General features: G+C 62.6%; 45 protein-coding genes, 1 rRNA gene and 1 pseudogene (1 of these 47 running past the window's edge). 16 read left to right on the forward strand and 31 right to left on the reverse strand.

The annotated features are described in order from the left end of the window. From NR164_RS09425 to NR164_RS09455, 7 genes are all read right to left on the reverse strand, one after another. Nucleotides 1-667 carry the start of a bifunctional 3-(3-hydroxy-phenyl)propionate/3-hydroxycinnamic acid hydroxylase gene (locus NR164_RS09425; RefSeq protein WP_256822667.1) on the reverse strand. It extends 941 nt beyond the left edge of the window, so 667 of the gene's 1,608 nt are visible here — the first part of the coding sequence; it begins with the start codon at nt 665-667; the stop codon falls past the left edge of the window. Nucleotides 668-730: 63 nt separating this feature from the next. Beyond that, entirely contained in the window at nt 731-1,333 is a 603-nt protein-coding gene (locus NR164_RS09430) for an amino acid synthesis family protein (RefSeq protein WP_046384086.1), read from the reverse strand. Between the two features lie 15 nt (nt 1,334-1,348). Further along, nucleotides 1,349-1,798: a VOC family protein gene (locus tag NR164_RS09435; protein ID WP_046384087.1), complete on the reverse strand. Its 450-nt coding sequence runs from the start codon at nt 1,796-1,798 to the stop codon at nt 1,349-1,351. A gap of 11 nt (nt 1,799-1,809) precedes the next feature. Then, on the reverse strand, nt 1,810-2,850 hold the full coding sequence (locus NR164_RS09440; protein WP_046384088.1) for a YCF48-related protein: 1,041 nt from the start codon (nt 2,848-2,850) through the stop codon (nt 1,810-1,812). A gap of 12 nt (nt 2,851-2,862) precedes the next feature. Then, on the reverse strand, nt 2,863-3,657 hold the full coding sequence (locus tag NR164_RS09445) for an SDR family NAD(P)-dependent oxidoreductase (RefSeq protein ID WP_079443273.1): 795 nt from the start codon (nt 3,655-3,657) through the stop codon (nt 2,863-2,865). A gap of 26 nt (nt 3,658-3,683) precedes the next feature. Then, nucleotides 3,684-5,174, reverse strand: coding sequence for an aldehyde dehydrogenase family protein (locus NR164_RS09450; protein WP_201022091.1), 1,491 nt, complete (start codon nt 5,172-5,174; stop codon nt 3,684-3,686). Between the two features lie 11 nt (nt 5,175-5,185). Beyond that, entirely contained in the window at nt 5,186-6,727 is a 1,542-nt protein-coding gene (locus tag NR164_RS09455) for an acetolactate synthase large subunit (RefSeq protein WP_046384090.1), read from the reverse strand. A 262-nt stretch (nt 6,728-6,989) separates the two neighbouring features. On the opposite strand from NR164_RS09455, the gene NR164_RS09460 reads away from it, so the two are divergent. Continuing rightward, on the forward strand, nt 6,990-7,748 hold the full coding sequence (locus NR164_RS09460; protein WP_046384091.1) for an IclR family transcriptional regulator: 759 nt from the start codon (nt 6,990-6,992) through the stop codon (nt 7,746-7,748). Between the two features lie 27 nt (nt 7,749-7,775). Here NR164_RS09460 and NR164_RS09465 read toward each other — a convergent pair whose 3' ends face one another. The 4 genes from NR164_RS09465 to NR164_RS09480 all read right to left on the reverse strand — a co-directional run bounded on the left by NR164_RS09465 (nt 7,776) and on the right by NR164_RS09480 (nt 13,503). Next, nucleotides 7,776-9,098, reverse strand: a complete 1,323-nt coding sequence (locus tag NR164_RS09465) for an alginate export family protein (protein ID WP_256822669.1) — start codon at nt 9,096-9,098, stop codon at nt 7,776-7,778. A gap of 89 nt (nt 9,099-9,187) precedes the next feature. Continuing rightward, nucleotides 9,188-10,537 (reverse strand): aminotransferase class III-fold pyridoxal phosphate-dependent enzyme, encoded by a 1,350-nt coding sequence (locus NR164_RS09470; protein ID WP_256822670.1) that lies wholly within the window; start codon nt 10,535-10,537, stop codon nt 9,188-9,190. Nucleotides 10,538-10,548: 11 nt separating this feature from the next. Next, nucleotides 10,549-11,970, reverse strand: a complete 1,422-nt coding sequence (locus tag NR164_RS09475) for an aldehyde dehydrogenase family protein (RefSeq protein WP_256822671.1) — start codon at nt 11,968-11,970, stop codon at nt 10,549-10,551. A gap of 84 nt (nt 11,971-12,054) precedes the next feature. Next, complete coding sequence (locus NR164_RS09480; RefSeq protein WP_046384094.1) at nt 12,055-13,503, reverse strand: APC family permease; 1,449 nt, start codon at nt 13,501-13,503, stop codon at nt 12,055-12,057. A gap of 344 nt (nt 13,504-13,847) precedes the next feature. On the opposite strand from NR164_RS09480, the pseudogene NR164_RS30540 reads away from it, so the two are divergent. The 3 genes and pseudogenes from NR164_RS30540 to NR164_RS09490 form a co-directional block, all read left to right on the forward strand. After that, a pseudogene (locus NR164_RS30540) lies at nt 13,848-15,041 on the forward strand (HAMP domain-containing protein); the annotation flags it as partial. Between the two features lie 102 nt (nt 15,042-15,143). Continuing rightward, nucleotides 15,144-15,899: a methyl-accepting chemotaxis protein gene (locus NR164_RS30545; protein WP_370737511.1), complete on the forward strand. Its 756-nt coding sequence runs from the start codon at nt 15,144-15,146 to the stop codon at nt 15,897-15,899. 66 nt (nt 15,900-15,965) lie between these two features. Beyond that, entirely contained in the window at nt 15,966-17,447 is a 1,482-nt protein-coding gene (locus NR164_RS09490) for an MFS transporter (RefSeq protein WP_256822673.1), read from the forward strand. A 28-nt stretch (nt 17,448-17,475) separates the two neighbouring features. On the opposite strand, the gene NR164_RS09495 is transcribed toward NR164_RS09490, so the two are convergent. The 6 genes from NR164_RS09495 to NR164_RS09520 form a co-directional block, all read right to left on the reverse strand. Beyond that, nucleotides 17,476-19,086 carry a gamma-glutamyltransferase family protein gene (locus tag NR164_RS09495; protein WP_046384097.1) on the reverse strand — a complete coding sequence of 537 codons (1,611 nt, stop codon included), beginning with the start codon at nt 19,084-19,086 and terminating at the stop codon, nt 17,476-17,478. Between the two features lie 22 nt (nt 19,087-19,108). Further along, the gene (locus NR164_RS09500) at nt 19,109-19,888 is read right to left on the reverse strand and encodes an amino acid ABC transporter ATP-binding protein (protein ID WP_046384098.1); all 780 of its coding nucleotides are present in this window, start codon (nt 19,886-19,888) and stop codon (nt 19,109-19,111) included. A gap of 2 nt (nt 19,889-19,890) precedes the next feature. Continuing rightward, the gene (locus NR164_RS09505) at nt 19,891-20,667 is read right to left on the reverse strand and encodes an amino acid ABC transporter permease (protein WP_046384099.1); all 777 of its coding nucleotides are present in this window, start codon (nt 20,665-20,667) and stop codon (nt 19,891-19,893) included. A 12-nt stretch (nt 20,668-20,679) separates the two neighbouring features. After that, nucleotides 20,680-21,486, reverse strand: coding sequence for an ABC transporter substrate-binding protein (locus NR164_RS09510; protein ID WP_046384100.1), 807 nt, complete (start codon nt 21,484-21,486; stop codon nt 20,680-20,682). 74 nt (nt 21,487-21,560) lie between these two features. Further along, the gene (locus NR164_RS09515) at nt 21,561-22,229 is read right to left on the reverse strand and encodes a GntR family transcriptional regulator (protein WP_046384101.1); all 669 of its coding nucleotides are present in this window, start codon (nt 22,227-22,229) and stop codon (nt 21,561-21,563) included. A 218-nt stretch (nt 22,230-22,447) separates the two neighbouring features. Beyond that, a complete protein-coding gene (locus tag NR164_RS09520) occupies nt 22,448-23,422 on the reverse strand; it encodes a helix-turn-helix domain-containing protein (protein ID WP_046483267.1) in 975 nt (324 codons plus the stop codon). Nucleotides 23,423-23,705: 283 nt separating this feature from the next. Here NR164_RS09520 and NR164_RS09525 point away from each other — a divergent pair, with 283 nt between their 5' ends. The 6 genes from NR164_RS09525 (at nt 23,706) to NR164_RS09550 (ending at nt 31,010) form a co-directional block, all read left to right on the forward strand. Beyond that, complete coding sequence (locus tag NR164_RS09525; protein ID WP_057004871.1) at nt 23,706-25,160, forward strand: aldehyde dehydrogenase; 1,455 nt, start codon at nt 23,706-23,708, stop codon at nt 25,158-25,160. Nucleotides 25,161-25,222: 62 nt separating this feature from the next. Then, the gene (locus tag NR164_RS09530) at nt 25,223-25,786 is read left to right on the forward strand and encodes a cytochrome b (protein ID WP_046384104.1); all 564 of its coding nucleotides are present in this window, start codon (nt 25,223-25,225) and stop codon (nt 25,784-25,786) included. Between the two features lie 175 nt (nt 25,787-25,961). Next, nucleotides 25,962-26,897 carry a LysR family transcriptional regulator gene (locus NR164_RS09535; protein WP_256822674.1) on the forward strand — a complete coding sequence of 312 codons (936 nt, stop codon included), beginning with the start codon at nt 25,962-25,964 and terminating at the stop codon, nt 26,895-26,897. A gap of 171 nt (nt 26,898-27,068) precedes the next feature. Continuing rightward, nucleotides 27,069-28,520 carry an FAD-dependent tricarballylate dehydrogenase TcuA gene (gene tcuA / locus NR164_RS09540; protein WP_256822675.1) on the forward strand — a complete coding sequence of 484 codons (1,452 nt, stop codon included), beginning with the start codon at nt 27,069-27,071 and terminating at the stop codon, nt 28,518-28,520. Then, entirely contained in the window at nt 28,507-29,664 is a 1,158-nt protein-coding gene (gene tcuB, locus NR164_RS09545) for a tricarballylate utilization 4Fe-4S protein TcuB (RefSeq protein ID WP_102618917.1), read from the forward strand. The genes tcuA and tcuB overlap by 14 nt, the downstream gene beginning before the upstream one ends. A gap of 50 nt (nt 29,665-29,714) precedes the next feature. After that, nucleotides 29,715-31,010, forward strand: a complete 1,296-nt coding sequence (locus NR164_RS09550) for an MFS transporter (RefSeq protein WP_104903574.1) — start codon at nt 29,715-29,717, stop codon at nt 31,008-31,010. 27 nt (nt 31,011-31,037) lie between these two features. Here the strand turns inward: NR164_RS09550 and NR164_RS09555 are convergent, their stop codons facing one another. The 5 genes from NR164_RS09555 to NR164_RS09575 all read right to left on the reverse strand — a co-directional run bounded on the left by NR164_RS09555 (nt 31,038) and on the right by NR164_RS09575 (nt 38,030). Next, nucleotides 31,038-32,711 (reverse strand): methyl-accepting chemotaxis protein, encoded by a 1,674-nt coding sequence (locus tag NR164_RS09555; protein WP_256822676.1) that lies wholly within the window; start codon nt 32,709-32,711, stop codon nt 31,038-31,040. Nucleotides 32,712-32,792: 81 nt separating this feature from the next. Further along, nucleotides 32,793-34,046 (reverse strand): OprD family porin, encoded by a 1,254-nt coding sequence (locus NR164_RS09560; protein WP_046384112.1) that lies wholly within the window; start codon nt 34,044-34,046, stop codon nt 32,793-32,795. A gap of 91 nt (nt 34,047-34,137) precedes the next feature. Beyond that, nucleotides 34,138-35,442 (reverse strand): CitMHS family transporter, encoded by a 1,305-nt coding sequence (locus NR164_RS09565; protein ID WP_046384113.1) that lies wholly within the window; start codon nt 35,440-35,442, stop codon nt 34,138-34,140. A 129-nt stretch (nt 35,443-35,571) separates the two neighbouring features. After that, entirely contained in the window at nt 35,572-36,903 is a 1,332-nt protein-coding gene (gene dctA, locus NR164_RS09570; RefSeq protein WP_046384114.1) for a C4-dicarboxylate transporter DctA, read from the reverse strand. A gap of 44 nt (nt 36,904-36,947) precedes the next feature. Continuing rightward, complete coding sequence (locus tag NR164_RS09575; protein ID WP_046384115.1) at nt 36,948-38,030, reverse strand: 4-oxalomesaconate tautomerase; 1,083 nt, start codon at nt 38,028-38,030, stop codon at nt 36,948-36,950. 167 nt (nt 38,031-38,197) lie between these two features. Between NR164_RS09575 and NR164_RS09580 the strand changes: the two genes are divergently transcribed. From NR164_RS09580 to NR164_RS09590, 3 genes are all read left to right on the forward strand, one after another. Further along, nucleotides 38,198-39,088 (forward strand): LysR family transcriptional regulator, encoded by an 891-nt coding sequence (locus NR164_RS09580; protein WP_017846929.1) that lies wholly within the window; start codon nt 38,198-38,200, stop codon nt 39,086-39,088. 175 nt (nt 39,089-39,263) lie between these two features. Next, nucleotides 39,264-41,087, forward strand: coding sequence for a glycoside hydrolase family 15 protein (locus NR164_RS09585; protein ID WP_198718278.1), 1,824 nt, complete (start codon nt 39,264-39,266; stop codon nt 41,085-41,087). A gap of 155 nt (nt 41,088-41,242) precedes the next feature. Next, a complete protein-coding gene (locus NR164_RS09590) occupies nt 41,243-41,977 on the forward strand; it encodes an alpha/beta fold hydrolase (protein ID WP_256822678.1) in 735 nt (244 codons plus the stop codon). Here the strand turns inward: NR164_RS09590 and NR164_RS09595 are convergent. Next, the gene (locus NR164_RS09595; protein ID WP_017846926.1) at nt 41,974-42,942 is read right to left on the reverse strand and encodes a GlxA family transcriptional regulator; all 969 of its coding nucleotides are present in this window, start codon (nt 42,940-42,942) and stop codon (nt 41,974-41,976) included. The genes NR164_RS09590 and NR164_RS09595 overlap by 4 nt on opposite strands. Before the next feature lie 89 nt (nt 42,943-43,031). Between NR164_RS09595 and inhA the strand changes: the two genes are divergently transcribed. Both inhA and NR164_RS09605 read left to right on the forward strand, forming a co-directional pair. Next, a complete protein-coding gene (inhA, locus tag NR164_RS09600; RefSeq protein ID WP_126588504.1) occupies nt 43,032-43,712 on the forward strand; it encodes an isonitrile hydratase in 681 nt (226 codons plus the stop codon). A 114-nt stretch (nt 43,713-43,826) separates the two neighbouring features. Then, complete coding sequence (locus NR164_RS09605) at nt 43,827-45,281, forward strand: mannose-1-phosphate guanylyltransferase/mannose-6-phosphate isomerase (RefSeq protein ID WP_126588505.1); 1,455 nt, start codon at nt 43,827-43,829, stop codon at nt 45,279-45,281. A gap of 3 nt (nt 45,282-45,284) precedes the next feature. Here NR164_RS09605 and NR164_RS09610 read toward each other — a convergent pair whose 3' ends face one another. The 5 genes from NR164_RS09610 to NR164_RS09630 form a co-directional block, all read right to left on the reverse strand. After that, nucleotides 45,285-45,869, reverse strand: a complete 585-nt coding sequence (locus tag NR164_RS09610; RefSeq protein ID WP_256822679.1) for a DUF4174 domain-containing protein — start codon at nt 45,867-45,869, stop codon at nt 45,285-45,287. A gap of 130 nt (nt 45,870-45,999) precedes the next feature. Then, entirely contained in the window at nt 46,000-47,235 is a 1,236-nt protein-coding gene (locus NR164_RS09615; RefSeq protein WP_256822680.1) for a flavin monoamine oxidase family protein, read from the reverse strand. After that, nucleotides 47,232-47,855 carry a glutathione S-transferase family protein gene (locus tag NR164_RS09620; protein ID WP_057004857.1) on the reverse strand — a complete coding sequence of 208 codons (624 nt, stop codon included), beginning with the start codon at nt 47,853-47,855 and terminating at the stop codon, nt 47,232-47,234. Before NR164_RS09620 ends, NR164_RS09615 begins: the two co-directional genes overlap by 4 nt. A 79-nt stretch (nt 47,856-47,934) precedes the next feature. Next, nucleotides 47,935-50,292 carry a DNA polymerase II gene (locus tag NR164_RS09625; RefSeq protein WP_256822681.1) on the reverse strand — a complete coding sequence of 786 codons (2,358 nt, stop codon included), beginning with the start codon at nt 50,290-50,292 and terminating at the stop codon, nt 47,935-47,937. A 91-nt stretch (nt 50,293-50,383) separates the two neighbouring features. Continuing rightward, nucleotides 50,384-50,857: an SRPBCC family protein gene (locus tag NR164_RS09630; protein ID WP_046384125.1), complete on the reverse strand. Its 474-nt coding sequence runs from the start codon at nt 50,855-50,857 to the stop codon at nt 50,384-50,386. Between the two features lie 99 nt (nt 50,858-50,956). On the opposite strand from NR164_RS09630, the gene NR164_RS09635 reads away from it, so the two are divergent. Beyond that, nucleotides 50,957-51,358: a GFA family protein gene (locus NR164_RS09635; protein ID WP_057004856.1), complete on the forward strand. Its 402-nt coding sequence runs from the start codon at nt 50,957-50,959 to the stop codon at nt 51,356-51,358. A gap of 1 nt (nt 51,359) precedes the next feature. On the opposite strand, the gene mrdA is transcribed toward NR164_RS09635, so the two are convergent. The 3 genes from mrdA to rrf all read right to left on the reverse strand — a co-directional run bounded on the left by mrdA (nt 51,360) and on the right by rrf (nt 54,184). After that, complete coding sequence (gene mrdA / locus NR164_RS09640; RefSeq protein ID WP_079443257.1) at nt 51,360-53,252, reverse strand: penicillin-binding protein 2; 1,893 nt, start codon at nt 53,250-53,252, stop codon at nt 51,360-51,362. 229 nt (nt 53,253-53,481) lie between these two features. Then, on the reverse strand, nt 53,482-53,859 hold the full coding sequence (locus NR164_RS09645) for a cupin domain-containing protein (protein WP_256822682.1): 378 nt from the start codon (nt 53,857-53,859) through the stop codon (nt 53,482-53,484). 209 nt (nt 53,860-54,068) lie between these two features. Next, nucleotides 54,069-54,184 (reverse strand): 5S ribosomal RNA (rrf, locus tag NR164_RS09650). Nucleotides 54,185-54,300 lie beyond the last annotated feature (116 nt).

Consider the following 54,300-nt stretch of genomic DNA (forward strand, 5'->3'; position numbering starts at 1 on the left):
GCCGCTGCTGATAAGGCAGGTAGATGCACACGAAGGGCCGTTGCGGATCGGCATGCAGGGCGGTGTACGGCGCATCCAGGGTGTCGTTGGCCGTATCGACCACCACCCATTTGCGCGGATGCGTGAGCCCGAGCAGTTCGACGCCCAACTGTTTGCGCACGGTGGAACGCCCGCCGTCGGCGCCAATCACATAGTCCGCCTGCAATTGGTAGAGCTCGCCGTGGGCATCGCGCACCTGCAAGGTCACGCCCTGCTCGTCCTGCTCCAGTTCGAGCAGTTCATGGCCCTGGCGCAATTGGACGCTGGCGTGCTGCACGAGATGTTCGCGCAGGGTGCCTTCGAGCAATTGCTGCATGAAGATGTTCCGCATCGGCCAACCGTACTGCGCGACGCTCGGCTTGACCTCGGCGAAACACACGCCACGCGCGTTGTAATAGCGCAGCGGTACATCGCAGATCATGTCACGTGCGGCCAGCTCGGCAATGCCGATCCCCTGCAGCACGCGCAGCGCTTCATCGTCCATGCCGACTGCGCGGGGATAAGGCAGGATGCCGTCGGCCAGTTCAAGGACGACGCAGTCGATACCGTACATCCCCATATAGTGTGCGGCGGTGATCCCGTTCGGGCCGCCGCCGACAATGACCACCTGGGTTTTGTCCTGCTTCATCGCTAGTCACCGCTTTCTTGTTGTGGTGTTGATCGGATGCCACGCAAGGCCTTGCGCCCGGGCTCAGTGCAGCCCGTCGAGACCTTGCACATCCGCCGCCTGCAAACCGCCGAGCCGTGCATGCAGGCGTCCGCGCGTGGCGAAGGCCCAGATCACAACGATCTCGTCCGGCGAAGGACCGTCACCGAACATCAGCGACATGCTGTCGTAATGGGAGCGCACATACAGTGCATCCTTGTGAGCCAATGGCACGTCAATGGTCGAACCCGGACCGCCACGTTTGCCGGTGGACGGCACCCAGGATTTGCCACCGCCCAGCGCGACACGGATCGGATCGGCGGCAGGGTTGGTCAGGAACGCGTTGCCGTGCTCGTACTCGCCCTCGGTGCCCACCAGGATAGCCTTGCCGTAGCTGACAATCTCGTGCTCGCCGGCCAGTGCGTTGATGCGCCGGCCGAACTCTTCGCCCAGCAACGGCGAGTCGTCCACCAATGCATCCAGCGTCTGGCTGAAGCGGCCGGCATAGGGGTTGGCAATCACTGCGGCGATGGCGTACTTGTACACAGGTTCGCCATCGGCCAACTGGCCGGTTTCGTTGGCCAGGGTTTCTTCAATGAAGCTGTACCATTTACGGATGTGATAGCTGGCGAAATTCGCGGTTTTCATCAGAGCTGCCTCTATTCAAAGTGGGTCGAGTTTAAAGTTCCGGCTCGGCGCGCCGGCGGCCTTGAAGCGGGCCTTGCCAAGTGCGTCGTCGTGCTCGGTCTCGAGAAAGAATTCCATGCGATTACAATCCGGATCGTGGAAATACACGCCATGGCCGATTTCGTGATCGGTGATTTTCACCACCTCGACGCCTTTGCTCAGCAACATGCCGTAGAGCTGGCGCAGGGTGGTCATGTCGCCGGCGATTTCCAATCCGTAGTGCTGCAACCCCAACCCGCCCTGATGGGCGCCGGGTTCGGCACGAATCAACGCAATGTCGTGGTGCTTGGTGCCAAACGCCATCATCACCCAGCTCTCGCCACGGGCACTTTCGTGCATACCCAGGATGTCGGCGTACCAAAGTGCTGACACATCTGGATCACTCACCCATAGCGATAAGTGAGTACGAAGGACTTCGACTTTCATCACGCACTACCTCAGTTTTTCTTGACGATGGATTGATGCCCCGCCTTGATCTGCGCCACGGCGGGGGTCCACAGCACGTCAGCGATCTCACTGAATTCGCGCCACTGCTTCTGCCAGCCGTCACCGCCGTTCTCGGAGGTGAACAAATGGCCGTACTTGGTGCCCGCCACGATTTGCCGAGGGTTCGCCGGGTTGAAGGCGATAGCCCACACACAGGAATTGGGCTGTTGCGGCAGCGGCAACACCTGCCAACTGAGCGCGGCATCATGGGAGACCAGGATCTTGCTGGTGGTGCCCGGCGTGCCGTCGGAGATGCTCAGGTACAGCGTATCCTGCGTGCCCAATGGCGCACTCATGGCGCGCGCGTAATACAGGCCAAACGCTTCGCGGGCGACGATGCCGGTCCAGGTCAGCCCTTCATCAAGGCTGCGGTAAACCGCATTGACGCAAACCACCACGATGACTTTCTCACCGTGATTGGGCAGGACCAGGATGTTGTGGATGTCCGAGTTGAAGTCCCACAGCAGCCGATCATCGACGCGCATCCAGCTTTCGCCGCCGTTACGCGAATGGAACAGCCCGCCCTCCTCGAGGCCGAACCACACCTGGTTGCGGTCGGTGGGGTCGTAGGCGAAGGCCAGCAACCGTGGACGACTGACGCCATCACAGAACTCCGGGATTTCCACCGGCGCGCGATCCCAGCTCAGGCCGCCGTCCAGGGTGCGCCACAGCTCGGCGCGCGAAGGCGCACCGGTGCCGACGAATATCCGCAGAGCATCCTGCGGGTCGACCGCCACCTTCCACACGGTCTGCCCGTTGAACGGCGTGTCGACCTGCTGCCAATGGCCGCCCGTGTCGTGGCTGACGCACAAACCAATGTCGGTGCCGGCATAAATCACGTCCGGCGTGCCGGGGTGAAAGCTCAGCGAACGGGTGATCGCATCGAACTCCAGATCCTGCCCGAGGCCGAGACGATGCCAACTGCGGCCATCGTCGGCGCTACGGATCACGGCCTGGCCGACGGTGGCGACTAATAGGGTTCCGTTACTCATCGCAGTTACTCCTCAGATGAAGATGCCACGGGTCAGGCCGCCGTCGATGCCGATGGATTCACCGGTCACCGCGCCAGCCTTGGGGGACGCCAGGAAGCCGATCAGCCAGCCCATTTCAATGGGCGCCAGCGTGCGGCGAATCGGCGTTGCGTCGATGTAGCCCTGCTCGACCTGCTCCGGGGTCTTGCCCTGCTTGACCCCTTCGCGCTCGTACAGCTCGCGGATGTGCGGGGTGTCGACCACGCCCGGGTGGATCAGGTTGACCGTGATGCCAAACGCGCCCAACTGGTCGGAGAGGGTTTTGGTCATGTGCGCGATCGCCAGGTTGCGCATCCCCGAGAGGACTTTGCTGCTGCGCCCGGTGAGGCCGCCGATGTTGATGATGCGACCGAAACCGCCCGCCTTCATGTGCGGGGTCACGGCCTTGGCACAGCGGAAGTAGCCGATCACTTTGGTGTTGAGATCCGACAGCAACTCGTCGTCGCCGGCATGCTCGATGTCATTGCGCACCACGCCCGACGGCGCCGCGGCACCGTTGACCAGGATGTCGATGCGGCCGAAGTGCTTGTGCGCGGCGGCGACCATTTCCGACACGGCCGACATATCGTTGGTGTCGCAGAACAGCGGCAGTACTTCGTTGCCGGTCTGCGCGCTGATCTCTTCGGCGGCCAGCTGGAGAAACGCCATGCGCCGCGCACAGATCACCACCTTGCAGCCTTCTTCGGACAGAAAGCGCGCAACTTCCTTGCCGATGCCCATGCCACCTCCGGTGACGATTGCCACGCGGCCTTTCAATTCCAGATCCATAGCAGTTCCTCTTGTGATTATTCTGTTCAGCCGAGATCGACAAACACACTTTTGGTCTCGGTGTAGGCGTCGATAACGTTCTTGCCCATTTCCCGGCCCCAGCCGGATTGCTTGTAGCCGCCGAACGGCGAAGCCGCATCGACCACGTTCCAACAGTTGATCCACACCGAACCGGCCTGGAGCTGCGCCGCCAGGCGGTGCGCCGAGCGCAAGTCGCGGGTCCACAGGCCGGCGGCCAGGCCATAGGGCGAGTCGTTGGCGCGCAACACCAGGTCATCGACGTCGGTCCAGCTCATGACGGTGAGCACCGGGCCGAAGATCTCTTCGCGGGCCACGCAGGCACGCTCGGCACGATCGAGGAACACACTCGGCTGGATGAAGTGCCCGCGTTCCAGGTGCTCGGGGCGGCCGCCGCCGCAAATCAGTTCGGCGCCCTCCTCCTGGCCGCGCTGCAGGTAGCCCTTGACCGTATCCAGCTGCCGCGCGGACACCAGCGGGCCCATGCTGTTGGCCGGGTCCAGGCCGTTGCCGAGGACATGGGCGGCAGCGTGGCGCTGCAATTCTTCGAGCACCTGATCCAGCACGCTGGCGTGTACGTACAGACGCGATGCCGCCGTACACACCTGGCCCTGGTTGTAGAAAATCCCATCGGCGGCGCCCTTGGCGGCGCGCACGATGTCGGCGTCGGGCAAGATGATGTTCGGTGATTTGCCGCCCAGCTCCAGCGAGACCTTCTTCATGTTGCCGGTGGCCGCCTGGGCGATCAGCCGCCCGACCTGGGTCGAGCCGGTGAAGGCGATCTTGTCCACGTCAGGATGCTGCGCCAGCGGTGCGCCGGTCTCGGCGCCCAGGCCGGTGATCAGGTTGACCACACCCGGCGGGAAGCCCGCCGCCTCGATCAACTGCACCAGCCGGATCGCCACCAGCGGCGTCTGCTCGGCGGGCTTGAGCACCGCCACACAGCCGGTGGCCAGCGCCGGGCCGAGCTTCCACACGCACATGTTCAACGGGAAGTTCCACGGCACGATCAAGGCGCAGACGCCCACCGGCTCGCGCAACGTGTAGTTGAGCATCGGTGCGCCGCTGGCCGGCGATACCGGCAGCGTGCTGCCTTCGATCTTGGTCGGCCAACCGGCGAAGTAACGAAGGATGCTGGCCGCGCTGGCCGCCTCGGCGCGTGCGTTGGTAATCGGCTTGCCGTTTTCCAGGGTGATCAGTTGCGCCAGCTCTTCGCGGTGCTGGTCGAGCAAGTCCGCCAGGCGAAACAGCAACACGCCGCGCTGGGCCGGTGACTGCTGCGCCCAAGCCCCCGTGAATGCGGCGCGGGCGGCGGCTACGGCGGCATCCACATCGCGCTCGTCGCTGCGTGCGACCTCCGTGAGTGTTTCTTCGGTGGCAGGGTTTTCCACCGCGAACCGGCGACCGCTGGCCGCGTCTTGCCAGGTACCGCCGATGAACAGACGGCCGGGTTGAGACAGGAACGCCTGGACGGCGGGTAACACGTCAAGCTGATTCATTATCGACTCCTTCACAGTGCCATTTCGATCAGGCAAGGGCCCGCATCGGCGGCGGCATTGGCCAGCGCCCGTTGCAGTTCGGCATTGGTGTGTACGGTACGAGCCGGCACGCCGTAGCCGGTGGCAAGGGCTTTCCAGTCGATCCGTGGACGGTCCAGCACGGTCAGGCTGAGGGCTTGCGGGTCGAGTTCGGTCATGCCGAAACGGCGCAGTTCGTTCTGCAGGATCGCGTAACGGTGGTTGGCGGCGATCAGGATCACCACCGGCAATTGCTCGCGGGCGATGCTCCACAGGGTTTGAATGGTGTACTGCGCGCTGCCGTCCGATTGCAGGCAAAACACCCGGGTACCGGGCTCCGCCAGCGCGGCGCCGAACCCGACCGGAATGCCCTGGCCAATCGCGCCGCCGGTGTTGGTCAACACACGGTGCCGCGCCGCACTGGCGGAGGCGGTGAAAAACGGATAGCCGCAAGTGCCCCCTTCGACCGAGACAATGCAGTCGTCCGGCAGCGCTGCGGCCAACACTTGGCCGACCGACTGCGGCGTCAACGCGGCCTCGCCTGGCGGCAGCTCGATCCCCCGCGGGGTCGGCACATAAGCCGGTGCATTCAGCGCGTCGGCCAGCGCGGTCAACGCCCCGGCCACGTCGTCGCCGACGTCGGCCAGCGACAGCAAGCGCTCACGCTCGGCCAGCCGCGACGGAATACCTTCGTAGCCGAAGTAACTGATGGGTTCCGGGACACCGGCACAGACCACCTTGTCGTACTGCTCGAGGATCTCGATGGCCACTTCCGGGAAGTACGGCAGGCGGTCCAGGTCCGGCAGACCGCCGCCCCGGTAGCTGAGCCGGGGAAAGGTTTCGGCGAACAGCCGCACGCCGGGCAATTGCGCCAGACGCCCTGCCGCTTCCAGGCCGGCAACCGACAAGCCTTGATCACCGACGATGAAGACCAGCCGCTGACCATCACGCAAGGCCTGCGCGACCGCTTCGATACGGTCGCCGGCAAAGCGGCGGATCGGCGCCTGCATCCGCGTGAACACACCGTTGTGCGTCACCGCGGCGGCTTGCAGGTCCATCGGCAGGATCAGGCTGGCGATCTGGCCCTTGGCTTGCCAGGCGGCACGCACAGCTTCCTGCAGGTCCTCACCGATCGCCGAGGCGGTGCGCGATGTGCGAACCCAGCCGGACACGGTGCCGGCCAGGGCCTGGATATCGCTGGCCAGGGGCGGGTCGTAGTTGACATGCCATGAGGCGTGGTCACCGATCACATTGACGATAGGCGTGTTGGCGCGCCGCGCGTTGTGCAGGTTGGCGATGCCATTGGCAAACCCCGGGCCCAGGTGAGTCAGCGTCATCGCGGGCTTGCCGGCGACGCGGCCGTAACCGTCCGCCGCTCCGGTACAGACGCCTTCGAACAACGACAACACCGGCTTGAGGGCGGGCGCGCTGGCCATGGCCGCCACCAGCGGGATCTCCGTGGTTCCCGGGTTGGCGAAGCAGTACTCGATACCGCTTGCCGCTGCCGCATTCACTATCAGTTGCGCACCATTCATTATCAGCCCTCTCGCTTGAGCATCTTCTTTGATGAGATTTATCACACATAAAATCACATCAAACAAGCTGTTTTTTACCATTTGTCTCTACTTATGAGATAAATGCCAATTAATCGGTTATGAAAAGTGCTGCGACGATTGCTTTTTCGCTTAACTGCGATAGTGTGGCGTGACGGCCCCCCATCGGGCCGGCCGTCTTTTCAGCGCGGGCGGGCGTGCCTATAGTGCTCACCCGCGTGCCATCCCCTTTTCTAGGAACGAAATGAGCAGTCTGAGCAAGTTGTTGAGTGTCCTGGACCTGTTCGGTCCGCAGACGTTGAAGATCGATCCGGACACCATCGCCGAGCGCATGGGCCTGTCGCGCGCCACCGTGTATCGCTACGTCAAGGACCTGTGTGACGCCGGCCTGCTGACCCGCGTGGATGCCGGCAGCTACGGCCTGGGGCCGCGCGTGATCGAACTGGACTGGATGATGCGCCAGTACGACCCCATCCTCCTCGCCGGGCGCGAGCTGATGCACGAACTGTCCGCCCAGACCGGCCTGGCCGTGTTCGCCAGCGTTTTTTATGACGGGCGCATCATCAACACCTACATCGCCGAACCCAGCGACACCTACCACTTCTCCTTTGGCCGCGGACACCCGCTGCCGTTTTTTCGCGGCGCGCAATCCAAGGTGCTGATCGCCTTTCAGAAAGGTCGACGCTTGCAACGCCTGTTCGAAGAACACATGGCCAACGACCCGGACAGCCCATACGACTGGGCCAGCTTCTCCAAGGCCGCGAAAAAGATCCGCAAGGACGGCTACTGCCTGACCCACGACGAACTCAACCTGGGCCTGACCGGTATCGCCGCGCCCATCATCCGGCCGGATATGGACGAGGTGGTTGGCAGTCTGTCCGCCGTCGGCAGCAGCCAGAGCTTCAAGCTGCTGCGTCAGGAAACCGTGATCGAAATGGTGATGGACACCACACGGCGAATTGCCGAAAACATGCGCAACCCACCGAGCGCCCCCGCGTCCTGAGGGTCAGGAACGCGACGGCCGTCAACCTCAGAATGGCACCGCGACCGTGAATTGGCTGTACAGGTTGGTGCCATTGCCGACCGTCTGGTTGCCGCCGCTGGTGGAGTCCTGCTTCGGCTTGTAGAGGCCGATCAGCGGCGTGACGATCAGGTGCGGGTTGACGGCCCACTCGACGTAGACGTCCAGCTCCCGCGCATCGAGGTTCAGCGCATTGTTTTTGCGCAACGTGTCGAAGTCAAAGTACAGCGCGCCGACCGTCAGGTTCTCCAATGGCGTTGCCTTGAGACCGACGTGATGGATACCGGTGTTGCTGTTGAACGGGCCGGCATAGTTGGAGGCCACCTCGCCCTGGAACCAGGTGCCGTAACCCGTGCTGAGCCCGGTAAACAGCGAATCCCACTTCTGCGAATAACGGGTATAGCGATAGGTCAGCTTCGGCGCCCAGGCGATGTCGGCAAAGGTGTAGCCGGCTTCGCCGTACCAGGCTTTTTCAGGCCCGTCGTCTTTGTCCTGCCAGGCATACTCGAATGCCAGGCTGACGTTCGGCAGCCCGGCATCGCCTTCGCCGCGCACGCTGTAGACGTTCATACCCTTGCGCTGGCGCTGAAAATCGCTGGCCCAGCGCTCGTTCACATCGATGCCATGCACCCAGGTCAACCCCAGAGTGCCGGGCTTGGCGGTGTAATCCAGGGTGCCGGCGGCCAGTTCGGTTTCCGCCTGGGCGCGGTTGTCGGACTTGAGCCACAACACGCTGCCATGCACGCCCTCCTGCCCGCCCAGGCGCAGGACCGCGGTTTGATCGAAGGCATGCCGCGCCGCCAGGTAAAAGGCCCCGCCACGGTTCAGCGCGCCATCCGCCGGGCCCTTGCCCAGGTTCGGCCCGTCGTCGTTGACCAGGAAACCACGACCGATCTTGACCACCTGGCGCCCACCGGAAATATCCACGCCGTCCTTGCCCAGTGCCGGAAACAGGTCGCCGGAACGCCAACCGAGGTAAGCGTCTTCAATTTTCGTGGTGTGTTCGGTGCCGAGGGTATTGCCGGCCGGATCACCGTCGCCCCAGGTCGCGGAACTGACCAGCGCGAACGCGCCATAGGCCGTGCCTTTGCCTGCCAGGGCCTGGTCGCCGCTCAAGCCGTATTTGATGAAGCCTTCGCGCCAGGTCGAACCGCCCGGGGCGCCGTCATAGTTTTTGCGACTGTTGAACTGACCGAATACGGCGGTCATATCGGCGTTGAGATGCCGGCTCTCGTCGCTGTAAACCTCATAGGCATGGGCCTGGCCGACGGCGCAAAGCGCCAATGTGGCAGCCAGGGTGCCGCGGCGAAAGGGAGGGGATGGATACCGCATGGTTGAAACTCCTTGAGGTGCACCTTCAAAGGCTGTCTTAGGTATTCGCATAACACTGGCGCAGCCGCGCTGCGCCAGGCTCGCAAGGGCTAGCCGCAAGCGGCGAGCGCGGTGTCCAGCGCCGCGACGATCAATTCGGCCTCCGCGCCCGTGAGGGTCGGCGGTGGCGAAAGAACGATTTTGTTGCCGATCGGTCGCACCAGCACCCCGGCGCGGCGTGCCGCGTCAGCGATCCGCAAAGGCTGCCCGGCCGCCGGGTTCAGCGGTTCGCGGGTGGTTTTGTCCGCCACTAGGTCGAGGGCAATCATCAGGCCCTTGCCGCGCACTTCACCGACCACGGCGTAACGCTCGGTCAGTGCTTGCAGCTGTTCGAGCAATTGCCCGCCGACCTTGGCGGCGTTGCCCGGCAGGTCCTCGGCTTCGACGATATCCAGCACCGCCAGAGCGGCCGCGCAGGCGGTCGGATGCCCGCTGTAGGTGTAGCCGTGCATGATCACGTTACTGAAGCCTTCGCCGTGCTCAATCGCGTCGACGATGCGCTGATTGAACATCGTTGCGCCCAGCGGGATATAACCGGCGGTGATGCCTTTGGCCAGGCACAGCATGTCCGGCGCGACACCCCAGCCGCGGCTGCCGAGCATACAGCCCGAGCGACCGAAACCGGTGACCACTTCGTCGGCGATCAACAGAATGCCGTGGCGGTCGCACACCTCACGCAGGCGCTTCCAGTAGTCGTCCGGCGGCACGATCACGCCGCCGGCGCCTTGCACCGGTTCCGCGATCAACGCGGCGATGGTCTGCGCGCCCAGCAAGGCGATCTGATCTTCAAGCTGGCGAATGCAGTGTGCGGTCAGCGCTTGCGGGTCCCGGCAGTCCCAAGGGTTGCGATACAACCATGGGGTGTCGAGCAAATGGCATCCGGCCAACAACGGCCCGTGGTTGTAGTGATAAACCCCATTGCCGCCCACTGACGTGCCGCCCATGTGTACGCCGTGATAACCGTTGCGCAGGGACAAAAAGCGCGTGCGCCCCGGCTCGCCGCTGGCGATCCAGTACTGGCGGGCCATTTTCAGTGCGGTCTCCACCGCATCGGAGCCACCGGAACTGAACAGCACACGCGTCATCTGCTCCTGGGCGAACATCGACGTCAGCCGCTCGGCCAGGTCGAACACCCGCGGATGGGCAATGCCGTCGAAGGTCTGGTAATACGCCAGTTCGTCGAGTTGCGCGGCAATCGCGGCCTTGACCGACGCACGGTTGTGCCCGATGTTGACGTTCCACAGGCCGCCCACGCCGTCGAGCATGCGCTGGCCGTCGATGTCGGTGATGTAGTTGCCGTCGCCACGGGCAATGATCAAGGTCTTGGCACGCTGCGCCGGGGCGCTGGAACTCATCGGATGCCAGAATTTCTTCTGCGCGGTTTTGTATTTTTCGTACATGGCTCAGGCCCTTACTCAGCGTCACGCTTGTGGACAAACAACAGCTGTTGCCCGGTGAATTCCAGCAGCCCTTCAAGGCCGAACTCGACACCGAACCCAGACATCTTGCTGCCGCCGAACGGCGTGTTCGGCTGGATGCGGGCATGGCAGTTGACCCATGCCACGCCGCTTTCCAGACGGCTGGCAAACGCCGTCGCCTGTTCGACGTCCGGCCCCCAGACCGAGCCGCCCAAGCCCATGTCGCCCGCATTCGCGCGACGCAGCACGTCTTCCACATCCTGATAGGCGATCAACGGCAACACCGGGCCAAACTGTTCCTCGTCGACCAGCCGCTGGCCGTCCGTGACATCGGCGACCAGCGTGGGTGGATAAAAGAACCCCGGACGCTCCAGGCGTGCGCCGCCGCACAAAACCCGCGCGCCGTGTTCGCGCGCATCGGCGACCAGTGCCTCGACCAGTTGCAGTTGCTCCAGGTTCTGCACCGGACCAAACGTGACACCCGGCGCCAGGCCGTCACCGACGACCTGGCGTGCGGCGATGCGCGTCAATGCATCGGCAAACGCCGAGTACTGGGACTCATGAACGTACAAACGCTTGAGGGCCGCACAGGTCTGGCCCATGTTGAGGAACGCTGCCTGGAAAATCGCTTCGGCGACCTCTTCCACCGGCGTGCCCGGCAGTACGATGGCGGCATCGTTGCCGCCCAGTTCGAGGGTCAATCGCTTGAGGTTGCCGGCAGCGCCGCGCATCACGCTTTGCCCGGTGGCGGTCGAGCCGGTGAAGACGATCTTCTGGATACCGGGGTGGGTGGTGATCGCGCTGCCGAAACCTTGCTCACCGGTCACGCAATTGATCACCCCGTGAGGCAGATGCCGAGCGATGATGTCCACCAGGCGCAAGGTGCTCAATGGCGTCAGGCTCGAGGGTTTGCTGATCACGCAATTGCCGGCACGCAACGCCGGCATGATGTGCCACACGGCAATCATCACCGGCCAGTTCCACGGTGTGATGGAAGCCACCACGCCCAGCGGCTTGCGGTGCAACTCGACACGCTGGGTGGGGGTTTCTTCCACCAGTTCCACGGGGATCTGTTGCGCGGCGGCATAGCGGGTCCACGCGGCGGCGCCCATGACTTCGGACAACGCCAGCTCCAGCGGTTTGCCCTGTTCGAGAACGATCAACCGGGCCAGGGCGTCGGCATCCTGTTCGATCGCCTCGGCAATCGCCAGCAGGCGCTCGCAACGCAGCGCGTGAGTGCTGTGCCGCCACGTTTTGAAGGCCGCCTGGGCAGCCGCCACCGCCTGGTCCAGTTGCGCCAGGGAACCGGCCGGGCACTGTGCGAATGCGGTGCCGGTGGCTGGGTTGATCACGTCAAACTGCCCGTTTTCACCGGCAACCTGAACCCCGTTGATCAGCATCGTGTAATGGTGCATGTGCAATTTTCCTTTAACGCAGGCACGCCTTGTCGGACACCGACAAGCGCACAGTTCGCAGTAGAGTTGTACCGGGTTGATGCCTTAGAGCTTGTGGCTGCCCAACGCCAGGAACCGCTGGGGCGATACCTTGCGCAAGCGCGCGGCGAGAAAGATGCCGCCGAGCAGGGCCAGGGGGATGACGGCGCACAGGCTGTACGACAACAGCTTGCTGGCGCCCGTGAGCACATCGAAATGCGCCACCGCCAGTACCAGCACCATCAGTAATGCCAGGCAGGAGATCCCCGGCAGAATGCGCCCGCGCAAAACGCTGACGTTGAGCTCCGGATGCCGGTGAAAATACACACACACCGCGACCGAGGTCATCGCCATCAACAAAATCACGCACAGGGTGGCGAGGTTGGAGAACCAGGCGAACAGTTGCAGGATCGGGTCCGCATCCAAGGCGGCGAAGATCAGCACTACCACTGCCGCGATCAGGCTCTGCAAGGCCGAGCCCATATGCGGGCTCTGATGCACGCGGTGCGTGGTGCCCAGCAGACTGTGCAGCAGGCCGTCGCGGCCGATCGCGTAGAAGTAGCGCGCGGCGGCGTTATGGAATGCCAACAGCCCGGCGTAGATACTGACCATGAACAGCACGCGGATGATCTGGGTCAGGTAAGGCCCGACGAAGTGATCGGACATGCCGTAGATAAAGGTCGTGGGGTCCTGTAATGCCTGCAGCATCGGCACGATCTTGTCCGCGCCCACGCCCACCACCATCGCCCAGACCGACAGCGCATAGAACCCACCGATCAACAGCACCGAACAGTAGGTGGCAATCGGAATGGTGCGCTGCGGGTTTTTCGCTTCCTCGCCGTAGATCGTCGTGGCCTCGAAGCCGATGAAGGCGGCGAAGCAGAACAGCAGGCCGATCGACGGCGTACCGCTGAACACATGCTGGCTGCTGAATGCGTCGAGATTGACGCCGCTGTCGCCGCCGCTCTTGAGAATGGCGAAGTCGAGGGTGAGGATCGCCAGGTACTCGGCGATCACCACGACCGACAATACCCGGGCCGACAGATCAATCTTGCGATAACCGAGGACCGCAATACTGGCCATCGCCATCAGCGAATACGACCACCACGGCAACACCAGGCCAACCACGCTCTCCATGGTGCCGCTGACCACGCCGCCGAACATGCCATACAGGGCGATCTGGAGAATGTTATAGGCAAACATCGCCAACACCGCCGCCGAGCCCCCGGCCAAACCGCCCAGGCCACGCGAGGTGAAGGCATAGAAACCGCCAGCGTTGGTGAGGTGCCGGGACATGGTGGTGTAACCCACCGAGAACGCCAATAGCACCAGCAAGGCGAGAAGCAGCAACGCCGGGGTGCCGGCACCGTTACCCAGCATGATGCCAATCGGAAAACCGCCGGCGATGACACTGAGCGGACTCGCCGCCGAAACCACGAAAAAGATGATGAAGCCGACACCCAGGGCGCCTCGCTTCAACTCCGTGGAGCTGTTGACCTGAATAGATACACTCATGTTATTGACCTTATTGTATGAGGCAGTCGCTGTGGGGTGGCTCCGATCAAGGCTCTATCGGCACCGGGTAGCGCTTTTATTTTTTGGCTTGCACGCTGTATTCGATCCTATGCCCCCCTACAAACCCCTCGCTATCCCAAATCGGTAGCATCGCCTGCACCGCCCCAAAACAGTTCAGCGTCCAGCACCGTTCCCCGCCGATTTGGGATAACCCCCCGGATGTTCATCCCTGCACTCTAGGGTCGCCGTGCTATGCCCGGATGTCGGCTAGCAACAATAAGAAACGACGGCGCCCACCAGGCTATTACAGCCCATAGAGCCCTCACGCGCAGGAACCCCCAGCCATGCCTTTTGCTCACCTGACTATTCAATGGCGCATCACACTCCTGAGCGGGCTGTGCCTGCTGGCCGTTGTCGCCGCATTGACCGGCGCCTCGCTGTACCAGAATCAACAAAGTGCAGAACTGCTCAAGGCACGCAGCACTCAGTTGCTGGCGCAAGCGGCCACGGAGCACTTGCAGGCCCAGGCGGTTGCCCACGGTCAGCATGTTGCGCGGTTTTTCAATGAGACGGCGCTGTATGGCGAAGGCTTCGCGCAACAGGTCCTGCAACTGCGCGAACAAACCCTCAATGGCCGCCTCTCGGCGACACAACTGCGCGAGACACTGGTGAACATTACTCGCCAGACACTGCTCAAGCGCGACAAAGTGCTCGGCCTGTACGTGGTGTTGCTGCCCGATGCGCTGGCAGGTGCCGACGCGCAGTTCACCGCGCAACGTGCGTTGGCAGGCAACGAAACAGGCCGGTTCGCGCTGTATTGGTCGCAGAGCCAACCGGGGCAATTGGTCCAGGAAGTACTCACTGAGCCGCAAATCACCGCCAACCATGCGCCGGCGGGCAGTGAGCCGGAAAACGCCTGGTACGTCTGCCCGCAGGCCCAGGGCCGCACCTGTGTGGTGGCGCCCTATGAAAGCGAGGTGGAGGGCCGCAAAGTCCTGATGAGCAGAATTTCGATTCCACTGATCGCCAACGGCACGACGATCGGCGTGGTCGGCATGGACATCGGCCTCGATACCCTGCAGAAACTCGCGGCCAACCTGCGCCAGGATCTGTATCAGGGCGCCAGCGCAGTCAGCATAGTCGCGAACTCGGGCCAGGTGGCCGGGCGCAGTGGCGAGGTCTCGGGCGCCAGCATCGACATCAGCCAGGCAGTCCAGACCGTAGCGGGCAGCCCACCGTGGACGTTGCAGCTGAAGGTCCCGCAAGCCGTGGCGCAGGCCCCCGTTCGGCAGATGCAGAGCGAATTGGATGCCCAACGCCGTCAGGCCAATTGGCTCAACCTGGGCCTCGGTTTGCTCGCCAGTTGCCTGGGCATGCTGCTGATCTGGCTGGCGGCCTACGGCGTGACGCGCCCGCTGCTGAAGGTGGCCAGCCTGCTTGATGCGATTGTCGACGGCGACGGTGATCTCACCCAACGCCTGCCGGTGGCTCGCCACGATGAGCTGGGCGCACTGAGCAACGGTTTCAACCGTTTCCTGGACAAATTGCAGCCGATCATCCGCGACATCCAATCCGCCTCGCGGGACACGCGCACCAGTGCCGACGCGTCCTCGGGCATTGCCCGGGAGGTCAGCGCAGGCATGCAGCGCCAGTACCGTGAAGTGGAACTGGCTGCCACCGCGCTGCATGAAATGAGCGCCAGTGCCCAGGAAGTGGCGCGCCACTCGCACTCTGCCGCCGACGCCGCGAGCGCCGCGGAAAGCGCGAGCCGCTCCGGTCAGGCCGTCTTCGCCAGCGCCGTACACAACATCGAACACCTCGACCAGCGCCTGGACGCCACACTCAAGCAGGTACACGCCCTCGCCGACAGCAGCAGCCAGATCAGCCAGGTGCTGGACGTGATCTGCACCCTCGCTCAACAGACCAACCTACTGGCCTTGAATGCAGCCATCGAAGCGGCCAGAGCGGGCGAACAAGGGCGCGGTTTTGCGGTGGTAGCCGATGAAGTCAGGCACCTGGCCAGCAACACCCAGAGCTCGGTCGAACAGGTGCGCAACGTGATCGAGAGGTTGCAACAGCTGAGCCAGGAGGTGGTACACAGCACTCAACTGAGTCGCGAACAAGCCGGCAGCAGCGTGATCCAGGTGCAACAGACGCGTGCGGCGCTGCAGAACATCTCCCAGGCCGTGGACGTGATCGAGCAGATGAACCAACAGATCGCCAGCGCCGCCCTGGAACAAAGCACCGTCGTGGACGATATCAGCCAGCGTGTCAGTGACATCCGTGGCATCAGCGAAACACTCACCACGCGCATGAACGAGGCCTCCAGGGCCAGTGACTCACTGCATGAAATGGCCAACCATCAGCAGAACCTGGTGGGCCATTTCCGTGTGTGAGGGGCAATGCAGCGCAACTGAGCTACAGTGGCCGGCCTTCGACACCTTACCCATCGAGCCCTGCCCATGACCGCTTCGCGACGCTGGTTGATCCTGGCCATTATTTCCAGCGCATTGCTGCTCATCGTGATTGACATGACCGTGCTGTACACCGCGTTGCCGACACTGACGCGCGAGCTCGGTGCGACGGCGTCGCAGAAACTGTGGATCATCAATATCTATGCGCTGATCGCCGCCGGGCTGTTGCTGGGCATGGGCACGCTCGGCGACCGCCTGGGGCATAAACGGCTATTTATCGGGGGGTTGAGTGTATTTGGGCTGTGCTCGCTGATCGCAGCCTTCTCGCCTTCGGCCAGCGTATTGATCGGCGCGCGGGGGTTCCTGGCGGTCGGCGCAGCGATGATGATGCCCGCCACATTGGCCCTGGTCCGGTTGACGTTCACCGACGAGCGCGAACAGGCCATGGCGTTCGGGATCTGGGCCTCGGTGGCCTCGGGGGGCGCGGCGTTCGGGCCGGTGGTGGGTGGCTTGTTGCTGGAGCATTTCTGGTGGGGCTCGGTGTTTCTGATCAACGTGCCGATTGTGCTGCTGGCGTTGCTCGTCGGCGTGCTGTTGATCCCCGACCACCCGGGAAACCCCGAACGACGTTGGGATTGGCTGGGTTCGCTGCAGGTGATGATCGGGTTGATCAGCATGGCGTATGCCGTCAAGGAACTCGGCAAACGCCTGCCCTCCTTCGACGCCATGCTGGTGGCGGTCGTACTCGGTGCGCTCTGCCTCACGCTGTTCATTCGGCGCCAACGCCGAGCGACGCAACCGATGCTCGATCTGTCGTTGTTCAGCACGCCCGGATTCAGAAATGCCGTGATTGCAGCGCTCGTGTCCGCCGCCGCCTTGATTGGCATGGAACTGGTGTTCAGCCAGCGCCTGCAGCTGGTGCTGGGCCTGTCGCCACTGGACGCGGCGCTGTTCATCCTGCCGCTGCCACTGGGTTCCTTCGTCGCCGGCCCGCTTGCCGGCTACTACCTGCCGCGCCTGGGCAACCAACGCATGCTGTTCTGGACATTGCTGCTGTCAGCCGCCGCGATGCTGGCCTATGTGTCGCTGTACAACGCCGCAGTGCCGCTGCAAATCGTCAGCCTGGCGCTGCTGGGCCTGACCATGGGGGCGGCACTGACCGCAGCGTCGAGCACCATCATGCTCAGCGTGCCCGCCGACAAGGCCGGCATGGCCGCCTCCCTTGAGGAAGTCTCGTTCGAACTGGGCGGTGCGGTGGGCGTGACACTGGCAGGCAGCCTCTTGTCAGCGATCTACGCGTACTCGACAGGCTTGATGATCCCGTCATGGCTGAGCCGAAACCCCATGACATTCGAGAGCCTCGACGACGCGCTGAAAATCGCCGAGACCTTGTCACCCGAGGGCGCCGCCATGCTGACGGCGTTCGCCCGTGCGGCGTTTGATGCAGGCTTCGTGGTCGTGCTGGTGACGATGGCGGTACTGCTGTTGATGGCCGCGCTGCTGGTCAAGCTGAGCCGGCAGGCGCAGTGAAACCGCGCCCTTGGGCTCGATCAGCGGCTCACCACACGGCGATATGCGAATCCGTCCGCGGCTCGGTCCCCCCGCACAGCACGCCGCTGACCGGGTCGCGCAGAATGATCTGCCCACGCCCGTAGTCGGTCAGGTCGCTGTCGGTCTGCACCTTATGCCCGCGCCGCGCCAGTGCATTGACCAAGTCCCGCGAAGCGCCGTGCTCGATGCCGACCTTCATGTCGCCCAGCCATTGCCAGCGCGGTGCGTCCAGGGCCGCCTGGGGGTTGAGGCCGAAGTCCACCAGGTTCATCACCATCTGCACATGGCCCTGGGGCTGCATGTAGCCGCCCATCACGCCGAACGGTCCGAGAGCCTGGCCGTCCTTGGTGAGAAAGCCCGGGATGATGGTGTGGAAGGTTTTCTTGCCCGCGGCCAGGCAGTTGGCGTGGGCCGGATCGAGGCTGAATTCCTGCCCGCGATTCTGCAGGGCGATGCCGCTGTCGGGCAGCACCACGCCGGAGCCGAAGCCGTGGTAGTTACTCTGGATGAACGAAACCATATTGCCTTCGGCGTCCGCCGTGGCCAGGTATACCGTGCCGCTGGCGTGGGGGTCGCCGGGCTTGGGCGGCTGCGCCTGTTCACCGATCTGGCTGCGGCGGCGCGTGCTGTAGGCGTCGCTCAGCAGATCGGCCACCGCCACACGCATATGCTGGGGGTCGGTGATGTAGTGCAGGCCGTCGCTGTAGGCGAGCTTCATCGCTTCCAACTGACGGTGCCAGGTCTGTTGGCTGTCGCGGTGATCGAAGCTGAAGCCTTCAAGGATCTTCAGCGTCATCAACGCCACCAGCCCCTGCCCGCTCGGCGGAATTTCCCAGACGTCCACGCCGCGATAATTGATGTGGATCGGCGCCACCCACTGCGCGCGGTAATCCTTGAGGTCGCTGGCGCGCAGGTAGCCGCCGCTGGCGCGGGAGTGCGCGTCAAGGCGCTCGGCCAAGGCGCCGCGATAGAGGCTTTCGCAGCGGGTCGCGGCGAGTTCTTCCAGCGTGTGGGCCTGGGCCGGGTTGCGGAAGATCTGCCCGGCCTGTGGTGCGCGCCCGTCGATCAGGAACGTGTCGAACCAGGCGTCCAGCACCGCGTCGCGATGGGGGCTGAATTCATTCAGGGCGATCTGCCATTGATGGGCGACCACCGGCGACACGGGGAAACCGTCACGCGCCAGGCTGATCGCCGGTTGCAGCAGTTCGGCAAAGGGCAACTTGCCGAAGCGTTGCGACAGCTCCGCCCAGGCCGATGGACAACCGGGCACGGTGACCGGTGTCCAGCCGTACAGCGGCATCCGCTCATGGCCCGCCGCCTTGACCGCCTCGATCGTCAAGGCGGCCGGCGCGTGGCCGTTGCCGTTCAGGCCGTGCAACTGGCCCTTGCACCACACCAGGGCAAAGGCATCGCCGCCCAGGCCGCAGCCGGTGGGTTCCACCACGGTGAGCGCCGCCGCCGTGGCGATCGCGGCATCGATGGCATTGCCGCCCTTTTGCATGATCTCGATCCCGGCCTGGGCGGCCAGCGGTTGGGACGCCGCGACCATGCCGCGACGGGCGAAGACGCTTTGGCGTTGCGACGGATAAGGGTACTCGTGAGCAGAAAATTTCAACATGGCAAAGGCTCTTCAAAAAAAGTCATAACACGCGGCTGAGAAAGGCTCGGGTACGCGGATGGCTGGGGTGGCTGAAGATCTGTTCCGGCGGGCCCTGCTCGATCAGTTCGCCCTGGTCGAGCACCACCACGCGGTCGGCCACTTCACGGGCGAAGCCCATCTCATGGGTGACCACCACCATGGTCATGCCCTCCTCGGCCAGTTCTTTCATCACCTGCAGCACTTCGCCGACGGTTTCCGGGTCGAGGGCGCTGGTGGGTTCGTCGAACAGCATCGCCTGGGGCTTCATCGCCAGCGCGCGGGCGATCGCCACCCGTTGCTGCTGGCCGCCGGAGAGCATCGATGGGTAATGGCTGGCCTTGTCCGCCAGGCCGACCCGCGCCAGCAGGCCACGGGCCTGTTCCAGCGCTTGCGCACGCGGCGTGCCGAGCACCTGGATCGGCGCTTCGATGATGTTTTCCAGCGCGGTCATGTGCGGGAACAGGTTGAAACGCTGGAACACCATGCCGATGTCGCGGCGCTGACGGGCGATGTTGCGCTCTGAATCGCGCACCAGGCTGCCGTCGCTGCGCTCGCGATAACCCATGGCGCGACCGTTGACGCGGATGCGTCCGCCCTGGATGTCTTCCAGCAGGTTGATGCAGCGGATAAAGGTGGTCTTGCCGGAGCCGGAGGCGCCGATCAGCACCACTACCTCACCACGGCGTACTTGCAGCGAGATGCCCTTGAGAATCGGCAATGTACCGAACGACTTATGGATATCCAGCGCTTCGATGATCAGTTCTTCACTTTGGTGCGCCATGGTTAACGTCCCCTCAGCAGTTTCAGGGTGCTGCGCCCGAACAGGCGGCTGGACGCCGTCGGCGGCGCGGTGGGCCGGTCGGACTGGCTGAAGCGCGTCTCCAGCCAGCGTTGGAAAAAGCCCCACAGTGTCGTCAGCGTCAAGAAGTAGAGGGCGACCACCAGGTACAGCTCAAATACGCGGAAGGTCGCCGAGGTGATCATCTGCGTACTGAGCAGCAGCTCCTGCACACCGATCACGCTGACCAGGGTGGTGTTCTTGAGCATCACGTTGAACTCGTTGCCCAGCGGCGGCACGATCACCCGGAAGGCCTGGGGCAGCACAATGCGCCGCATCAGCTTGGCGAAGCCCATGCCCAGGGAACGCCCGGCTTCGTATTGGCCCTTGTCCACCGCGCCGATACCGGCACGGATGATCTCGGCCATATACGCGCCTTCGTTGAGGCCCAGGGCGATGATGGCCGCCTGGATATTGCCGGGCACGATCAGGCCGAACAGCTCGATGTCCTCGAAGCGGAAAATCCCGCCCGCCGCCAATGCGGTGTACAGAAACACGATCTGCACCAGCAACGGCGTGCCGCGCATCAACCACACATAAAAGCGCACCGGCAGGTGCAACAGCGGGTTCTTCGACAAGCGCAGCAGCGCCGCCGCCAGCCCCAGCACGCAGCCGAGCAGCATCGCCAGCACGCTGATCAGGCAGGTCAACCAGAGCCCGGTGAGGTACACCCCGCTGGGCTGCAGCAGGTACTGCCAGAACACATCCCAATTGAAATTCATCGCAGGTTTGCCTCAGTCGAGTGTGTCGCTGCTGACATGCCATTTGTCCAGCAACCGCACATAGCTGCCATCGCTGCGCATGTCGCTGATGATCTGCTGCACGGCGGCGGTCAGTTGCGGGTCGTCCTTGCGCATGCCCAGGCCGGTGAGGATGCGACTGAACGCTGGCACGCCTTCCTGGAACAGGTCCGGGGCCATGGCCGCGTAGTAACCGGCGGTTTCCACGGTGGTGCCGTAGGCGTCGACCTGGCTGATGCGCAGGGCCTGGAACGCGTCGGTGTCGGTGTTGTAGACCACCAGCTTCATCGGTGGCTTGCCGGCCTTGGTCAGGCTGTCGTTCTGGGTGTCCAACAGGGTCTTGATGGTGGAACCGTTGAGCACCGCCACTTTGTGCGCGGACAGGTCATCCAGGGTCTTGATGCCCTTGGGGTTGCCCTTGGGCACCACCACCGACTGGCTGGAATACATGTAGTTGACGATGTCGATCACCTGTCGCCGTTCGGGCTTGTCGAACAGTTGATCGACAATCATGTCGCACTGCTGGGCGAGCAACGCCGGCACCAGCCCGGAGAACGGAATCACCCGCCACTGCACCTGTTTGTCGCCCAGGCGCTTGGCGATTTCCACGCCGAGGTCGACGGTGAGCCCACGCGGTTTCTGGGTTTCGTCGAAGGACACCAGGGGCGGTGAATCCATCCCCGAGCAGTAGATGAGCTTATCGACTTTCTGCAAACGCTCCGGCACCTGGGGCGCAGCGAAGGCCCATGGGGTACAGAGGCCGAGAGAGAGAGCCACCAGCAAGGCGCGGCGTTTATGCATGACCAGACACTCCAGTTCGTTGAATAACGGGGGCAGGACTCAACGTCAACACACAGGCGGGCTTGGGCCCGCTTCTATTGTTCCGATTGCAGGAATTGAATCAGCGCCGGCACGGTGCCTTCGATGTGCTCGCGCACCACGGCTTCGGCGCGCGCCGCGTCACCGGCACGGATGGCGTCGAGGATCACCGCGTGTTCCTGGCGCGCGCTGAGGGGTTTCTCACCGTGTTGCAACCACAAGCGCATGGGCGCCTCGACCAGTGAGTACAACGCCGAAATCTGCTTCATCAGCCGCGGCCGGCCGCTGAGGCTGCACAGGTATTCATGGAACGCGCGGTGCCGGCTGACCCACACGGCGCTTTCGTCGCGGTAGTCGTCCATTTCGTCCAGCAAGCGCTCCAGGGCCGCCAGTTGGCGCTCGCCGATACGACCGACCGCAACACGCACCGCCAGGCCTTCGAGGGCGCTGCGCATCTCGAAGACTTCGTGCAGCTCATCGATATCCAGGCCGCCGACGATGGCGCCGCGGTTGGGGCGCAAGGTCACCAGGCCCTGGGCATCCAGGCGGCGGAACGCTTCGCGCACCGGCATGCGGCTCATACCGATTTCACTGGCGATGTCTTCGGCAATCAGGCGGTCGCCCTTGCGGTAGCGGCCGCCGCAAATGGCATTGAGCAGGAAGTTGTAGGCCTCTTCCTCGGCAGTCAGGGGCTGACGGTCAACGTAAGCGGGGGCAAATTGCATTCGGCGGTACCTTTGCATTTTTGTATCCAATTATCCATAAATTCAAAAATGCACGAGGCGTGCCAGGTTCTGGCCTGTCGACTTAAGTGATTGATTTAGATGTAGTCGTCGGATACTTCGCAGTCGCCCATCCGATCCTGTCCAGACGATGTGCTACTAAAGAGGACAGTCCATGCACTATCCGTGAGCAGATCGGCAGCACCGTAACAACTGGATCGTCAGGCCCGCGCGCAGACGGCGATGGCGGCACGTGCGGTGTGCGACGGTAACTCGGCGAACAGCGCGTGGTACTCCGCGGCGAAATGGCTGAGGTGATAGAAGCCCCATTGGGCAGCAATATCGCCGATCGATAGCTCCGACGCGCGGGTGGACATCAAGGTCCGGCGCACACCGTTGAGCCTCACGGAGCGCAGGTAGTTCAGGGGCGTGGTCTCGGCGACCGCGCGAAAGCTGTTCTGCACGGTGCGCCGACTGACTTGCAGGCGCTGGCACAAGTCGTTCACGCTGGGCACGCTGTTCAACTGCGCCGTCGCCAGACGGTGGCATTTCTCGACGATGAAACTGCCCGTGGAACTTGGGCTGCGTTGCTGCTTGTCACAGGCCGGGTCGGTCAAGAGTTGCAGCAGTTCGCCAAGCATGGCCTGTTCCAACGCCTGCTCCCGCTCGCGATCTCGCGTGCTGTCGAGCGCTTCGTGCATCAGGGCCTGGGAGAACATCGCCAGCAAGCGCCGACGAGCGCCGGCAACGCGCTGCGTGGACACGCTGATCACCGGCTGACGCAGCAACTGGCCGACCTCCTTCGCCGACGCCGTTTGCGCCAGTGCCTGCTCGAACAATTCACGCTCGAACGTGATGGACAACAACTCCATGCCCATCGGCATATGGAACATGAACTCCTCGCCACCGTGAAGGAAGAACAGGCTGCTGTCGTCCACCTCCCGCCCTTGCATCCGAACCGAACCCGGCACGGTGATCGGCACGGCAAAACACATCTTGCCTCGCGGCGCCGCGCCGTGTTGCACGACGCGCTGGTTAATCTGCTCGCGAAACACATGGCAACCGGCAGTCGACAGTTGCATGAGCGAACTCTCAGCCGAACCCGCGGTTAATTGACTGTAGTCCTGGCTCCATTCCTCGATGGTGGCCGCATGCACATGGATATCTTGAAAGTGGCTGATGAGCGGGTTTTTCATGGTGCCGAAAGCCTCTGCCAATATTCTTTTTTTTTGAGCATTCTTCCCGGCGATATTCGCACATAGCGCAAAACCTGCACATTCCTTTGTGCACGCCTCAATTCGCGGGGCGGCGCGCTCACGGCAGCCGTCTCAAGTGCCAATTCGGGCTAACGGCAAGCGGCGCGCCATAGGGATGATCGGCATACCTGAATCCTTGCACTGCGCGGATGCCCCGCGAGGCACTGGCCTCCTTCAAGGCTTGAGCGGTTCACACCGGTCCTCCATCACTTAGGCCTCAAACATGACTGAACATTTGAATCACTTCATCGCCGGCACTGGCGTCGAAGCCTCCGACGGCCGGCGCATTGCCCTGGTCAACCCCGTGACAGAACAGGTGTACGGCAGTTGCGCACGCGGCACGGCCGAAGACGTGGACCGCGCCGTGGCCGCCGCGCAGCGCCAACTCGAACATGGCGCCTGGCGCCAGCTCGATGGCGCCCAGCGCGGGCGGCTGCTGGTGAAACTGGCAGACCTGGTAGAGCGTGACACCGACGTGCTGGCCGACCTGGACGCCGACGCCATCGGCCGTTCGCCGCTCGAACCGCGCCGGCTGGACGTCCCCAACGCGGTCGCCAACCTGCGTGCCGCCGCCGGCTGGGCCAACCAGTTGGAGGGGCGCACCATTCCCACTGGCGGCTACTTCGGCACCAAGACGCTCTCGTACACAGTCCGCGAGCCGGTGGGCGTAGTCGGTGCGATCGTGCCCTGGAACTCGCCGCTGATGATCACCGTCTGGAAACTCGCGGCGTTGCTCGCCGCCGGCTGCACCGTGGTCATCAAGCCTTCGGAAGAAACGCCGCAGTCCGCCCTGCACCTGGCCGCGCTGGCTCAGGAAGCGGGTTTCCCCGATGGCGTGATCAACGTGGTCACCGGCTACGGCGCCGAGGTGGGCCGTGCGCTGTGCGAACACCCGCACGTCGCCAAGATCAGTTTCACCGGCAGCCCCGAGGCGGGACGCGAGATCCAGCGTACCGCGGGCGTGTTGTTCAAGCACGTGGCATTGGAGCTGGGCGGCAAGAGCCCGCAGATCGTCTTCGACGACGCGCCCTTTGACGACGCGCTGCGCGGTTGTGCCCTCGGGTTGTTCGCCAACCAGGGCCAGGTCTGTGCCGCCGGCTCGCGCATTTTGGTGCAGCGCGGCATTGCCGAGCGTTTCGCCGCAGCGCTGGCCGAGGCGGCGCGAGCGGTCAAGGTCGGCGATCCGCGCGAACCCGGCGTACAGATGGGCCCGGTGGCCAAGAAAGCGCAATTCGATCGCGTCAACCGCTACATCCAACTGGGCATCGAACAAGGCGCTTCTCTGCTGGCCGGTGGCGTTTCGACGCCTGAGCGCGGCTGGTTTGTGCGGCCGACGATCTTCGCCAACGCCAACAACGAGATGGCGATCGCCCGCGACGAAATCTTCGGCCCCGTCGGCACCGTGATCACGTTCGACAGCGAAGACGAGGCTGTCGCACTGGCCAACGATTCCACCTACGGCCTGGCCGCCACGGTGTGGACCACCGACCTGGCGCGCGCGCATCGCGTGGCTGCGGCGGTGAAGGTCGGCGCCGTGGGTGTCAACTGCTGGAGCCCGCTGGATGCCAACCTGCCCTGGGGCGGTGTCAAGACCAGTGGCATCGGACGCGAGGGCGGTTTCGGCGGCGCGATGGCCTACACCGAGGAGAAGGTCATCACCGTGCTGCTGCCCACCTGAAAAAAACCGGGCCTGATCGCCCCGCCGCCGCTGAGGCCTTTGATACCCATGGAGAGACCACGATGAACCCGACTGACGAACAGAGCACCGATCGGTATCCGACGTCCCTGCGCATGTTGCATTGGCTGCGCGCCGCACTCGTCGCCGGCCTGCTCTGGGCCGGCTGGCATATGACCGGCATGCCTGACGAAGTGGCAAGCAAGTTCGAGCTCTATTACCCCTGGCACAAGTCCTTCGGGGTGCTGACGTTCCTGGTGGTGCTGGTTCAGATCGCCCTGCGGTTGCACAGCCCCAGGCTGCCACAGCCGCCGGGAACGCTGGCGAAGCATGAGCGGTTTGTGTCGAGACTGGCGCAACGCGTGATGTATGCGCTGCTCGTGATCGTGCCGCTGATGGGTTACTCGATGTCGAGCACCTACACGATGAGCGACGGGGTGTTCTTTTTCGGGATCAACCTGCCGGAGCTGCTGGCGAAAAATGACGACTGGTTCGTCGTCTTCCAGTGGCTGCACAAGGTACTTGCGTATACCTTGCTCGGGCTGATCCTGTTGCACATCGCCGGTGCGCTCAAGCACCGCTTCTACGACAAAGACCCTCGTAGCGACGTGCTGCGCCGCATGTTATGAATTGGCGCACGCCAACAACGCCGGCCAGCAGCGAACCCAACGCCGGAAGTTGACTGCCGACGCGTTACCTCTCAGGCTGACCACGCGCCGCCTCGCCCGCTCGGTGCGTGGTGGCTGACGTTCCCCGACCCACCGTTACACAGGCAGGTACTCATTTGAAGTGGAGCAGTAACGCGTGGAATTAAGACAACTGCGCTATTTCGTCAACATTGTCGAACACGGCAGCCTGGGCCGCGCAGCCCTTGAGCTGGACGTGGGCGTGTCGGCGCTGAGCCAGCAGATCGCCAAACTCGAAAGCGAACTCTCGACCCGCCTGCTGAACCGCACGACCACCGGCGTCACACCGACCCCGGCCGGCATGGCGTTCCTGCACCATGCGCAGTTGTGCTTGAGGCAAGCCGAGAATGCGATCCTGGCGGCACACCGTGGAAGGATGAGCGGGTATGTCACCGTGGGCTTGCCGCCCACCACGGCCACGGTGCTTGCCCTGCCCTTGATCAATGCGATGCGCGCGCGGTATCCGGATATTCAGTTGCACCTGATCGAGATGCTGTCCGGGCATCTGGCCACGCAACTCAATGCCCGGCAGATCGATCTGGCCATTTTGTTTCAACTTGAAGGGGGCAAGCGCTGGAGCGTGACGCCGCTGCTTGACGAGAAACTGTTTGTCATCTGCTCGCCGCACTTGCCGGATGCCCCGCAAGGAAGCTCTGTGCAAATGGCGGACCTGGGGCAACTGCCACTGGTGATGCCGAGTGCGCAACACGGTTTGCGCTCAACGCTGATGGCGGCGTTCGAGCGGTCGGGGTTGACGCCCAACATCATCATGGAGGTGGATGGCCTGGCCGTGTTGATGAACGCTGTACGCGCCGGCCACGCGGCCACCATCCAGCCCGGCGCGGCGGTGGCGCTCAAAGGCGAGTCGGGGCTTTCGGTGGTGGAAATCGCCGATGCTCATGTCGGCCGGCGAAACCTGTTGGCGACACTGCCGGATGATGAGCTGGCGCCCGCGGCACTCGCGGCGCGGCTGGTCATCACCGATGTGGCGCGGCAGTTGGTGATCGATCATCAATGGCCGGGCGCCTCGTGGATCGAAGACGTCACGCCCTGATCTCCAGCCGCCCTCGCCCGCGCTTCAGGGCCAGCGGCAACCCGCAAAGCCTTTACGAAAACTAAACACCCCAACCGCTAACGCGCCTTTCGACCCAACGCTCGCTGCCCTAAGGTCTCGCCACTCGCGAGGAGCCCTTCGTTCACGCCTCCTCGCGATCGAGGAGTGATGATGATCGACGTATTAGTCATTGGCGGCGGCAATGCCGCCTTGTGCGCGGCGTTAATGGCCCGAGAGGCCGGCGCCAGCGTGATGTTGCTTGAAGGCGCGCCCAAAGCCTGGCGCGGCGGCAACTCGCAACACACCCGCAACCTGCGCTGCATGCACGACGCGCCCCAGGATGTATTGGTCGAGGCCTACCCCGAAGAGGAGTATTGGCAGGATCTGCTGAAAGTCACCGGCGGGATGACCAACGAGAAGCTCGCTCGTCTGGTCATCCGCGCCTCATCGAACTGCCGTGACTGGATGCGCGCCCATGGCGTGCATTTTCAGCCGTCGTTATCCGGCGCGCTGCATGTCGCGCGCACCAACGCGTTTTTCATGGGCGGCGGCAAGGCGTTGGTGAATGCGTATTACCGCAGCGCCGAGCGGTTGGGCGTGAACATCCGCTACAACGCGCAAGTGACCGACATCGAATTGAACGGGGGAACATTTGTCGCGGCCCACCTGAGCGCGCGCGATGCCGAAGGGCAACGTCTGCCCGCCGAACGTATCCAGGCCAGGACGTGCGTGCTGGCGGCGGGCGGGTTCGAATCCAACCGCGAATGGCTGCGTGAAGCGTGGGGGCAAAACGAGCGCGGCGAGTGGCCTTCGGACAACTTTCTGATTCGCGGCACACGCTTCAATACCGGCGTACTGCTGCGGCGCATGCAGCAACTGGGCGCCGATTTTATCGGCGACCCGACCCAGGCGCACATGGTGGCCATCGACGCCCGCGCACCGTTGTATGACGGCGGCATCTGCACGCGTATCGATTGTGTATCGCTGGGCGTGGTGGTCAATCGCGACGGCGAGCGCTTCTATGACGAGGGCGAGGATTTCTGGCCCAAGCGCTATGCGATCTGGGGGCGCCTGGTCGCGGGGCAGCCCGGTCAACAGGCCTATTCGATCATCGACCAACAGGCCACCGGTCGGTTCATGCCGCCGGTGTTTCCGGGCACCAAAGCCAACTCGCTGGAAGACCTGGCGCGCCAGCTGAAGCTCCCGGTGGCGCCATTTGTCAGCACCATCCAGGCCTACAACGCGGCCTGCCGCGTCGGTACGTTCGACCACACCGCCCTGGACGATTGCCGCACCGAAGGTTTGACGCCCGCCAAAACCCATTGGGCCCGCCCATTGGTCAAGCCCCCCTTCTGCGCCTACCCGCTCAAGCCGGGCGTGACCTTCACCTATTTAGGCCTCGCCACCGACGCTACCGCCGCCGTTCGCTTCAACGGCCAGGCGAGCCCGAACCTGTTCGTTGCCGGAGAAATGATGGCTGGCAACGTATTGGGCAAGGGCTACACCGCCGGCATCGGCATGGCCATCGGCACCGCATTCGGTCGCATTGCCGGCGTGCAAGCCGCCGCCGCGGCCGGTTTCATCACCCGTTCATCCCAGGAGCCGCAACATGCAGCTGTTTGATCCCAAGGCGCCGGGCACGCTGATTCCCGTCCTCAACCTTGATGAAAGCGAAGTCCAGCGACAAATGACGGTCTGCAATGCCTGCCGTTATTGCGAGGGCTTCTGCGCGGTATTCCCGGCCATGACCCGACGCCTGGAATTTTCTCAGGCGGACATCCATTACCTGGCGAACCTTTGCCATAACTGCGGCGCGTGCCTGCATGCTTGCCAGTACGCCGCACCGCATGAATTTGCGATCAATGTGCCCAAGGCCATGGCCAAAGTCCGCCTCGACACGTATGCCGAGTACGCCTGGCCGCAAGCGATGGGCACGTTATACCGGCGCAACGGGCTGACCCTGGCGCTGGCATCCGGCGCGGGGCTGGCGCTGTTCCTCTGCCTGACGTTGATGATGATGGGCAATCTGTTCACGGCAATGCCCGGGGGGAATTTCTACGGGATCTTCCCGCATAACACGCTGGCGCTGATGTTCGGCGCAGTGTTTGGTTTCGCGGTGCTTGCGTTGGCGATCGGCGTGCGGCGCTTTTGGCGCAATGTCTCGCCGGTCGAGGCCTCCCGCGAGCAAACAACGTCGGCGGCCCTGGAAGCGAGCGCCAATGTGGCCACGCTCAAGTACCTGGATGGTGGCCACGGCGAGGGCTGCAATAACGCCGATGATCGATTCACCTTGTGGCGGCGGCGCTTCCATCACTTCACCTTCTACGGCTTCATGCTGTGCTTCGCCGCCACCGGCGTGGCCACGCTCTACCATTTCCTGCTGGGCTGGTCGGCGCCCTACCCCGTCTTGAGCGTGCCGGTGATGCTCGGCATCGTCGGCGGGTTCGGGTTGCTGGTCGGCCCGGCGGGGCTCTTGTGGTTGAACCTGCGGCGCAACGCCGAACACGGCGATGAACAGCAGAAACCCATGGATCGCGGCTTCATCGCGCTGCTGTTTCTCGTCAGCGCCAGCGGCCTGGCACTCCTGGCGTTTCGCGAAAGCATGGCCCTGGGCCTGTTGCTGGCGATCCATCTCGGTTTGGTCATGGCTTTTTTCCTGACCATGCCCTACAGCAAATTCGCCCACGGCATCTTCCGCAGCGCCGCGCTGCTCAAGTACTCCATCGAAAAACGTCAACCCAACCCCACCAACGCCGCAAGCGACTGATCGTCAAGACCGTCATTCCAAAAACAAGATTGATCACCACGGTAGCCATAATGAAAACAACAACACAAAACACCCCGTCCAAGGGTTCAAAACTGGGCGCCATCCTGCGGGTCACCAGCGGCAACTTTCTCGAACAGTTCGACTTCTTTCTGTTCGGGTTCTACGCGACCTACATCTCCCAGACGTTCTTTCCTGCCACTAGCGAGTTCGCTTCGCTGATGATGACCTTCGCCGTATTCGGCTCCGGGTTCCTGATGCGTCCGCTGGGCGCTATCGTGCTGGGGGCGTACATCGACAAGGTGGGACGGCGCAAGGGCCTGATCGTAACGCTGTCGATCATGGCGGCCGGGACGGTATTGATTGCACTCGTGCCCGGCTACGCCAGCATCGGAGTGGCAGCACCGGTATTGGTGTTGATGGGACGACTGTTGCAGGGCTTCTCCGCCGGGGCGGAGATGGGGGGCGTTTCGGTGTACCTGGCTGAAATCGCCACGCCGGGCCGCTGCGGGTTCTACACCAGTTGGCAATCGGCCAGCCAACAAGTGGCGATCATTCTTGCGGCAGCGCTGGGTTACACGATCAACGCGTCCATGGCAGCCGCCGAGGTAGCTGCCTGGGGCTGGCGCATCCCGTTCTTTATCGGCTGCGTGATCATCCCGTTCATCTTCATCATTCGCCGTTCGTTGCAGGAAACCGAGGCGTTCAAAGCACGCAAGCATCACCCAACGGCCAATGAAGTGTTCCGCTCAATGCGCGACAACTGGCGCACGGTACTGGCTGGCGGTCTGTTGGCGTCGATGACCACCACCACGTTCTACCTGATCACCGTCTACACCCCGACTTTCGGCCGTTCGGTACTGAACCTGAGCACCACCGACAGCCTGGTGGTCACGCTCTTCGTCGGCCTGAGCAACTTCATTTGGTTGCCCATCGGCGGCACACTCTCCGACCGTATCGGCCGGCGCCCGTTATTGCTGGCGATCTCTTTGTTGTGCCTATGCACCGCTTACCCCGCCATGCATTGGCTGGCCGCCGCGGCCAGCTTCGAACGACTTCTCAGCGTGCTGCTGTACTTCTCGTTCTTCTTTGGCATTTACAACGGCGCAATGGTTGCCGCGCTGACTGAGGTGATGCCGCAGAACGTCAGGGTCGTCGGGTTCTCCCTGGCGTTCAGCTTGGCGACTGCAGTGTTTGGCGGCTTTACACCCGCCGTATCCACCCTTTTGGTGCAAGTAACCGGCGATAAGGCATCACCGGCCTACTGGCTGATGTTTGCGGCGTTATGCGGGTTCACGGCGACGACGATCTTGTATCGCAAGCAAAACGCGGTGACGGTCAACGCCTGATAAGCGCGGTATCCCTGCAGGGCAGCCTCAGATTTTGAATTGCCCCAGCAAGCCTTGCAGGCGGCTGCCGATCGCATACAACTCGTCGACGGTCTGGACGCCCTGCTGCGTCTGGTTGGCAACCGCGTCGATGGCGCGTGCGATCTGATGCACTCCGCGGTTGATCTCTTCAGCCACCGCGGTTTGCTCCTCCGCGGCACTTGCGATTTGCGCGTTCATTGCATTGATCGTGGCGATCAGCTCGACCGTGTTGCCCAGAAACTCACCCGCCTGGTCGGCCTCGGCATTAGCGCCCTGGGCGGCTTCGGTAGATTGGTGCATGGCCGTGACCACCCCGCCGGTAGCGCTCTCCAGACGCTCGACCATCGCTTGGATTTCCTGGGTACTGCGCTGAGTGCGACTGGCTAACGCCCTCACTTCATCGGCAACCACGGCAAACCCGCGCCCGGCCGCACCGGCACGCGCGGCTTCGATGGCCGCATTGAGGGCTAAAAGGTTGGTCTGTTCGGCAATCGAGCGAATGACGTCCAGCACGGTGACGATAGACGTCACGTCGTTTTGCAGATTCTGCATCGACAGGCCACTCTCATCCAGCTCGACCGTCAGTGCCTGAATGCGCGCAATACTGCCGTTGACGATCTGCCTGGCGTGACGGGACTGCCTGTCGGTCTCGACCGCTGCGTTTGCCGCATTGTGCGCGCTGGCCGAGACTTCCTGCGCCGCCGATGACATCTGGTTTATCGCCGCGGCCACTTGGTCGGTTTCCAGGCGCTGCCGATCCATGGCCCGGTCAATCTGCCGGCTCTGCTCGGCCACATGGCTGACAGACCCGGTCAACTGTTCGCTCATCGCGACGATCTGGCTGACCAGGCTGTGAATCTTTTCGATAAAGGCATTGAACGAACCGGCCAGTTGCCCCAGTTCGTCGCGACTCACAAGCGGCAGCCGCCGCGTCAGATCCCCTTCGCCCGCGGCGATTTCATCGAGGTGAGCGCGGATCAAGGTCAAGGGTCGTAAGCTGCGCTTGACCAGCAGAAGCGCGAGTGCCCCGATGATGCCGATCAGCGCGGCAGCGATAAGCGCAATGCTGAGCATCAAGTGGTGTATGCGCAGCTCGACATCGGCCCGCACGTTGGCGACCTGGGTTTCAATGCTGTCCAGATTGACCGCGGTGACGACAACCATGTCCCACTTGGGCAAATAGAAACTGTAAGCGAGCTTGGGCACCACCTTATCGGTGTTGACGACCCCACCCGAATAGGTAACGAAGTGCGTTTTGTTTTTGGCCGCTTCGACCATCTCGCGGTTCAGGTACTTCCCGTTGATGTCTTTGCGATCACTCATGTTGGTGCCGACGCCTTCGCTGCTGTCACCGCGAAACAGGCGCACGACCTGACTGTCATAGCCGATGAAATACCCGTCATCGCCATACTTCACGTTGGACAGTCGGCTGATTGCCAAGGCTCGGCCGGAAAGGTCCCCGGCAGCCGCCCGCTCATACAGTTCGGTGATGGACGTCTGAGCGATGCTCGCGTAATCCTTGAGTCGGGTGCGGCTTTCCTCGAGCAGCCGCTCACGGGTCTGTGCGACTTCCTGCTCGGCCTGGGCCTGCAACGTGCTGCGCGCGCTCAACCCTAAAACCAGCGCAAACAACAGCACCGGCAATAAGGTCAGCAACAGTATTTTGGTTTTGAACGACATTATTTGATTCCTTCACCCCGATCCTATGAAGCCGCCGATGCAAAAGCGGCCCGCGAATGTCGCGTGGCCGCGAGCAGTGGATCACCAGAGCGCGATGTCGTAGGTGAAGTAGATCCGATTACTGTCACGACCACGGGAGAAATCCGAGCGGTAGACGTAATTGCGCAGCTTCACTCCCAGGCCTTTGAAGGTGCCTTGCTGCACCACATAGGCCAGTTCGGCATCGCGTTCCCATTCCTTGACCGTGGTGTTGGACTTACCGTCGTTACCGCTCAGGTAACGCGTGGAAAAGGTCAGGCCAGGGACACCCAGGGCGGCGAAGTTGAAGCCGTAGTTGAGCATCCAGGTCTTCTCGTCCTCTTCGATAAACTTACCGATACCGGCGTTGCTGAACGAATAGACGGTCGCGCCACTGATGTATGGCAACCCGGCATCCCCGCTGAGGGTCTGATACCCGCCACCGAAGGTATGCCCGGAAATGGCGTAGGACAGTTGCCCACTGAGCATGTTGTTATCGATCTTGCCGCCGTAGGCAGAGCCGCTATCGACACTGTTGAAGTAGCGCAAATCACTGGTCAGCACGCCGCCGCCCAAGGGTAGATCGTGCTGGATGCCGGCAAAATGCTGCCGGTAGAAGTTCTCCAGTTCGCCGTAGAAGTAACTCAAGCGAAGGTTTTTCCCCAGCTTGTATTCTCCGCCGGCATAACTGAAGTCCCCGGATTCAGCGCCGCTATAGCCGTCGGGCACAATCGGCATGCTGTCGGTGGAGTCACGCAGCTTGAATCGATCGAGGTGGCCCCCGGTGAGGCTGAGGTTCTCGATGTCGAGGCTGTTGATCTGTGCGCCTTGGTAGGTTTGCGGCATCAGACGCGCATCGTTGTAGATCAGTACCGGTGTCTTGGGCAGCAAGGTCCCGTATTTGAGCGTGGTCTTGGCCAGTCGGGCCTTGGCGGTCATGCCCAGGCTGGCGAACTCGTCGGCCGCACGCCCGTCAGCGTGAACCGGCAACAAGCCTGTACCGCTGCGGCCACGTCCAGAGTCGAGCTTGACCCCGAGCAGGCCCAGGGCATCCACCCCAAACCCAACGGTGCCTGGGGTGAATCCCGACTGGTAATCCAGCAGGAATCCCTGGGCCCATTCGGTGCGTTCGCTCTTGGCGGTCCTGGCCGATCGGGCACTCAAGCCATGCTCGTCGCGAAAGTTTTCATTGAAATAGACGTTGCGCAATTGCAGCTTGAGCTTGCTGTCATCGATAAATCCTTCGGCGCTGGCACTGGCCAGCGGCAACAAACCAAGCAGTGAAAACAGCACCCGTTGGGTATGTACAGTGTTCATAGCAAACTACTCATTGTTGTTATTTGGCGTGCAGGAAATCGCGCGCCTCGCGGGTGAGGCGCGTCGGTGAAAAACAGGAGGTTGGGTTGAATCAGGTGAAGAGACTGATCGCCCCGGTCAACAAAGCCAGCACCGTGATGACCAATGAGGTGAGCACGGCCCACTTGACGGTGGCTTTCTGGAAATCGCCGATGTCGCGATCGACCATCCCGACCAACAACAGGGTCGAGGCGACCAACGGGCTCATCAGATGCACCGGTTGCCCCAGAATCGATGCGCGGGCGATCTCCAGCGGATCAATGCCGTAGGCCGCGGCGGCGTTGGCCAGGATAGGCACCACGCCGAAGTAGTAGGCATCGTTGGACAGGACGAACGTCAGCGGCATGCTGGTAACGGCCACGACCAGCGGGAACAGGTGCCCCCAGGACGGCGGAATCCAGTCAACCAGTGTCTGCGCGAGAGAATCGACCATCTTCGTGCCAGAGAAAATCCCGGCAAAGATGCCCGCGGCAAACACCAACAATACGACCGTCATGGCGTTGCCCGAATGGGCAAGGATGCGTTCCTTCTGAATGTCCAGTTGCGGATAGTTGATCATCAGCGCCAGGACGAACCCGATCAGGAACAGGATCGCGGAATGCATGATCCCCATCACCAGCGCGACCATCACCGCGATGACCAGCAGCAGGTTGACGTAGGCCAGTTTCGGGCGCTTGTGCGGCGTGTCCTCGAGTATTGCGTTGATGTAGCAGTTACCGCCGCCGCTCTCCAGTTGAATGTTACCGATGCGCTTGCGCTCGGCGCGGCCCAGCAGGAACGCGGTGAACACCACCCACATCGCGCCGCCGATCATGGTCGGCAGCAAGGGTACGAAGTAGGCCCCGGCATCCAGGCCCAGTGCCGCAATCGCGCGGGTCGCGGGCCCTCCCCAGGGGGTCATGCCGCTCATGATGCTCAGCGAAAGCATGGAAATGGTCGCCAGAATCATCGGGTTCATGCCGATGCGCTTATACAGCGGAAGCATGGCCGCGCAGGTGATCATGTAGGTGGTGGTGCCGTCACCGTCCAATGCCACCACCAGCGAAAGCAACGCGGTGCCGACAGCGATTTTCATCGGGTCGCCGTTGACGCGCTTGAGGATCTTGCGAATCAGCGGGTCAAACAGGCCGGCGTCGATCATCAAGCCGAAAAACAGGATCGCAAACAGCAGGAGCGCGGCCGACGGTGCGACCATTTTCAAGCCGTCGAGCATCATCTTGCCGGTAGTGCCGCCGAAGCCGCCAATCACAGCAAACACAATCGGAACCAGCGTCAGGGCGACAATCGGCGACAGCCGTTTAGTCATTATCAGGAAGGTGAAAACCACCACCATGGCCAAGCCAAGCAATGCGAGCATAAGTCAGTTCTCTTGTTCTTATAAGTAACGGGGCCGATGCACAGGCGCACGACTCCGCGCCCGCCAGTTGTGCCTGGCGGGGAGTGTTTATTTGAGGTGTTTAAGGTGTCTGGGCGCAGCCGCGACCGGTCAGACGCGGTCCGTGACCGTCACACCATCCCAGTCCGGGTTCTGGGCCTGGGCCGAGATGGCAATGGGGGAAGGTTTGCCGTCCAGCGTCCGCATCAGTACTTCGCGATCGCAGGCATTTTCCGAGAGGGACATCACCACAGTCGCCACCGCATTACTGGCCAGGCTGGTCAAGGCCCGGGCTTCCGACATGAAGCGGTCGATACCGATCAGCAGGGCAAGGCCGGCCAAGGGAATGTCGTGAATGACCGTCAACGTTGACGCCAGTGCGACAAAACCGGAGCCGGTGACACCGGCGGCGCCTTTCGAGGACAGCAGCATGATTGCCAGCATGGTCACGGTCTGGGTCAGGCTCAGGTCGATGTTGCAGGCCTGGGCAATGAACACCGCCGCCAGCGAGAGGTAGATCGCCGTACCGTCGAGGTTGAACGAGTAACCCGTGGGCAGCACCAGCCCGACCACGCCTTTGTTGCAACCCAGGGCCTGGAGTTTTTCCAACATCCGCGGCATTACCGGCTCGGTGGACGACGTGCCGAGGACCACCAGGAATTCTTCGCGCAAGTAGCGCAGCAACTTCCACAGACTGAAGCCATGCGCGCGGCAAATACTCCCCAGCACCACAAACACGAAGAATGCGCAGGCGATGTACAGCGTCATGATCAGCTTGGCCAACGAGCCCAACGAGGTAATGCCGTACTGCCCGACCGTGAACGCCAACGCACCAAAGGCACCGATCGGCGCGAAGCGCATCAGGTAGGAGAAGATCTTGAAGACCATGTGCGAAGCGGACTCCAGTACATCCAGTAGCGGCTTGCCGCGCTCGCCAATGGCCGAAAGCGCAAACCCGCACAGCACCGCAATGAATAGAACCGGCAGCACCTCACCTTTATTGAAAGCACCGATGAACGTGTCGGGGATGATGTGCATGAAAAACTCGACCACGCCCAGCTTCGCCGCAGAATCGGTGTAGTGCGACAGCCCCTTGGTGCTCAATTGGGTAGGGTCGATGTTCATGCCCACACCGGGCTTGAACAGATAGACCGCCACCAGGCCGATGATCAGGCTGATCACGGTCAGGCCCAGGAACAGCAACAGGGTCTTGCTCAACAAACGCCCGAGGGAGCGCTTGTCGCTCATGCCGGCGATACCGGTGACGATGGTGCAGAACACCACGGGAGCGATCATCATCTTGATCAGCTTGATGAAGGCATCACCCAGCGGCTTCAAGGCTATGGCCTGTTGTGACCAGAAATGCCCGACCAGCACGCCCAACAGCACGGCGAAGAGAATCTGGACGTAGAGCGATTTTACAAACTTCATGGCATCACCCATTTTTAGAATTGTGCTGATGCAGAAACGACAATGACTAAAGGACGTTATCCGGCAAGTCGTTGGGAAGCCGCGGCGTAGACATAACCGGAGAACAGCCTGCGCGATGTTCGCACTACCGAAGCGCGAATTGTCTCACCCTGAGCCCCGGTGTAGGACAGTACAACGTCTATTGCGCCACTGGGATGTTCAATTCGAACGTGTTTCAAGCGCGGTTCGCTCACCCCGCCAAGCAATTGAGCAATCACGCTGCCTTCACTGACGCACGCGGTGGCCAAGCCGATAGAGCCGGTAATCGCCAGTGCCCGGTGACAGTTGTGCGGCATGAAATAGCGCACCTGAAGGGTGCCGCCCGCCTTGGCCGGCGACACCAGTACGGGCTTGGGGATCACTTTATCACTGACGTCGCCCAACCCCATGGCCAGGCCGGCCTGCAGCCGCAGAGACTCCAGGCGCCCCAGGAAGGCTTTGTCGGCATCCAGTTCAGCAGGGCTTTCGTCCCCACGTTTACCCAATTGGCCAGCCTCGATGATCATCATCGGCATCGCCATGTCGATGCAGGTCATCGGGACACCGTCGATCAGGTCCTGAGTCTGCCCCGTCGGGAACAGCTTACCGGTTTTGCTGCCCGCGGCATCCAGGAAGGTCAGTTGCACGGGAGCGGCAGTCCCCGGCACGCCATCAATGGCGGTGTCGCCTTCGTAGCTGACGGTCCCCTCGGGAGTGTGTACGTCTGCGTTCACAAACGTCCCCGTGTTGAGGTTGCGAATACGCACACGCGTCAGGCCTTTAGACGCCTTGACCAGCCCCTGCTCGACCGCAAACGGGCCAACGGCGCAAAGCATATTGCCGCAATTGGGTGCGGTATCGACTCGGCGCTGGGAAACCATGACCTGCACGAACAAATAGTCGACATCCGCGTCCGGGTGCAGCGATGGGCTGACGATGGCGACCTTGCTGGTTTGCGGGCTCCCACCGCCAATGCCGTCAATTTCCAGCTCATGGCCGGAGCCCATCAGGTTGAGCAGCAGCTCATCACGCTGTTCGATCGCATCAGGCAGGTCCCAGGCGAGAAATACTGGCCCCTTGGACGTACCGCCGCGCATAAGCACACAAGGAATTCGTTGCATGACCACTGACTCTTATTGATCAATCGGGTTGATTAATGCTCTTGAGGCAAGAGTCGCAGGCTTTAAAAAATGTTTCCAATGCAAATATCAGCCTGATTATTGCGTTTAACGAATGACAAACCTAGGATGATTGAACGCCGCCGCCCTCTTCCATCGAGTTATAAAAAATGCAATATGAGCTAAATGACATACGATCGTTCGTGAAAATCGCCGAACTCGGGAGCTTCCACGAGGCTGCCGATGCATTGCACCTGTCCCAGCCGGCGCTGAGCCGGAGGATGAAAAAACTGGAGGAAGGCTTGGGAACAGCCCTTCTCGATCGCACCACCAGAAGGGTGAGTCTCACGAGCGTTGGTCGGGACTTTCTACCCAAGGCACGCCGCCTGCTGGACGACTTCGACGACTCGATACTCAACATCCGAGAGCTGGCAGAGCGACAGAGCGGACGGGTCACCCTTGCCTGCATCCCGACCGCAGCTTTCTACTTCCTGCCTTCGGTCATCCGCCTCTACAACGAGCGCTATCCGCAAATCCGTATCCGCCTGCTCGACCTCAGTGCCAACGAAGGCCTGGAGGCCGTGCTGCGCGGAGAAGCCGACTTCGGCATCAACATGATGAGCGGCCAGCACCCTGACATAGAATTTGTGCCATTGGTCGACGAGCCTTTTGTATTGGCGTGTCGACGCGATCATGAACTGGCGGAACGTAGCGCGGTGACCTGGTCTGAACTCAGCAATTACCGCTTGATCGGCGTCGGACGCCTGAGCGGCAACCGGATGTTGCTCGATCATGCGTTATCGGGCTTGAGCTGGCGCCCGCAGTGGTTCTATGAGGTGCAACACCTTTCGACGTCGCTGGGCCTGGTGGAAGCCGGCCTCGGCGTCTCGGCCGTGCCGAGCCTGGCGATGCCTGCCGTGGATCATCCGACGTTGGTCAGCATCCCGTTGATAGAGCCCATTGTGAACCGTTCATTGGGACTGGTTTACCGTCGTGGAGCCTCGTTATCTCCAGCGGCGGAGAAATTTGTTTCGATTCTGCTTGAGCAATGGGAGAAGTGAATGGGTTCTGCTGGCGAGCGGTGTGTCATTTACCGCGAGCGCCAGCCAAGTTGTGGTGTTTTTCGGTGAACTTGTGCCCTGCCCCGCCAGTCAGCTAACTGAACGCAACTCAACGGTGGGTAACGGATGCATCTCTCGCGGCAGCAACAAGTAGCTCTGGTGACCGGCGGCGGCAATGGTTGATTTCAAGCACGAGCCACAGAGCGCCATCGACGCCCACGGCATCATCGGCGACATGCGCAGCGCCGCCCTGGTGAACGACAAGGGCAGCATCGACTTTTTCTGCTGGCCGGAATTCGACAGCCCGTCGATCTTCTGCGCGCTGCTCGACACGCCCGACGCCGGCATTTTCCAGCTCACGCCAGACCTGCCCAACGCCCGCCGCGAACAGATCTACCTGCCCGACACCAACGTGCTGCAGACCCGCTGGCTCAGCGATGACGCCGTGGTGGAAATCACTGACCTGTTGACCATCGGTGAGGAGGACGACCTACCCCTGTTGATTCGCCGCGTGCGTGCGGTCAGCGGCCAGGTGACGATCCACCTGCGCTGCGCCGTGCGTCATGACTATGCGCGCGCGCCCACCCACGCCAGCCTCGACAACGGCACGGTGTGTTTCGCCGCCCACGGCCAGCCCGCTCTGCGCTTGTCGAGCAGCCACGCACTGCAGGTCGAAGACAACGCCGCAGTGGCCAGCTTCGTCCTGGCCCAGGAGGAAGGCGCCGAATTCGTCCTCGGCGGGCAGGACGACCCGCGCGTCGACAGCAGCTGCACCGACCTGGCGTTGACGCACACCGTGGCGTTCTGGCGCGGCTGGATTGCGCAATCGAACTACCGCGGGCGCTGGCGCGAAATGGTCAACCGCTCGGCCCTGGCCCTGAAGCTTTTGACCTCGCGCAAACATGGCGCAATCATCGCCGCCGCCACCTTCGGCCTGCCCGAATCGCCCGGCGGCGAGCGCAACTGGGACTACCGTTACACCTGGATCCGTGACGCCTCGTTCACGGTCTACGCGTTCATGCGCCTGGGGTTTGTCGACGAAGCCAACCACTACATGCGTTGGCTCAGAGGGCGGGTCAGCGACTGCAGCGACCAGCCCGTCAAGATCAACATCCTGTATGGCATCGACGGCCGCCAGCAACTGCCCGAAACTCAGCTGACGCACTTGCGCGGGCATGGCGGCGCGACGCCGGTGCGTATCGGCAATGAGGCGTTCGACCAGGTCCAACTGGACATCTACGGCGAGTTGATGGACGCGATTTATCTGGTCAACAAATACGGCGAAGCCATTTCCCACGACGGCTGGAAACACACGGTCGAACTCGCGGATCAGGTCTGTGATATCTGGAACCGCAAAGACGTGGGTATCTGGGAAATGCGCGGCGAGCAGCATCACTTCCTGCACTCGCGGCTGATGTGCTGGGTGGCGCTGGACCGTGCGATCCGCCTGGCGTCCAAACGCTCGCTGCCGGCGCCGTTCGCGCGCTGGGACCAGACGCGCCAGGCGATCTACGCGGATATCTGGGGCAATTTCTGGAACGAAGAACGCGGGCACTTTGTGCAGCATACCGGCAGCACCGCGCTGGACGGTTCGATGCTGCTCATGCCGCTGATGCGCTTCGTCGCCGCCACCGACCCGCGCTGGCTCTCGACGCTGGCAGCGATCCAGAAAAGCCTGGTGCGCGACGGCATGGTCTATCGCTATCGCAACGACGACAGCCGGATCGACGGCCTGCCAGGCACCGAAGGCGCGTTTGCCGCCTGCTCGTTCTGGTACGTCGAATGCCTGGCCCGCGCCGGGCAGGTCGAAAAGGCGCATCTGGAGTTTGAGCAGTTGCTGCGCTACGCCAACCCGCTGGGGTTGTACGCCGAAGAGTTCGACAACCAGGCGCGCCACCTGGGCAATACGCCGCAGGCGTTGAGCCATTTGGCACTGATCAGCGCGGCAACGTTTCTGGACCGCAAGTTGAGCGGCGCGAAGACGGTGTGGCAGCCTTGAACGCTACCCGTCGAGGGTCAGCGAGGCCGCGATGACGGTGGGTCGGGCAACCTGAACGCCGGACACTCTTGGCCCTCGACGCTCTCAGCCTTGTGGCGTTAATCGATCGGCGGTAGTGTCATCGGCAGTCATCGCCCACCCGATAGGAGCCCATCATGCCCATCGCCCCTGCGCTGTTTTATGTACGCACCTCGATGCTCGATGTGGCGTATGAAGCCCACGGCCCCGTCGACGGTGAACCGGTGATCCTGCTGCACGGTTTCCCCTACGACCCTCGCGGCTATGACGATATCGCCCCGGCCCTGGCCGAGCGCGGCTGTCGGGTGTGGGTGCCGTACCTGCGTGGTTATGGCCCGACGCGGTTTATCAACGCGCAGATGATGCGCTCCGGGCAACAGGCCGCGTTGGCCAAGGACCTGCTGGAGTTCATGGATGCGCTGTGTATCCCGCGGGCCACCCTGGCGGGCTATGACTGGGGTGGGCGTGCCGCCTGTATTGTCGCGGCACTGTGGCCGGAGCGCGTGCGCGGGTTGGTGAGCGGGGACGGCTACAACATCCAGGACATTGCCAAGTCGCTCGAGCCCAGGCCGCCAGAGACGGAGCATCGGTTGTGGTACCAGTACTACTTCCACACCCAGCGTGGCGTGGATGGGTTGACCGCCAATCGCCGGGCGTTTTGCCAATTGCTGTGGTCACTGTGGTCGCCCTCCTGGGCGGCAGGCCCCAGCCTCTATGGCCAGAGTGCGCCATCGTTCGATAACCCGGACTTTGTCGACGCGCAGCACTTCAGCGGCTTCTATCGGCGGCAGGTGTTGCCCGGCGTCGGCCACAATATCCCTCAGGAAGCGCCGCAAGCGACCCTTGAGGCACTCCTGGAATTGCTCGCCTAGGCCGCTGGCGAAAAGCGCTCGCGATAAGCCTGCGGCGTGACTGACAAGACCCGCAGGAAGCTGCGCCGCAAGGTCTCTTCACAACCAAACCCGCACTGCACGGCGATGCGTTTGATCGATGTGCTGCTGTCCGCCAGTTGCCGGCGGGCGGTTTCGACGCGGATCAGTTCGACCGCGCGCGCGGGGGTCTGGCCGGTTTCGGCGCGGTAGTGACGCACGAAGCTGCGCTCGCTCATGCCGGCCTGGGCGGCCAGGGTGGCGAGGGTCAGGTCGAGGGTCAGGTGCTCCGCGATCCACGCGTGCAACTCGGCAAAGCGGCTGTCGCCTTTTTGCAATGACAAGGTCACGCTGAACTGCGATTGGCCACCGGGGCGTTTGAGGAAAACCACCAGGTGCCGCGCGACTTCCAGGGCCACGGCGCGGCCCAGGTCTTGTTCCACCAAGGCCAGGCACAGATCGATCCCGGCGGTTACACCGGCCGACGTCCAAACGGTGCCCTGCTGGATGAAAATCGGGTTGGCCTCCACCGTCAGCGCCGGGAACTTGCGCGCCAGCTCTTCACAGCGTGTCCAGTGCGTCGCCACGCGACAGCCGTCGAGCAAACCACTGGCCGCCAGCAGAAAAGCCCCGGTACACACCGAGGCCATGCGCCGGGTGTGCCGGGCTTTTTCGCGCACCCAGTCCACCAGCGCCAGGTCTTCGGCGGCGCCGTAGACACCCCAGCCGCCGGCGATGAGCAGGGTGTCGCAAGGCGTGTCGACGGCGGGCAACGGCTCGGCCACCAGCGCCAGGCCGGCGGAGGTCATCACCGGCGCCGCCTGGGCGGCGATCACCGAAACCGCGTAGGGCAACGGCGCACCGCGCTGGCGCGCAAGGTCGTTGGCCGAGGCGAACACCTGCAAGGGCCCGGTCACGTCGAGCACTTGGGCATTATCAAAAGCGAGTACATGAATGATGCGCGGCATGTTTGGCGTGATTCGTGGGTTCAATGGCGTATTCGCCAAAGCCTAGGCCTCTAGAGTGAAACCGTCCACCCCTTATCGGAGCTTCATTCATGACCTTGCAGATCGGCTTTCTGTTGTTCCCCGGCATCCAGCAACTGGACCTCACCGGCCCCTATGACGTCTTGGGCTCACTACCGGATGTGAAGTTGCACCTGGTGTGGAAAGACCTTTCGCCGGTCACCTCCAGCACCGGGCTGGTGTTCACGCCGACCATGACCTACGCCGATTGCCCACACCTGGATGTGCTCTGCGTCCCTGGCGGCAGCGGCGTCGGCCCGTTGATGGAAGACCCGCAGACCCTCGACTTCCTCAGGGTCCAGGCGCTCACCGCGCGCTATATCACCTCGGTATGCACCGGTTCGCTGGTGCTCGGTGCGGCCGGTTTGCTGCGCGGGCGCAAGGCCACCACCCATTGGGCCTACCACGACCTGCTCGCCCCGCTCGGCGCCATTCCGGTTCAGGCGCGCGTGGTGCGTGACGGCAACCTGCTCACCGGCGGCGGGATCACTGCGGGGATCGACTTCGCCCTGACCCTGGCCGCTGAGCTGTACGACGAAGCAACAGCGCAATTGGTGCAGTTGCAGATCGAATACGCCCCGGCGCCACCGTTCAATGCCGGCCGGCCGGATACCGCGCCGAAGGCCGTGCTGGAAGAGGCCAACAAACGCACGGCCGAGTCGCGCAAGGTCCGCGCAGAAATCACTGCGCGGGCGGCAGCGCGCCTGGGTTGATACGCGTCGCAGTTGCCGCTGCGCGGCGGGTCGCCGATGATACGGGGCAGCGCGATTGCGACGAAGCTCGATTCCGAAGCGCGGGCTGCCCTTTCCCCCCCAAGAAGTTTATTGATGAATACCCACGACGGATTAATTCCCTGCATCATTTCCGGCGGTTCGGGTACCCGACTGTGGCCAGTCTCCCGGCAGAACATGCCCAAGCCGTTCATGCGTATGCGCGATGGCCAGAGCCTGCTGCAGAAAACCTTCCTGCGCGCCAGCCGCCTGCCCGGGGTGGAAAACGTGCTGACGGTCACCAACCGTGACCTGCTGTTTCGCACGCTGGATGACTACCGCCTGGTGAACACAGCCCGCCTGCCCCTGGACTTGTTGCTGGAGCCCTTCGGCCGCAACACGGCAGCGGCGATGGCGGTGGCGGCGCTGCATGTGCTGGAGCACTTCGGCGACGACGCACCGTTGCTGGTGATGCCCGCCGACCACTTGATCCTCAATGAAAGCGCGTTCGCCGCGGCCGTGAGCCAGGCCCGCGAGCTGGCCGCAGCCGGCTACCTGGTGACCTTCGGTATTGAGCCTGATCGCCCGGAAACCGGCTTCGGCTACATCGAACAAGGCGCCGCGTTGAGTGCGGGAAACCGGGTCAAACGCTTTGTCGAAAAACCCGACCTGGCCACCGCGCAAGGCTACCTCGACGGCGGCCAGCACCTGTGGAACGCCGGCATATTCTGCTTCAAGGCCAGCACCCTGGTGAACGAGCTGACCACCCACGCCCCGCAGGTGCTGGCGGCCGCCAAGGCCGCGCTGGCGCACAGCCAGAGCCTGCAGAATACAACCTCGCGCCAGCGCGAACTGGATGCCGATGGCTTCGGCGGCGCGCCGGACCTGTCCATCGACGTGGCGTTGATGGAGAAGTCCACGCAGGTGGCCGTGGTGCCCTGCGATATCGGCTGGAGCGATATCGGCTCCTGGGAAACCCTGCGCCAGCTCACCCCCAGCGATGCCCAGGGCAATCAGGTCAATGGCGAAGCGATTCTGCATGACGTCCACAACTGCTACATCGACTCGCCCAGGCGGGTATTGGGCGTGGTGGGCGTGCGCGACCTGATCATCGTCGACACCGCCGACGCCCTGCTGATCGCCGATGCCCACCGCAGCCAGGATGTGCGCCACATCGTGGCCGAGCTCAAGCGCCAGAACCATCCGGCGTACAACCTGCACCGCACGGTGACGCGGCCATGGGGCACCTACACGGTGCTGGAGGAGAGTGCGCGCTTCAAGATCAAGCGCATTGTGGTCAAGCCGCTGGCGTCACTGTCGCTGCAGATGCATCACCATCGCAGCGAACACTGGGTGGTGGTCAGCGGTACCGCGCAGATCACCAATGGCGAGCGGGAATTGTTGATCAACGCCAACGAGTCCACCTACATTCCGGCCGGGCACAAACACCGCCTGACCAACCCCGGCAGCATCGAGCTGGTGATGATCGAGGTGCAGAGCGGCGAGTACCTGGGCGAAGACGACATTGTGCGCTTCGATGATATCTATGGGCGCGCGCCCGCCGAAGGATAAGCCTCAGTCATCCAATGGCTGAGGGGCCGGTTTGCTGCCGGGTTTCGCCGGTTTGTCGGGCTTGGCGTTCTTGCCTGGCGCGGGGGCGACAGGTTCGGGTTCCGCAACGGCAGCCGCTTCTTTCTCGGCCATCGGCATCTGGTCGATGGCGCTGAAAAACTCGCTCAAGTTGAGGGTATCCGGCGGCACGGTCTTCTCGACTTTCTTCTCGCCGTCCTTGCCGACCAGGATCACTTTGGTGCCGCTGCCGGCGCCTAATTTGAGGGCGCGGATCAGCGCGTTGGTTTCAGGCGGGGCAAGCTTCTTGTTGTCCTTGGGGTCCTTGGCGAACTTCTCCCCTTCGGCACCGATGCTGCCGAACTTCACGGTGTACAACACCATGCCGCGCTCTTCAAAGGACTGCTTGGTGGCAGGCTCGTCCAGCTGTTTCTTGAGCTTGGCCAATGTGTCATTGCCGGAATCAAGCTCCACCACCACCAGCGGCCGGGCCTTGCCCAAATCCTGCTTGAGCGGGTTGATATCATCAGCAGCCAACAACGGCCCCGTAAAAGCCATCAAGGTAGCCAGGGTCAGCGACCGGATGAGCATGCGTACCTCCTTTGAATTCCATGCAGGGTTCTTGAGTTTCATGTCTGCGACAGCCAAATTCAAGGATGATTCCTACACCGCCTTGAGAAAGCGTAGGTCAGGACGCCGGCTACGCAAGGGGTGACGAGTGCTAGCAGTCATTGTTTCCTTTGATTGCGCAGGCCCAGGCCGCAAGTTTTTCGCAGGCTTGCAGTGCGATCTGCTCGTCAAGCTTGCCTCGATAGTGCCGGTCCACCGCATCACCGGCGATCAACCCGGCAATCAGCGGCGCACCCACGGCATCGGTCAAATCCAGCCACTCCCCCCAATTGGCGGGGTGATCGTACCAACGCAGATAACCATCGCGGGAAACCGGCCACCAGCGCTGGTCGAATTGCAGCACGACCTTTTCCAGGCGGCCCATGGTGAAAAACGCCAGGGCCTCTCGGTAAGCCGTCGGCAAGCCTGGCGTAAAGTGCAGGTGTTTGAGTACCGGTATCGGCACCGTGCAGATGCAGGCATCTGCATTGAGGGCATCGACCCACACGCCGTGCTCGTCCCAGGCAACGTGCTGCACGGGGTGATTGAGGTGGATATTCAGGCCGCTGGCGGCGTCTTCCAGTAATTGCCGATAGCCTTGAGGCAGAAACTGGTCGCCGTGGCCAACGCCCTCCTCGTCGAGCGTATGCGTCGACAACTGGTCCAGGGGCAACCCGGCTTCGAGGATCAGGTTAGCGTCGATGGCATAGCGAGCAGCGCGGCGTTCGGGGGCATTGAGGGTCGCAAGGTACTGATCGATGCCCTGCGCCAAGGGTTGATGACGATCAATGGCCTGTTTCAAGCGTTCATACGCGCCATTGATGTCCGGTACGGGGCCATCCCACGCGGCAGCCAATGGTTGCGAGAAATCGGTAGGCCGTCGCTCCAGGCCCAACTGCTCGGCACGTCGGGCCAGCGGGTTGAGGCCATAGTGCTGCAACCAGGCGGCCCCCGCATCCACCGTATGGTCACCCAGGGCCACACTGTTCACGCGCCCGCCGATGCGGTTGCGCGCCTCGAGTACGCGCACCTCCAAACCCTGCGCCTGCAACGCACGTGCGGCACTCAGGCCGGCAAACCCGGCACCGATAACGATGACCCTGCGGGCGCGGGTGCCGGCCACCGCATTCGCAGCGCGGATGCCACTGTCCCAAGCGCTGTGGGTCATGGCGCAATGATCGTGGTTGAAGGCTTCCCCAGCGAGGAACAGACGATTATCAATCGGCGTCGAGAGCAGGCGCCGCAGGCTCACATCGCCTCCCGGCAACATTGCGCTGTAGGCACCTTGGCTATAGGGGTCGTCGCACCAGCGCGTGACGTGCCAGGCGACAGGACGCGGCACTGTCATTGCTGCGGCCAATGCCGAGCGAACACCGGCGCTACGAGCGGGTCGGCGTCCACCCGGGCCAGGGTCTGGGCGAACGCCGGCCGCGAGTCTTGCAACGCCTCTCGCGCCGCATCCCAGCGCGACACCGCCGCCGCCATGATGCCCAGGGCATTCGGCTGTTGGTCGGGGGCGAACAATTGGTCGGCAAACTGATCGGCGAACACCCTCCAGGCCTGGTGCAGGTAGTGGCGCGTGCCGCTGATCAATTGCGCTTGCGCCGCCTCATCGGCGTTGCCCAGCCAGCGTTGCGGGTAGTCGATGATGCCGATCGCCGAGTAGCAATTGGCGGCGATGTACACCAGGCCGCGGAGGATCTGGCCGCGGTTGCCGGCGAGCAGGTTGGCGGCCGGGAATTCCAGGCCCAGGTGGATCAGGATCGCCGCGCTTTCCGTCAGTACCTGGCCGTCCGGCGTGACCAACGTGGGGATCTGTTTGAGCGGGTTGATCCGTGCGAGCGCTGCACTGCCTTCGCCGTCCTGCCAGGAGCTGGCGTCCACCCGATGCCACGGCACCGCGCAACGCGGCAGGGCAATTTCAATCATGCATGAGCCGGAGTCGTCGGTGCCGTAGAGCGTGTACATGGGGGTTCCTCCTGAATGTCATGTAGCAGTTGCCGAGCACGCCAACAGCGTAGACGCTTAGCCACGCGAGGCAAGTACTTCAGAACAGGCCCATTTGCCCGCCGACCAGGGTGCCGAAGTCGTCATTCACAAACGGCAGAATCGCATCGGCCACCGGCTGCAATTGCCGCGTGACGTAGTGGTCGTAGTCGATCGGGGCCTGGCGCACTTCCAGCGGCTCCGGGCCGTTGACGGTGATCACGTAGCTGATCCAACCGCCGCGCTGGTACTGACGCGGGCGGTTCATGCGGTCGTTGTAGTCGTCGGCCAGGCGCGCGGCGCGCACGTGGGGCGGGACGTTGCGCTCGTAGTCGTCCAACCGGCGGCGCAGGCGCTTGCGGTAGATCAGCAACTCGTCGAATTCGCCGCTCAAGGTGCGCCGCACGTAGTCGCGCACGTAATCCTGATGGGGCTGGCGGTGGAAGATGCGCTGGTAGAGTTCCTGCTGGAATTGCCGGGCCAGGGGCGACCAGTCGCTGCGCACGGTTTCCAGGCCCTTGTAGACCATCTCTTCGCTGCCATCGCCGCGCACCACCAACCCGGCGTACCGCTTCTTGCTGCCCTCCTCGGCGCCGCGAATGGTCGGCATGAGGAAGCGCGTGAAGTGGGTTTCGTATTGCAACTCCAGCGCGCTGTGCAGGCCGAATGCGTTGTGCAAATGCGCGCGCCACCAATCGTTGACGTGCTGCACCAGCGCCTGGCCGATGCGGCGGGCGTCCTCCTGGGAATGCGCGCTGCCGAGCCAGACGAAGGTCGAATCGGTGTCGCCGTAGATCACTTCATACCCCTGGGCTTCGACCAGTTCGCGGGTCTGGCGCATGATCTGATGGCCGCGCAGGGTGATCGAGGACGCCAGGCGCGTATCGAAGAAGCGGCAACCGCTGGAGCCGAGCACGCCGTAGAAGGCGTTCATGATGATTTTCAGCGCTTGGGACAACGGTGCATTGTGTTCGCGCTTGGCCTCTTCGCGGCCTTCGGAGATGCGCGCGACGATGGCGGGCAGGCAGTGCCGGGTGCGGGAAAACCGTGCGCCGCGAAAGCCTTCCACCGACGCACTGTCATCGGGGTGCTTGAGGCCTTCGACCAGGCCTACGGGGTCGATCAGGAAGCTGCGGATGATCGACGGGTAGAGGCTTTTGTAGTCCAGCACCAACACCGATTCGTAGAGGCCGGGGCGTGAATCCATGACAAACCCGCCGGGGCTGGCCTGGGGCGGTTTGTCGCCCAGGTTCGGCGCGACGAAGCCCTGACGGTGCATCAGCGGCATGTACAAGTGGGTGAATGCGGCCACGGAGCCACCGTTGCGGTCGGCTGGCAAGCCAGTGACGCTGGCGCGTTCGAGCAGGAACTTGAGCAGCTCGGTCTTGGCGAAAATCCGCGTGACCAGTTCGCAGTCCTTGAGGTTGTAACGCGCCAGGGCCGGCTTGTCCTCGGCGAACATGCGGTTGATCTCGTCCATGCGCTGGTACGGCGTGGAGATGTCCTTGCCTTCGCCGAGCAGGGTTTGCGCGACGTTTTCCAGGCTGAAGGATTCAAAACTCCAGGTGGCCGAGCGCAGCGCTTCGATACCGTCGATGATCAACCGCCCCGCCGCGGCCGCGAAGTAATGATTGCGGCTGCCGTGTTCGCGCCAGGTCATGGGCTCTTCGCCGCGGCCAAGCAGGAGCGGCACGTTGAGGCGCTGGGCATGTTCGTGGAGCACGCGCAGGTCGAACTGCACCACGTTCCAGCCGATGATCGCATCGGGGTCATGGGTGGCCAGCCACTGGTTGAGGCGTTCGAGCAATTGGCCGCGGGTGTCGCAGTAGTCGAGCTTGAAGTCCACCGCGTCGCTCTTGTTCGGCGGGCCGAGCATGTACACCTGGCGCTCGCCGCAGCCTTCGAGGGCGATGGAATACAGATCGCCCTGAGCGGTGGTCTCGATGTCCAGGGACACCAGTTTGAGCGGCGGACGGTAGTCGGGGGCGGGTTTCATCTGCGCTTCGAGCAGCGCACCGCTGGCATCGGGCGTGCCGTCGAACCACACGGGGGCGGTGATGAAACGCTCCATCATGTAGCGCTCGGGCGGGCGCACGTCACCTTCGTAGACATCGACACCGGCGGCGCGCAGGCGCTTTTCCAGGTCCATCAGTTGCCGATGCTGGCGGGTGTAGAGGCCTAATACCTTGCGGTGATGGAAATCGCACAGCGCCAGCGGGCGCAATTCGATATCGCGCTCGTCTTTGAGCAGCCAATCCAGCGGCTTGCGATGGGCTTCGGGGATGAATATCACCGAGCTTTGCACGGGGAGGCGAATAAGCCGCGGCCCCTGGTCGGTGGCCAGCCAGAAGCTGACCTGCGTCCCCGCCGGGGTGTCACGCCAATGCCGGGTCAGGACAAAACCCTGCTGTAAATCCACCGTGCCGCACCTCAGGAATCACGTTCAGGGCGTGATTCTACCCGGCATCCGGCCAAACGCAGCACGTTAACGCGCACAGAGCGCAATCGCCTCAGGCGATGCCTTGGTGGAAGTGGCTCAGGTAGCCTTCGATATTGCGCATTTGCTCGTCCCAGCCGCGGGAATTCATTTTGAAGGCTTTCAGGCGGCGGGCTTCGGGCACTGCGTCGAAGCCCGATTCAACGACCCGCAGCAGAATGCCCGGGGCGCGGTCTTCAACGGTGAACTCCACCAGCGTCGGTGTTTCCTTGTCGTAGTCGAAGCCCTTTTCGACGGCGAAGGGGTGCCACGAGAAAGAAAACCGCGTCTGCGGCAGGATGCGTTCGATCTTGGCTTTCCAGATCACGTGTTCGTAACCTGGGTAAGTGATCGGCGCTTCGATCGTTTCCCCGGCGACAAAGGTCTTGCCCTTGAGGGCGATGCCAAACCAGCGGCCGAATTGCTCGGCATCGGTGAGTGCCTCCCACACTTTTTTGCGTGGAGCGTTCAGTAGGACTTTCCGTTCTATACGATCTGATACGTGCATACGTCACCTCCTCCATTGACAGTAGGCGACATCGACTAATGCGCAACCTTGGGTTCTGCGCGATGATGATGCCCCCGTTGTTGTCCAGGCCCTTAGGTTATGACTGACCCGTTGAATGGAAGTTGCTTCTGTAAAGCCGTGCGCTACCAGGTGGACAGCCTGGACATGCCCATCAGCCACTGCCACTGCGACAGCTGTCGCAAGGTGCATGCGGCAGCGTTTGTGAGCACCGCCGGCGTAATGCGTGAGCACTTTCGCTGGACCCAGGGCGAAGAACTGTTGGCGGCCTTCGAATCCTCGCCAGGCAAATTCAGGCGCTTCTGCTCGCGCTGTGGCTCACACCTGATGGCCGAGCGCGGGCATCAGCCCCATGTGATTGTGCGGGTGGCGACGCTGGACGATGATCCGGGCATCAGGCCCACCGCGCACATCTGGACGGCCCACGATGTGCCGTGGCTCGCGCATGAGGGCGTGCAGCAGTGGGACGAATGGCAGCTGTGAGTCAGACGTGGGGGTCGCCGGGGGCTTTGCTCGGCGTCGCATATTGCGGCTTCAAGTGGCCTTCGTGGTCGAGCAGCCAGGCGTCCATGATCTGGCGCACCACCGGACCTGCGACGCGGCCACCGGCCTCGCCGTTTTCGATCATCACCGAAATCACGATCTGGGGGTGCTCCGCTGGCGCAAACCCGACAAACAGCGCGTTGTCACGGTGGCGCTCCTGGGTTTTGTCGCGGTTGTAGCGCTCGCCCTGTTTGATCGCCACCACCTGCGCGGTACCACTCTTGCCGGCGATGCGGTATTGCGCGCCTTGCGCGGCCGCCCGGGCGATCCCGCGCGGGTCGTGCATCACCAGTTGCATCCCGTGGTTGACCTGCTCCCAGTCACGCGGGTTCTTGAGGACCACGTTGGGCATCGGGTGCTCGTCCACCGGCGCCACGCCGTTGATGGTCTTGGCCAGGTGCGGCCGATTCCACACGCCTTTGTTGGCAATCAACGCAGTGGCCTGGGCCAGTTGCAGCGGCGTGACTTGCATATAACCCTGGCCGATGCCGAGGATCACCGTTTCGCCCGGGAACCAGGGCTGACGCCGGGTCGCGCGCTTCCAGGCCTGGGACGGCATCAGGCCGGCCGACTCTTCGAACATGTCCAGGGAGACTTTCTGGCCGAGGCCGAACTCGGCTAGGTAGTCGTGCAGGCGGTCGATGCCGAGCTTGTGGGCCAGGTCGTAAAAATAGGTGTCGTTGGAGCGCATGATGGCGGCGTCCATATCCACCCAACCGTCGCCGCTGTGGTTCCAGTTGCGGTATTTGTGGTCAAAGTCGGGCAATTGGTAGTAACCGGGGTCGAACACGCGGGTCTGGGCCGTCACTACCCCGCTGTCGAGACCCGCGATGGCCACTTCCGGCTTGATCGTCGAACCCGGCGCATAGAGACCGCGCAGGACGCGGTTGAACAGCGGCCGGTCGATGGAATCATGCAGGGCGGCGTATTCCTTGAAGCTGATGCCAGTGACGAACAGGTTAGGGTCGAAGCTGGGCTTGCTGACCATCGCCAGTACTTCGCCAGTTTGCGGGTCGAGGGCTACCACGGAGCCACGACGATCGCCCAGCGCCTCTTCCGCCGCTTCCTGGAGTTTGACATCGAGGCTCAGCACGATGTTTTTGCCGGGGATCGGGTCGGTATGCTTGAGCACACGCAGTACGCGCCCCTGTGCATTGGTCTCGACTTCTTCATAGCCGACATGACCATGCAGTTCTGACTCGTAGAAACGCTCGATGCCGGTCTTGCCGATGGACTGCGTGCCGCGGTACTCCACCGAGTCGAGGGCCTTGGATTCTTTTTCGTTGATGCGGCCAACGTAACCGATGGAGTGAGCGAAATGCGCGCCCAGGGGGTAGTGGCGGACGAATTGCGGTTCGACGTCTACACCGGGCAGGCGGAATTCGTTGACGGCGAGTTCGGCGATCTGTTCTTCGGTCAGCTCATAAAACAACGTAACCGGAACAAAAGGATGCCGCGCCTGCTTCAGCGCCTTGTCGAATACGGCACGGTCTTCTGCCGGCAGGTGCAGCAGGCTGACGATCGCGTCCAGTTCGCCCTTGAGGTCGGTGGTGCGCTCGCGGGTGATGGTCAGGTTGTAGCTTGGACGGTTGTCGGCCAGCACGACGCCATTGCGGTCATAGATCAAGCCGCGAGTCGGTGTGATGGGCAGTACGTGGACACGGTTGTTTTCAGAAATCGTCGAGTGATACTCGAATTGCACGACCTGCAGGAAATACAGGCGGCCCACCAGGGCGCAGGTGATGCCGATCACCAACAAGGCGCAGGCGAGCAGGCGCTTGTTGACCAGGCGGTTTTCGTTTTCGTGGTCTTTGATCGGTATTGGTTGAGGCATTTCTACAGCATCTCGTTGAAAAAGGTCGACGCCGCGTCCTGCGGATAAAAGCTCAATCCTTGTGAAAATGTGCTGCACCATAACAAAAATGCAGAAACACTTTGCACCGATTTCCCCAACGGTACCTGGGAAGAGCCGTGTGGTGCCGTTGAGTCAGACGGCACCGAGCATCAGGGGATGAGGCTACTGTTACCAGATGGCAACGGTGGCCTCGAACAGCAGGGGGATTTCAGATCCACAGGTCGTTCATGGCGGTGCGGTCTCCCCCTTCATGGCCGGTGTTCAAGATGCCGCGTGGTTCGATCATCATCAATTTGGCTTCGCCTTCGGCGGCGGTCCGATGCTCTATTTCGCGAGGAACGACATACAGCTCACCCGGTGCCACATACACGGGACCGTCCGGAAGGTCGATGCGCAGTGTCCCTTCAAGCACGAAAAACGCCTCGTCGGTTTCTGGATGTGAGTGCCAGATGAACTCGCCTTCGATGCGTACAACCTTGAACTGGTAGTCGTTCATCTCGGCGACGACTCTCGGGCTCCACTGTTCACTGATGAGCGAAGCCTTTTGCGCGAGATTGACAGGTTGTGCTGGGTGCTGCTGAGTCATGACAGATCCTCTGGTAGGTGAGAGTTGTCAGACTATCGAAGGAAGGGTCGAGCGCTCTTGTACGATCTTGCAGCTTGAGGAGAGCGATACAAAAGCCTTTAGTAGACACTGCCAAGGAAGCACTGAAGACCACCGCAATGAGGCGCCCTTTCCGACCGCCCAAAACAAAACCCCTGTCTGCGTGAGCAAACAGGGGTTCTGGAATTTAATCTTGACGATGACCTACTCTCACATGGGGAAACCCCACACTACCATCGGCGATGCATCGTTTCACTGCTGAGTTCGGGATGGGATCAGGTGGTTCCAATGCTCTATGGTCGTCAAGAAATTCGGGTACTGAGTCGTGGCCTGATGGCCTCGCTTCAGCAAATTGGGTATGTGATAGCTTTCGGTGTTTTGTAAGAGTCGAACTTTCGGTTCGTTTCGTCTTCACACACCGCA

This window comes from Pseudomonas sp. Pse79 (assembly GCF_024519615.1).
GTDB lineage: Bacteria > Pseudomonadota > Gammaproteobacteria > Pseudomonadales > Pseudomonadaceae > Aquipseudomonas > Aquipseudomonas veronii.

Bases quoted from the DNA above. Each gene is read 5' to 3' on its own strand.
- NR164_RS09620 (WP_057004857.1), bottom strand. From the start codon at position 47,855: ATGTACACGCTCTACGGCACCGACGACTCCGGCTCATGCATGATTGAA.
- NR164_RS09590 (WP_256822678.1), top strand. From the start codon at position 41,243: ATGCCCATCGCCCCTGCGCTGTTTTATGTACGCACCTCGATGCTCGAT.
- NR164_RS09435 (WP_046384087.1), bottom strand. From the start codon at position 1,798: ATGAAAGTCGAAGTCCTTCGTACTCACTTATCGCTATGGGTGAGTGAT.
- NR164_RS09510 (WP_046384100.1), bottom strand. From the start codon at position 21,486: ATGCATAAACGCCGCGCCTTGCTGGTGGCTCTCTCTCTCGGCCTCTGT.
- NR164_RS09595 (WP_017846926.1), bottom strand. From the start codon at position 42,942: ATGCCGCGCATCATTCATGTACTCGCTTTTGATAATGCCCAAGTGCTC.
- NR164_RS09555 (WP_256822676.1), bottom strand. From the start codon at position 32,711: ATGTCGTTCAAAACCAAAATACTGTTGCTGACCTTATTGCCGGTGCTG.
- NR164_RS09430 (WP_046384086.1), bottom strand. From the start codon at position 1,333: ATGAAAACCGCGAATTTCGCCAGCTATCACATCCGTAAATGGTACAGC.
- NR164_RS09475 (WP_256822671.1), bottom strand. From the start codon at position 11,970: ATGCACCATTACACGATGCTGATCAACGGGGTTCAGGTTGCCGGTGAA.
- inhA (WP_126588504.1), top strand. From the start codon at position 43,032: ATGACCTTGCAGATCGGCTTTCTGTTGTTCCCCGGCATCCAGCAACTG.
- NR164_RS09515 (WP_046384101.1), bottom strand. From the start codon at position 22,229: ATGCAATTTGCCCCCGCTTACGTTGACCGTCAGCCCCTGACTGCCGAG.
- NR164_RS09530 (WP_046384104.1), top strand. From the start codon at position 25,223: ATGAACCCGACTGACGAACAGAGCACCGATCGGTATCCGACGTCCCTG.
- NR164_RS09520 (WP_046483267.1), bottom strand. From the start codon at position 23,422: ATGAAAAACCCGCTCATCAGCCACTTTCAAGATATCCATGTGCATGCG.
- NR164_RS09615 (WP_256822680.1), bottom strand. From the start codon at position 47,235: ATGACAGTGCCGCGTCCTGTCGCCTGGCACGTCACGCGCTGGTGCGAC.
- NR164_RS09585 (WP_198718278.1), top strand. From the start codon at position 39,264: ATGGTTGATTTCAAGCACGAGCCACAGAGCGCCATCGACGCCCACGGC.
- mrdA (WP_079443257.1), bottom strand. From the start codon at position 53,252: ATGCCTCAACCAATACCGATCAAAGACCACGAAAACGAAAACCGCCTG.
- NR164_RS09630 (WP_046384125.1), bottom strand. From the start codon at position 50,857: ATGCACGTATCAGATCGTATAGAACGGAAAGTCCTACTGAACGCTCCA.
- tcuA (WP_256822675.1), top strand. From the start codon at position 27,069: ATGATCGACGTATTAGTCATTGGCGGCGGCAATGCCGCCTTGTGCGCG.
- NR164_RS09460 (WP_046384091.1), top strand. From the start codon at position 6,990: ATGAGCAGTCTGAGCAAGTTGTTGAGTGTCCTGGACCTGTTCGGTCCG.
- NR164_RS09605 (WP_126588505.1), top strand. From the start codon at position 43,827: ATGAATACCCACGACGGATTAATTCCCTGCATCATTTCCGGCGGTTCG.
- NR164_RS09470 (WP_256822670.1), bottom strand. From the start codon at position 10,537: ATGTACGAAAAATACAAAACCGCGCAGAAGAAATTCTGGCATCCGATG.
- NR164_RS09480 (WP_046384094.1), bottom strand. From the start codon at position 13,503: ATGAGTGTATCTATTCAGGTCAACAGCTCCACGGAGTTGAAGCGAGGC.
- NR164_RS09645 (WP_256822682.1), bottom strand. From the start codon at position 53,859: ATGACTCAGCAGCACCCAGCACAACCTGTCAATCTCGCGCAAAAGGCT.
- NR164_RS09525 (WP_057004871.1), top strand. From the start codon at position 23,706: ATGACTGAACATTTGAATCACTTCATCGCCGGCACTGGCGTCGAAGCC.
- NR164_RS09505 (WP_046384099.1), bottom strand. From the start codon at position 20,667: ATGAATTTCAATTGGGATGTGTTCTGGCAGTACCTGCTGCAGCCCAGC.
- NR164_RS09455 (WP_046384090.1), bottom strand. From the start codon at position 6,727: ATGAATGGTGCGCAACTGATAGTGAATGCGGCAGCGGCAAGCGGTATC.
- NR164_RS09490 (WP_256822673.1), top strand. From the start codon at position 15,966: ATGACCGCTTCGCGACGCTGGTTGATCCTGGCCATTATTTCCAGCGCA.
- NR164_RS09560 (WP_046384112.1), bottom strand. From the start codon at position 34,046: ATGAACACTGTACATACCCAACGGGTGCTGTTTTCACTGCTTGGTTTG.
- tcuB (WP_102618917.1), top strand. From the start codon at position 28,507: ATGCAGCTGTTTGATCCCAAGGCGCCGGGCACGCTGATTCCCGTCCTC.
- NR164_RS09440 (WP_046384088.1), bottom strand. From the start codon at position 2,850: ATGAGTAACGGAACCCTATTAGTCGCCACCGTCGGCCAGGCCGTGATC.
- NR164_RS30545 (WP_370737511.1), top strand. From the start codon at position 15,144: ATGCAGCGCCAGTACCGTGAAGTGGAACTGGCTGCCACCGCGCTGCAT.
- NR164_RS09445 (WP_079443273.1), bottom strand. From the start codon at position 3,657: ATGGATCTGGAATTGAAAGGCCGCGTGGCAATCGTCACCGGAGGTGGC.
- NR164_RS09550 (WP_104903574.1), top strand. From the start codon at position 29,715: ATGAAAACAACAACACAAAACACCCCGTCCAAGGGTTCAAAACTGGGC.
- NR164_RS09450 (WP_201022091.1), bottom strand. From the start codon at position 5,174: ATGAATCAGCTTGACGTGTTACCCGCCGTCCAGGCGTTCCTGTCTCAA.
- NR164_RS09575 (WP_046384115.1), bottom strand. From the start codon at position 38,030: ATGCAACGAATTCCTTGTGTGCTTATGCGCGGCGGTACGTCCAAGGGG.
- NR164_RS09610 (WP_256822679.1), bottom strand. From the start codon at position 45,869: ATGCTCATCCGGTCGCTGACCCTGGCTACCTTGATGGCTTTTACGGGG.
- NR164_RS09565 (WP_046384113.1), bottom strand. From the start codon at position 35,442: ATGCTCGCATTGCTTGGCTTGGCCATGGTGGTGGTTTTCACCTTCCTG.
- NR164_RS09635 (WP_057004856.1), top strand. From the start codon at position 50,957: ATGACTGACCCGTTGAATGGAAGTTGCTTCTGTAAAGCCGTGCGCTAC.
- NR164_RS09465 (WP_256822669.1), bottom strand. From the start codon at position 9,098: ATGCGGTATCCATCCCCTCCCTTTCGCCGCGGCACCCTGGCTGCCACA.
- NR164_RS09500 (WP_046384098.1), bottom strand. From the start codon at position 19,888: ATGGCGCACCAAAGTGAAGAACTGATCATCGAAGCGCTGGATATCCAT.
- dctA (WP_046384114.1), bottom strand. From the start codon at position 36,903: ATGGGTGATGCCATGAAGTTTGTAAAATCGCTCTACGTCCAGATTCTC.
- NR164_RS09495 (WP_046384097.1), bottom strand. From the start codon at position 19,086: ATGTTGAAATTTTCTGCTCACGAGTACCCTTATCCGTCGCAACGCCAA.
- NR164_RS09580 (WP_017846929.1), top strand. From the start codon at position 38,198: ATGCAATATGAGCTAAATGACATACGATCGTTCGTGAAAATCGCCGAA.